The 57,671-nt window shown below is 53.3% G+C and carries 49 protein-coding genes (1 of these 49 running past the window's edge); 14 read left to right on the top strand and 35 right to left on the bottom strand.

Annotation, left to right across the window (positions count from 1 at the left end; translation table 11 throughout):
• The 3 genes in view from puuC to puuD are tightly spaced (at most 19 nt apart) and all read right to left on the bottom strand, a layout consistent with a single transcriptional unit that may run on beyond the window.
• Nucleotides 1-1,279 carry the 5' portion of an aldehyde dehydrogenase PuuC gene (puuC, locus tag B6S09_RS02290; protein WP_094276885.1) on the bottom strand. It extends 206 nt beyond the left edge of the window, so the window shows 1,279 of its 1,485 coding nt (coding positions 1-1,279); the start codon lies at nt 1,277-1,279; its stop codon lies off the left edge, out of view.
• Between the two features lie 19 nt (nt 1,280-1,298).
• Nucleotides 1,299-1,859, bottom strand: a complete 561-nt coding sequence (gene puuR, locus B6S09_RS02285; RefSeq protein ID WP_094276884.1) for an HTH-type transcriptional regulator PuuR — start codon at nt 1,857-1,859, stop codon at nt 1,299-1,301.
• A complete protein-coding gene (puuD, locus tag B6S09_RS02280; RefSeq protein WP_094277178.1) occupies nt 1,856-2,620 on the bottom strand; it encodes a gamma-glutamyl-gamma-aminobutyrate hydrolase in 765 nt (254 codons plus the stop codon). The genes puuR and puuD overlap by 4 nt, the downstream gene beginning before the upstream one ends.
• 189 nt (nt 2,621-2,809) lie before the next feature.
• Here puuD and B6S09_RS02275 point away from each other — a divergent pair, with 189 nt between their 5' ends.
• A complete protein-coding gene (locus B6S09_RS02275) occupies nt 2,810-4,225 on the top strand; it encodes a glutamine synthetase family protein (RefSeq protein ID WP_094276883.1) in 1,416 nt (471 codons plus the stop codon).
• A 68-nt stretch (nt 4,226-4,293) separates the two neighbouring features.
• Nucleotides 4,294-5,778 carry a Na+/H+ antiporter NhaC family protein gene (locus B6S09_RS02270; protein ID WP_094276882.1) on the top strand — a complete coding sequence of 495 codons (1,485 nt, stop codon included), beginning with the start codon at nt 4,294-4,296 and terminating at the stop codon, nt 5,776-5,778.
• 225 nt (nt 5,779-6,003) lie between these two features.
• Here the strand turns inward: B6S09_RS02270 and B6S09_RS02265 are convergent, their stop codons facing one another.
• On the bottom strand, nt 6,004-6,999 hold the full coding sequence (locus B6S09_RS02265; RefSeq protein ID WP_094276881.1) for a cytochrome d ubiquinol oxidase subunit II: 996 nt from the start codon (nt 6,997-6,999) through the stop codon (nt 6,004-6,006).
• 1 nt (nt 7,000) lies between these two features.
• Nucleotides 7,001-8,407, bottom strand: a complete 1,407-nt coding sequence (locus B6S09_RS02260; RefSeq protein ID WP_094276880.1) for a cytochrome ubiquinol oxidase subunit I — start codon at nt 8,405-8,407, stop codon at nt 7,001-7,003.
• 290 nt (nt 8,408-8,697) lie between these two features.
• Here B6S09_RS02260 and B6S09_RS02255 point away from each other — a divergent pair, with 290 nt between their 5' ends.
• Together B6S09_RS02255 and B6S09_RS02250 are read left to right on the top strand one after the other, a co-directional pair.
• The gene (locus B6S09_RS02255; protein ID WP_094276879.1) at nt 8,698-10,566 is read left to right on the top strand and encodes a sensor histidine kinase; all 1,869 of its coding nucleotides are present in this window, start codon (nt 8,698-8,700) and stop codon (nt 10,564-10,566) included.
• Nucleotides 10,563-11,924 carry a sigma-54-dependent transcriptional regulator gene (locus B6S09_RS02250; protein ID WP_094276878.1) on the top strand — a complete coding sequence of 454 codons (1,362 nt, stop codon included), beginning with the start codon at nt 10,563-10,565 and terminating at the stop codon, nt 11,922-11,924. Before B6S09_RS02255 ends, B6S09_RS02250 begins: the two co-directional genes overlap by 4 nt.
• 94 nt (nt 11,925-12,018) lie before the next feature.
• Here the strand turns inward: B6S09_RS02250 and B6S09_RS02245 are convergent, their stop codons facing one another.
• The 3 genes from B6S09_RS02245 to hppD all read right to left on the bottom strand — a co-directional run bounded on the left by B6S09_RS02245 (nt 12,019) and on the right by hppD (nt 15,536).
• On the bottom strand, nt 12,019-12,771 hold the full coding sequence (locus B6S09_RS02245; RefSeq protein WP_243832860.1) for a M48 family metallopeptidase: 753 nt from the start codon (nt 12,769-12,771) through the stop codon (nt 12,019-12,021).
• Between the two features lie 177 nt (nt 12,772-12,948).
• Complete coding sequence (locus tag B6S09_RS02240; RefSeq protein WP_094276877.1) at nt 12,949-14,322, bottom strand: sodium-dependent transporter; 1,374 nt, start codon at nt 14,320-14,322, stop codon at nt 12,949-12,951.
• A 137-nt stretch (nt 14,323-14,459) separates the two neighbouring features.
• A complete protein-coding gene (gene hppD / locus B6S09_RS02235) occupies nt 14,460-15,536 on the bottom strand; it encodes a 4-hydroxyphenylpyruvate dioxygenase (protein ID WP_094276876.1) in 1,077 nt (358 codons plus the stop codon).
• 264 nt (nt 15,537-15,800) lie between these two features.
• On the opposite strand from hppD, the gene B6S09_RS02230 reads away from it, so the two are divergent.
• On the top strand, nt 15,801-16,172 hold the full coding sequence (locus B6S09_RS02230; RefSeq protein ID WP_094276875.1) for an endonuclease domain-containing protein: 372 nt from the start codon (nt 15,801-15,803) through the stop codon (nt 16,170-16,172).
• Nucleotides 16,173-16,284: 112 nt separating this feature from the next.
• On the opposite strand, the gene B6S09_RS02225 is transcribed toward B6S09_RS02230, so the two are convergent.
• On the bottom strand, nt 16,285-18,291 hold the full coding sequence (locus B6S09_RS02225; RefSeq protein WP_094276874.1) for a UvrD-helicase domain-containing protein: 2,007 nt from the start codon (nt 18,289-18,291) through the stop codon (nt 16,285-16,287).
• 9 nt (nt 18,292-18,300) lie between these two features.
• The gene (locus tag B6S09_RS02220) at nt 18,301-18,726 is read right to left on the bottom strand and encodes an Lrp/AsnC family transcriptional regulator (RefSeq protein ID WP_094276873.1); all 426 of its coding nucleotides are present in this window, start codon (nt 18,724-18,726) and stop codon (nt 18,301-18,303) included.
• A gap of 139 nt (nt 18,727-18,865) precedes the next feature.
• Here B6S09_RS02220 and yjeH point away from each other — a divergent pair, with 139 nt between their 5' ends.
• Complete coding sequence (yjeH, locus tag B6S09_RS02215) at nt 18,866-20,143, top strand: L-methionine/branched-chain amino acid transporter (protein ID WP_094276872.1); 1,278 nt, start codon at nt 18,866-18,868, stop codon at nt 20,141-20,143.
• 138 nt (nt 20,144-20,281) lie between these two features.
• Here yjeH and B6S09_RS02210 read toward each other — a convergent pair whose 3' ends face one another.
• The 25 genes from B6S09_RS02210 to B6S09_RS02090 all read right to left on the bottom strand — a co-directional run bounded on the left by B6S09_RS02210 (nt 20,282) and on the right by B6S09_RS02090 (nt 48,520).
• On the bottom strand, nt 20,282-21,376 hold the full coding sequence (locus tag B6S09_RS02210; RefSeq protein WP_094276871.1) for an ABC transporter permease: 1,095 nt from the start codon (nt 21,374-21,376) through the stop codon (nt 20,282-20,284).
• The gene (locus B6S09_RS02205; RefSeq protein ID WP_094276870.1) at nt 21,373-22,299 is read right to left on the bottom strand and encodes an ABC transporter ATP-binding protein; all 927 of its coding nucleotides are present in this window, start codon (nt 22,297-22,299) and stop codon (nt 21,373-21,375) included. The genes B6S09_RS02210 and B6S09_RS02205 overlap by 4 nt, the downstream gene beginning before the upstream one ends.
• The gene (locus tag B6S09_RS02200) at nt 22,296-23,252 is read right to left on the bottom strand and encodes an HlyD family secretion protein (RefSeq protein WP_094276869.1); all 957 of its coding nucleotides are present in this window, start codon (nt 23,250-23,252) and stop codon (nt 22,296-22,298) included. The genes B6S09_RS02205 and B6S09_RS02200 overlap by 4 nt, the downstream gene beginning before the upstream one ends.
• A 70-nt stretch (nt 23,253-23,322) precedes the next feature.
• Nucleotides 23,323-24,603 carry an O-antigen ligase family protein gene (locus B6S09_RS02195; RefSeq protein ID WP_094276868.1) on the bottom strand — a complete coding sequence of 427 codons (1,281 nt, stop codon included), beginning with the start codon at nt 24,601-24,603 and terminating at the stop codon, nt 23,323-23,325.
• Entirely contained in the window at nt 24,593-25,972 is a 1,380-nt protein-coding gene (locus B6S09_RS02190; protein ID WP_094276867.1) for an undecaprenyl-phosphate glucose phosphotransferase, read from the bottom strand. The genes B6S09_RS02195 and B6S09_RS02190 overlap by 11 nt, the downstream gene beginning before the upstream one ends.
• A 33-nt stretch (nt 25,973-26,005) precedes the next feature.
• Nucleotides 26,006-26,941, bottom strand: a complete 936-nt coding sequence (locus B6S09_RS02185) for a glycosyltransferase family 2 protein (RefSeq protein ID WP_094276866.1) — start codon at nt 26,939-26,941, stop codon at nt 26,006-26,008.
• Nucleotides 26,938-28,026, bottom strand: coding sequence for a glycosyltransferase family protein (locus B6S09_RS02180; RefSeq protein ID WP_094276865.1), 1,089 nt, complete (start codon nt 28,024-28,026; stop codon nt 26,938-26,940). The genes B6S09_RS02185 and B6S09_RS02180 overlap by 4 nt, the downstream gene beginning before the upstream one ends.
• Nucleotides 28,023-29,132: a non-hydrolyzing UDP-N-acetylglucosamine 2-epimerase gene (gene wecB / locus B6S09_RS02175; protein ID WP_094276864.1), complete on the bottom strand. Its 1,110-nt coding sequence runs from the start codon at nt 29,130-29,132 to the stop codon at nt 28,023-28,025. The genes B6S09_RS02180 and wecB overlap by 4 nt, the downstream gene beginning before the upstream one ends.
• 12 nt (nt 29,133-29,144) lie before the next feature.
• On the bottom strand, nt 29,145-32,576 hold the full coding sequence (locus tag B6S09_RS18615; protein WP_243832859.1) for a glycosyltransferase: 3,432 nt from the start codon (nt 32,574-32,576) through the stop codon (nt 29,145-29,147).
• Nucleotides 32,573-33,316: a sulfotransferase family protein gene (locus B6S09_RS02165; RefSeq protein ID WP_094276863.1), complete on the bottom strand. Its 744-nt coding sequence runs from the start codon at nt 33,314-33,316 to the stop codon at nt 32,573-32,575. Before B6S09_RS02165 ends, B6S09_RS18615 begins: the two co-directional genes overlap by 4 nt.
• Nucleotides 33,317-33,328: 12 nt before the next feature.
• A complete protein-coding gene (locus tag B6S09_RS02160) occupies nt 33,329-34,648 on the bottom strand; it encodes an ABC transporter ATP-binding protein (RefSeq protein WP_094276862.1) in 1,320 nt (439 codons plus the stop codon).
• Between the two features lie 139 nt (nt 34,649-34,787).
• Complete coding sequence (locus tag B6S09_RS02155) at nt 34,788-36,509, bottom strand: VapA family S-layer protein (protein ID WP_094276861.1); 1,722 nt, start codon at nt 36,507-36,509, stop codon at nt 34,788-34,790.
• A gap of 475 nt (nt 36,510-36,984) precedes the next feature.
• Nucleotides 36,985-37,665 carry a sulfotransferase family 2 domain-containing protein gene (locus B6S09_RS02150; protein WP_094276860.1) on the bottom strand — a complete coding sequence of 227 codons (681 nt, stop codon included), beginning with the start codon at nt 37,663-37,665 and terminating at the stop codon, nt 36,985-36,987.
• Nucleotides 37,665-39,713, bottom strand: coding sequence for a secretin GspD/PilQ domain-containing protein (locus tag B6S09_RS02145; RefSeq protein ID WP_244900094.1), 2,049 nt, complete (start codon nt 39,711-39,713; stop codon nt 37,665-37,667). The genes B6S09_RS02150 and B6S09_RS02145 overlap by 1 nt, the downstream gene beginning before the upstream one ends.
• A 94-nt stretch (nt 39,714-39,807) precedes the next feature.
• Nucleotides 39,808-40,299, bottom strand: a complete 492-nt coding sequence (locus B6S09_RS02140; RefSeq protein WP_094276858.1) for a hypothetical protein — start codon at nt 40,297-40,299, stop codon at nt 39,808-39,810.
• Nucleotides 40,296-40,922 carry a hypothetical protein gene (locus B6S09_RS02135; RefSeq protein ID WP_094276857.1) on the bottom strand — a complete coding sequence of 209 codons (627 nt, stop codon included), beginning with the start codon at nt 40,920-40,922 and terminating at the stop codon, nt 40,296-40,298. Before B6S09_RS02135 ends, B6S09_RS02140 begins: the two co-directional genes overlap by 4 nt.
• Entirely contained in the window at nt 40,919-42,013 is a 1,095-nt protein-coding gene (locus B6S09_RS02130; RefSeq protein WP_134114000.1) for a PilN domain-containing protein, read from the bottom strand. The genes B6S09_RS02135 and B6S09_RS02130 overlap by 4 nt, the downstream gene beginning before the upstream one ends.
• Before the next feature lie 14 nt (nt 42,014-42,027).
• Nucleotides 42,028-42,906 (bottom strand): type II secretion system protein GspK, encoded by an 879-nt coding sequence (locus tag B6S09_RS02125; protein ID WP_094276855.1) that lies wholly within the window; start codon nt 42,904-42,906, stop codon nt 42,028-42,030.
• Complete coding sequence (locus tag B6S09_RS02120) at nt 42,903-43,595, bottom strand: PulJ/GspJ family protein (protein ID WP_094276854.1); 693 nt, start codon at nt 43,593-43,595, stop codon at nt 42,903-42,905. The genes B6S09_RS02125 and B6S09_RS02120 overlap by 4 nt, the downstream gene beginning before the upstream one ends.
• The gene (locus B6S09_RS02115; protein WP_094276853.1) at nt 43,585-43,989 is read right to left on the bottom strand and encodes a type II secretion system protein; all 405 of its coding nucleotides are present in this window, start codon (nt 43,987-43,989) and stop codon (nt 43,585-43,587) included. The genes B6S09_RS02120 and B6S09_RS02115 overlap by 11 nt, the downstream gene beginning before the upstream one ends.
• A complete protein-coding gene (locus B6S09_RS02110) occupies nt 43,976-44,365 on the bottom strand; it encodes a pilus assembly FimT family protein (RefSeq protein WP_094276852.1) in 390 nt (129 codons plus the stop codon). The genes B6S09_RS02115 and B6S09_RS02110 overlap by 14 nt, the downstream gene beginning before the upstream one ends.
• Before the next feature lie 6 nt (nt 44,366-44,371).
• Complete coding sequence (gene gspG / locus B6S09_RS02105) at nt 44,372-44,797, bottom strand: type II secretion system major pseudopilin GspG (protein ID WP_094277175.1); 426 nt, start codon at nt 44,795-44,797, stop codon at nt 44,372-44,374.
• 5 nt (nt 44,798-44,802) lie between these two features.
• Nucleotides 44,803-45,984, bottom strand: a complete 1,182-nt coding sequence (locus tag B6S09_RS02100; protein ID WP_094276851.1) for a type II secretion system F family protein — start codon at nt 45,982-45,984, stop codon at nt 44,803-44,805.
• Nucleotides 45,981-47,657, bottom strand: coding sequence for a GspE/PulE family protein (locus tag B6S09_RS02095; RefSeq protein ID WP_208321773.1), 1,677 nt, complete (start codon nt 47,655-47,657; stop codon nt 45,981-45,983). The genes B6S09_RS02100 and B6S09_RS02095 overlap by 4 nt, the downstream gene beginning before the upstream one ends.
• A gap of 23 nt (nt 47,658-47,680) precedes the next feature.
• Nucleotides 47,681-48,520, bottom strand: coding sequence for an ABC transporter permease (locus B6S09_RS02090; RefSeq protein WP_134113999.1), 840 nt, complete (start codon nt 48,518-48,520; stop codon nt 47,681-47,683).
• 280 nt (nt 48,521-48,800) lie between these two features.
• Here B6S09_RS02090 and B6S09_RS02085 point away from each other — a divergent pair, with 280 nt between their 5' ends.
• The 8 genes from B6S09_RS02085 to B6S09_RS02050 all read left to right on the top strand — a co-directional run bounded on the left by B6S09_RS02085 (nt 48,801) and on the right by B6S09_RS02050 (nt 57,216).
• Nucleotides 48,801-49,940 carry a hypothetical protein gene (locus B6S09_RS02085; protein ID WP_094276849.1) on the top strand — a complete coding sequence of 380 codons (1,140 nt, stop codon included), beginning with the start codon at nt 48,801-48,803 and terminating at the stop codon, nt 49,938-49,940.
• The gene (locus B6S09_RS02080) at nt 49,937-51,346 is read left to right on the top strand and encodes a cytochrome P450 (protein ID WP_094276848.1); all 1,410 of its coding nucleotides are present in this window, start codon (nt 49,937-49,939) and stop codon (nt 51,344-51,346) included. Before B6S09_RS02085 ends, B6S09_RS02080 begins: the two co-directional genes overlap by 4 nt.
• Nucleotides 51,343-51,690, top strand: coding sequence for a hypothetical protein (locus B6S09_RS02075; RefSeq protein WP_094276847.1), 348 nt, complete (start codon nt 51,343-51,345; stop codon nt 51,688-51,690). Before B6S09_RS02080 ends, B6S09_RS02075 begins: the two co-directional genes overlap by 4 nt.
• A 289-nt stretch (nt 51,691-51,979) precedes the next feature.
• The gene (locus B6S09_RS02070; RefSeq protein ID WP_094276846.1) at nt 51,980-53,254 is read left to right on the top strand and encodes a capsule polysaccharide biogenesis protein; all 1,275 of its coding nucleotides are present in this window, start codon (nt 51,980-51,982) and stop codon (nt 53,252-53,254) included.
• Between the two features lie 205 nt (nt 53,255-53,459).
• Nucleotides 53,460-53,810, top strand: coding sequence for an RT0821/Lpp0805 family surface protein (locus tag B6S09_RS02065; RefSeq protein ID WP_094276845.1), 351 nt, complete (start codon nt 53,460-53,462; stop codon nt 53,808-53,810).
• Between the two features lie 177 nt (nt 53,811-53,987).
• Nucleotides 53,988-55,694: a polysaccharide biosynthesis/export family protein gene (locus B6S09_RS02060; RefSeq protein ID WP_094276844.1), complete on the top strand. Its 1,707-nt coding sequence runs from the start codon at nt 53,988-53,990 to the stop codon at nt 55,692-55,694.
• Nucleotides 55,694-56,491, top strand: coding sequence for an ABC transporter permease (locus tag B6S09_RS02055; protein WP_243832857.1), 798 nt, complete (start codon nt 55,694-55,696; stop codon nt 56,489-56,491). Before B6S09_RS02060 ends, B6S09_RS02055 begins: the two co-directional genes overlap by 1 nt.
• On the top strand, nt 56,488-57,216 hold the full coding sequence (locus B6S09_RS02050) for an ABC transporter ATP-binding protein (protein ID WP_094276843.1): 729 nt from the start codon (nt 56,488-56,490) through the stop codon (nt 57,214-57,216). Before B6S09_RS02055 ends, B6S09_RS02050 begins: the two co-directional genes overlap by 4 nt.
• Nucleotides 57,217-57,671 lie beyond the last annotated feature (455 nt).

Here is a 57,671-nt window from a genome sequence, read left to right as displayed (position 1 = left end):
CTCCCAGGCCATACTGGCTGTCGTTGGCCAGCGCTATGGCGTCCTCTTCCCGCTCAAAGGTGGTAACAGCCAGCACAGGGCCGAAGATCTCTTCCCTGGAAACCGCCATGTGCGGGTTAACCTGCTCCAGCACCGTGGGGCCGATAAAGTTGCCTGCCTGATCCCGGCCATCCAGCCCCAGCAGCGCACCTTCCTTCAGACCTTCGGCAATATAACGACACACGCTGCCATGGTGATCGCTGTCGATCAGTGTGCCCATGGTCGATGACGGATCCAGCGGATCCATCGGCTTGAAGCCATCAGCGGCTTTCTTCAGCTCGGCCATAAAGGCATCTTTAATGCTGGCTTCTATCAGCAGCCGGGTACCGGCAATGCACACCTGTCCCTGGTTATAGAAAATGCCGGCGGCAGAAGCCCTGGCGGCTTTCGCCAGATCCGGACAGTCGGCAAACACAATGTTGGCACTCTTGCCGCCGGCTTCCAGCCACACCCGTTTCATATTGGAGCGACCGGCATATTCCATCAGCAACCGGCCCACCCCGGTAGAGCCGGTAAAGGTCAGGCAATCCACGTCATCGTGCAGGGCCAGTGCCTTGCCCGCCTCATGGCCAAACCCGGGCAACACGTTCAGCACACCATCGGGCAGACCTGCTTCTTTTGCCAGCGCAGCCAGACGGATAGCCGACAGCGGCGATTTTTCCGAAGGTTTCAAGATCACCGAGTTACCGGCGGCCAGTGCCGGCCCCAACTTCCAGCAAGCCAGTAACAACGGGAAGTTCCAGGGCACAATCGCCGCCACCACGCCAATGGCCTCCCGGCTTACCAGCGCCAGGGCATCAGGACCGGTGGGGGCGATTTCACCGTAAATTTTGTCTACCGCTTCGGCATACCAGCGGATACAGCGAATGGCACCGGGAATATCATCACGCAGACTGTGACGGATGGGCTTGCCGGTATCCAGGGTTTCCAGCAGCGCCAGCTCTTCGCGGTGTTGCTCCATCAGCGTTGCCAGTTTCAGCAATACCGCCTTACGCCCCGCAGGGGACGTCTGTGACCAGGCACCCGCCTCAAAACTGGCCCTGGCGGCAATCACCGCCAGGTTCACATCAGCCTCCTGTGCCCGGCTTACTTCGGCCAGGATGGCACTGCTTGCCGGATTAATCACCTCAAAGTGCCCGCCGTCTGCCGCCTCGCGATATTCACCTTCAATAAACAGCCGGGTTTCGGCTTTTAGCTTTTCCGCTTCGGCCTGCCAGTGGGCCTTGGTTCTGAAGTCCATTATTTATCTCCGCCTTGAATTACAGATTGGCCGGGGTATGAGCGCTGATAATGCGGCATTCCCGATCCGATGAATTGGTAAAGGTATGAGGCAGTCCGGTGTCAATCACATAGCTTTGTCCCGCTGTCAGCCGGTAATGCTCACCGTCCACAGTCAACTCGATCTCCCCTTCCAGCACGGTTCCCACTTCCTCGCCCTGATGCTTAAGATGGCCGCCGGTACTGGTGCCCGGGGCATAACATTCAATCAAAAAGCCCAGCGCCCGCTGTCGGTTACCGTTGTGCACCAGTTTGAACGACACGCCCTGGCTGCCGATTTCCACCAGCTCGCTTTCGTTTACCACCACTTTGTTGCGTTTCAGCGGCCGGGGCTCGGAAAAAAACTCCGACAGCGACATGTTGTAAACCTTGAGCAGTTTCTGCAGGCTGCTGACCGCCGGACTGACCTTATCCTGCTCGATGGTACAGATGGCACCGTGAGTCAGCCCCGAAAGCTCGGCCACTCTGCGCTGGCTGAGCCCCAGCTGCCGGCGAATGTTGGCCAGCCTGCTCCCCGGAGCCAGTTCCTGAGCGGCGCTCACACTGAATTCCTGTGGCCGGCATAATCACGGCAGGCAATCACAAAGCCATCAAACAACGCGCGGGAAAGGCCGTTGTCGCGGCTTTGCCATTCCGGATGCCACTGCACCCCAAGCGCAAAAGGGTGATCCGGCAGGCTGATGGCTTCTACCAGACCATCGGGCGCGGTCGCTTCCACCCGCACACCTGGACCCGTGCTTTTCGCACCCTGCATATGTAACGAGTTCACCCTGTGCTCATCCTCACCAGCAAGCTGTGCCAGCAGACCGCCCGCAGCAGGCTGAATACTGTGCGCCGGTGCATATTGCTGCGCCAGCGGAAGATCTTTATTTTCGCGATGCTCGGCAAACAGGCCGGTTTCATGCAACTGCCGGTACAGGCTGCCGCCACTGGCCACCACCATTTCCTGAAAGCCACGACAAATGCCCAACAGCGGCAGCTTCATGCGTTGAGCAGCAGCAATCAGCTGCAGACTGAGGTTATCCCGGCCCCGGTCGGTATGCGCCTCGTCACCGGACTCCCCGTAATGATGTGGCTCCATATTGCTGTAACTGCCGGTGAGCAGAATACCGTCCAGACGTGACAGCATGGCCGCCAGGCTCTCTTCGTCCTGCCCCAGCTGATGCACCAGAGGTACAGGCACCGCCCCGGCAGCCACAATGGCATCCAGATATTTCTGCTGTACCGTCAAGCCCCGGTGAGGCCCCAGCTGCTGCTCACACAAGATAATGCCCACCCAGGGTTTGTTAAATATATGAACCATCACCATGCTCGTCCACCCGTTCTAAATTCTGAACACGTTATCCAGTTTACGATGAGTTCGTAAAGAATAGAGTGAAAATCTAGCATCGATAATTTTAAAGCACAATAATTTTTAACACTTGCAAAACATAATAAACACACCTAAGTTATCACCGTAAATTATATTTAACGGCCAGATGGTGGTGAAATCATGCAAGCGAATACAACGGTTACAGCTCTTCCTTCCGCCGGTGAGCCGGCCTTAACTCCCTTTGAGCAAGAGGTGGCCTCCTACCTTGTCCGCCACCCTGAAACCCAGTACGTGGACGTTTTACTGACCGATCTTAACGGCATTTTTCGCGGTAAACGGTTACCGGCAAGCGCGCTCGACAAACTTGAAAACGGCTGCTTTTTCCCCGCCTCCATGTTTGCCATGGACTTTCGCGGCAACGTAGTGGAAGAAACCGGCATCGGCCAGGACATCGGTGAACCGGATCTTCCCTGCTACCCCATTGCCGGTACCCTGGTGCCCTCAGCTTCAGATCCGGAAACAGTTGCTCAGCTGCTGCTGACCATGGTGGATGAAGACGAGCAGCCCTTTGCACTGGAGCCCCGCAACGTGCTTAACCGGGTCTGGCAACAGGTAAAAGCCAGAGGCCTGACCCCGGTGATTGCACTGGAACTGGAGTTTTACCTGGTTGACAGGGAGCGAGACGATCAAGGTCAGCTGCAACCCCCCTGTTCACCGCTCACACAAAAACGGGATACTTACAGCCAGGTATATTCAGTCGACAACCTCAACAATTTTTCAGAAATTCTCACCGATATTGACACCATTGCCGTGCTGCAGGGGCTGCCTGCCGACGGAGCCGTGGCGGAAGCTGCTCCGGGCCAGTTCGAAATCAACATGCATCATGGCAGTGACGTGCTGGCGGCCTGCGATCAGGCACTGGCACTGAAGCGGCTGATCAAGCTGGTGGCAGAACAGTACGAAATGGACGCCACCTTCATGGCCAAGCCCTATGAAGAGCACCCGGGCAGCGGTTTGCATGTGCATGTCAGTGTGACCAACGAACAAGGCGAGAACCTGTTTGCCGACGAGCAGGGTGAAGACTCCCCGTTACTGAAGCACTCCCTCGCCGGCCTGCTGGACTTAATGCCCGACAGCATGGCGTTGCTGGCTCCCAACATGAACGCATTTCGCCGCTTCCAGCCAGGCATGTATGTGCCGGTACAGGCTTCATGGGGTCACAACAACCGTACTGTGGCGCTGCGTATTCCTTGTGGCGACGACGAGGCCCGCCGTATTGAATACCGGGTGCCAGGTGCCGATGCCAACCCCTATCTGGTGGTCGCCACCATACTGGCCGGTCTGCTTCACGGTCTGGACAATCAAGAACTGCCACTGCCGGCTCCAGTGGTGGGGAACGGCCTGGAGCAGGAAGGCCTGCCCTTGCCTACACGTCAGAGCAGTGCCCTTGCCCGGCTGGAGGGAAACACGCCGCTAAGGCATTATCTGGGCGACGAATTTATTGATGTTTACCGCATCTGCAAAAATGACGAATTACTCGAATTTGAAAAGCGCATTACCGACATTGAGCTGGAATGGATGCTGAAAAACGCCTGATTTCAATACCAAGGTAAAAGAGCACCACTAAAAGGTGCCGCCCTCTGCCAACCAAAAGGAAAATGATGATGGAACAACCCGACACCCTTGCCCTCACCCCCAGTGTCAAATGGCCACCGCTCTGGCGTGGCCTGGCGGTGGCCACCATTGCCGCCATGGTATTCGCCTGGCTGGGTATCAATCACCAGCCGGACAGTGACTATGGGGCGCTCAGTTTATTACCTGCCGCACTGGTAATCACTATGGCAGTGCTTACCCGTAAAACCGTGGAATCCTTGCTGGCGGGCAGCCTGCTGGGATTATTGTTGCTCAACCCCGGGGATCTGGTCAGCCCGCTGGCGGATGTAACTCTGGCGGTAATGATGGATGAAACCATCGCTTGGCTGATCCTGGTGTGCGGCATGATGGGCGGGCTGATTAATTTGCTGGCCCGGGGAGGAGGTGTGCACAGCTTCGGTGCCGTGATGACCCGTATTATCAAAACGCCGAAAAGTGCCATGGTCGGTACCGTGGGCCTGGGGCTGGTGGTGTTTATCGACGATTACCTCAACTCCCTGGCGGTGTCATCTTCCATGAAGCGCATCACCGACAGCTTTAATATTTCCCGGGAAAAACTGGCTTATATCGTTGATTCCACCGCCGCGCCCATCTGTATTCTGGTCCCCGTCTCCACTTGGGCAGTTTTTTTCGCCTCTCTGTTGGAAGACTCGGGCGCAGCCGAAAGTGGCAAAGGCATGTCACTGTATGTGGCCAGTATTCCCTGGATGCTCTATGGCTGGGCCGCGCTGGCCGTCGTGGCGCTGGTGGCGGCACGTAAACTGCCGGATCTGGGAGCCATGAAAAAGGCCGAAGCCCGGGCCAGAGCCGGTCAGCCGGTGCCCACGGGCTGGCAGGATGAGCCCACTGCCGGCCCCGGCAAAGAAGTACCAGGCTGGCTGGGTCTGACCAACTTTTTGCTGCCCATGGTCGTACTGGTGCTGGCCAGTGTGTATTACGACATTGATCTGCTGAAAGGCGTGCTGGTCGCCCTTGGTGTCACTATGGTGCTCTATTCGGTGCAGCGGCTGTTGTCTTTTCAGCAGCAGGTAGATGCGACGCTGGACGGCTTCAAGGTGATGCTCTATCCCCTGGCCACCGTGTGTGCCGGTTTTATTCTGAAGGAAGTAAACGATCAGCTGGGCATGACCCGTTACATCATCGACACCGTCACTCCGCTGATCACACCGGCATTACTGCCAGCTATTGTGTTCCTGGTGATGGCCGCCGTGGTGTTCAGCACCGCATCAAGCTGGGGCGTGTTTGTGATCTCACTGCCCATTGTGGTCCCTCTGGGTCAGGCCATGAACGTGCCCATGCCACTGGTGGTGGGGGCCCTGCTGTCGGCCTCGGCCTTTGGCAGTCACGCCTGCTTTTTCAGTGATTCCACCGTGCTGTCGGCACAGGGGGCCGGCTGCGATACCATGGATCACGCCATCACTCAGCTGCCTTACGCACTGATTGGCGGTGCCATCACGCTGGTTGCCCTGCTGATAGCCGGATTCTGGATGATGTAACAACACCAAGCTATAAGCAGCTGTAAGCCGCCCAATCTAACCTGCAGGCGTCCTATAATGCCTGCAGGTTATGGTGTTGACTTATGGTTGACAGCTTAAAACTGACAGCTCCCGAAGGGGATCAGATACCCAGCAGCCATCTCAGGGTCATGCCCACCAGGGTGATAATGACCACGCCGGCCAGGTACAGGCCGGCAAACCACAGCCAACCTTTTTTAGCCGCCATTAATAACCCTCCTCAAAGTCTTCTACCTTGCCGGAGAAAATACGGTAACCCCACAGGGTGTAGGCGCAGATCAGGGGCAAAAAAATCAGTATGCCCGGCAGCAAAAACTTAAGACTGGAGTCAGGCGCACTGGCCTGCCACAGCGTCAGCTGGTGCGGAATAAGGTAAGGGAACAGGCTTACCACAAGGCCACCAAAGCCCAGCAGAAATACGCCGCAGGCCAGCCAGAAGGGCCGGGTTTCGTGGGGCTCTCCGTCCAGATCCCGGTACAACAGCACGCCCAGCACCACACTCATCAAGGGCAGCGGCGACAACCACAAGAAGTTAAGCCCATCAAACCAGCGATCACTGACTTCGCTGTTGGCCACGACCATCCACAGGCTCAGCACCAGCAAAATGGCCATTACAATGAGCACCAGCCGGCGTCCCAGATGGGCCGCCCTCGCCAGCATGCGATCACGACTTTTAAGCACCAGATAGCAACAGGCCAGCAACGCATAAGCGACCATCAGCGCAAAGCCGGTAAAAATGCTGAACGGGCTGAGCCAGGCCAGCGCCCCCTGCTCGGCTGGAGCGGCATCCACTCCCTGCACCACGGCACCCAGCACTGCCCCCTGACAAAAGGTCGCCACCGTCGAGCCCAGCCAGAAAGACTTGTCCCACCAAGGCTTGGAGCGGTGCGATTTGAAACGATATTCAAAGGCAACCCCCCTGAATATCAGGCCAATCAGCATAATGATAATGGGCGTATACAGACTTGCCAGAATGCCGGCATAAGCAGCAGGGAAGGCGGCAAACAGTACCACGCCGCCAAATACCAGCCAGGTTTCGTTGCCGTCCCAGACATGGGAGATAGAGCGCATCATGTGATCCCGCTCCCCCTCGCTGCGAAACCACGGATACAGAATGCCGAGTCCCAGATCAAAACCATCCAGCACCACATACATCAGTACCGCAAAGCCCAGCAGCAAATAATAAAACAGCGCCAGATCCATATCAGTTCTCCACCACTTCGTGTTGCAGTTTTTTCACCCACTCCAGGGCAAAACCGGGGGCATTCACGCCAATCATGTGTTGCTCCAGCCGCGCCATATCCGGCGGCCCTTTACGCACCAACTTGGCCATAAAATAGAGGTACACGAAAAACAGCAGGCTGTAGGTCAGCACAAACAGGGTCAGCGAGAACAGGATCCGCTCCGGCGGCAGTGGCGACACCACATCCATGGTACGCACCAGGCCATGTACCAGCCACGGCTGCCGGCCGACTTCGGCTACATACCAGCCAGCCAGGGTGGAAATCACACCGGAAGGGATCATCAGCATCATCAGCCACTGAAAAGCAGTGCTCTCGAAGCGTCCGCCTTTTCTGCGCAGCCACAACCCCCATAACGCAGCACCGATCATCAGCACGCCCAGACCCACCATAACGCGGAAGGAATAGAACACCAGAGGCACATTGGGACGATCTTCTGGTGGTACCGATTTCAGTCCCTGCAACTCACCGTCGAGTTCGTGAGTCAGGATCAGAGACGCCAGTTTGGGGATTTTAATCTCGAAATGGTTGGTTTCCGCTTCCATATCGGGCACAGCAAACAACAGCAGGGGGGCCCCCGCTTCACGCTCAGGCCATATCCCTTCCATGGCCGCCACCTTGACAGGCTGATGCTCCTTTACATTCAGACCATGAAAGTCACCCACCAGCGCCTGTACCGGCGCCAGCAGCAATGCGGCCCACAGTGCCATGGACAGTCCCTTGCGGCCAAAGGCCTGATCTCGCTTTTTAAACAGATACCAGGCGCTGACACCGCCAATCAGGAAGGTGGCGCTAAGCATGGAAGCCATCAGCATATGCGTCAGCCGGTAAGGCATGGAAGGGTTAAAAATAACTTCCATCCAGCTGGCCACTTCAAAGTGTCCGTTCACCAGCTCATAGCCTGCCGGTGTCTGCATCCAGGAGTTGGCCACAATAATCCAGAACGCCGAAATCCAGGTACCGATGGCGACCACACAGGTTGCAAAATAGTGCAGTTTCTCCCCCACCCGCTGCCAGCCAAACAGCATGACCCCGAGAAAGCCTGCTTCCAGAAAGAAAGCGGTCAGTACCTCATACGCCATCAGTGGCCCCAGTACGGAGCCGGTGATTTCGGAAAAACGGGAGAAGTTGGTACCAAATTCGTAAGACAGCACAATGCCGCTTACTACCCCCATACCAAAGGTAATGGCAAAGGGTTTTATCCAGAATTTGGCCAGCTGAAAATAAACCGGGTTACGGGTTTTCAGCCAGAGGCCTTCCCAAATGGCAATGGCAGTGGCCAGGCCAATGGTGATAGACGGAAAGATAATGTGAAAACTGACAGTGAATGCAAACTGTATTCGCGACAGTATGGCGGCATCAAGTTCCATGAATCCTCCTTATCGGGCCAGCTGGCGGCGAACCAGCGCTGGCAGGCCAGCCATAAAAAGAACGATAAGAATAGCGGAAAATTCCATCATCAGGGTGATCAGGTTCATTGTTATATTGCTCACTCGTTAGTCTGGTTACCCTAACCAAGCACAAACTATGCCAGCCTTTTAGAAACCAGCATTCTCCTTGCCCGGGATCAAAAAAGTGCTCAAAACTTGTGTTAACTGACAACTAGGTTTACAGTTTTTTACCGCAAAAATGTCAACCTTATTTACATCGGACGACCTCCATGCCCCTGGACCTCGCTTTTGAACTCATGATGATGCTCACCAGCGGCTGTGCTCTGCTGGTATCGGCCTGGCTGTTCTGGCGGGCCCGGCGCCGGCGCAGCATGAAGGCCCTGGCGGGCTTTGGCATCATGATGGCACTATGGTGTGCAGGCCATGTAGCCGTGTTTTATGGCTGGCATATCACCGGCATGGCACTGATCCTGGCCAATCCGTTAATGCCTACCTTTTTTCTCGACTTTGCCATTGGTTTTGTCAATCAGGGGCCGGCACAGCGTCTGTGGCTGACGCGCCTGGCCCGTTATCGCGGCCTGATGTACGTAGTTGCGGTACTGATCAGCCTCAGCACCCTGTGGCTGAGAGGCGGCAGTATCATCGCTTTCGGGCCCTTTGAGCACTATTTTGTGTTCCATGGCAGTGGCTGGTTCAACATCGGTTACACCATTTTTATCGGTATGCTGGCGCACGCCCTGCTGCTGTGGGGCTTTATCCACCAGCAGGGGAATCGCCGCCGCTCCATTGCCGCCATGTTTGCTGCCGGTGCCTGGGGCCTGTTGCTGGCCACCAGTTTTATTTTTCCCTCTCTGGGGCTGCTGTGGTATCCCTGGCCCATGTTGCTACTGCCCAGCTATGTGTTGTTACTGGTTTATGGTGTGGTCCGCTACCAGATGCTGGAAGTGAATGCCTGGGCCAACCGGGCATTACTGTGGATCCTGATGACCACCTTGCTGCTGGGGCTGATGGCATTATTCAGTGCCATGGCCGGCCGTCTTGGCATGCAGGCACTGGCAGCGGTGCCACAATGGCAGCTGTGGCTTTACTCTTTGCTGTTACTGATGCTGGCACTGGTACTGTATCAACCAGTCAGCAAACTGGTTGAACGGTTGATTTATCCGGGCAGCCGGCTTGACGAGCAGTTGCTAGATACCTGGCTGGCCCGGTTGCGCGACACCGATAACTGGCACACGCTGGCACACGAAGCCCAGCAACTGCTGGCCCGGCAGATGGGCCAGCCGGTAACGGTTCGACTACTGACTACCCCTCCCCGCTTTGAACCCGGATCCGGACTTGAGCTCTGGTGCCTGCATCAGCGTAACGACTGGCAATTCCGACTGAAGGGATTTGACGATGTAACCCCGGGAATGCGTCTTACCGCCGAGGTATTCGGCTCTTTGCTGGCTACCCGCTGTGGCCTGCTGGAGCGCTCACTACAACTGGCAGAGGCCGAACGAAAACGGGTATCAGAGCAACACCTGGTAGAGCTGGGCGGATTGTCGGCAGCCATGGCCCATGAATTACGCAATCCACTGAATATTATTTCCATGGCCACCGCCGGCCTGGATCCGGATCGGAAAGCCATGATCCAGGATCAACTTAAACGGGCGGATCGCTTGATCGTTGACATGCTGGCCTATTCCGGCCAGCTGCATATTCAGCCCCGGCATACTGCTTTGCTACCGCTGATTAACAGCCTGAAGCCGCAATTTGACTGGCAGCAGGTCCGGCTTGAACTGAATCTGCCCGAGCACTATCAGCTGTATGCCGACCCTTACCGGCTGCAGCAAGTGCTGACCAATCTGCTCGACAATGCCCTGTCGTTTTTACGCAATCAGTCCGACGGCCGGCTTCGGCTGGAGGCCGGAGATAACCCCGGTGTGCTGTGGCTGCATAACAACGGACCGTCTATCGAACCCGACATGCAGTCCCGGCTGTTCCGCCCCTTTGTCAGCCGCCGCGCCGGTGGCAGCGGGCTGGGTCTGGCCATTGTGCAGCGGATTATGGAAGCCCACGGAGGTCATATTCACTACCGCAATGATGCCGGCTGGCCGGTGACGTTTGCACTTTATTTTCCTGAGGAGCCCACATCATGAACATTGCCCGTATTGTGGTAATTGACGACGAGCCCGCCTTTCGCACACTCGGTGCCCAATGGTTACAGGCCGAAGGCTACGAGGTACACACAGGGGCAAGTCTGGATGAGTTACGCACTCTGCTGGCCAGGGTTGATGCAGACCTGATCCTGCTGGACTTGTCCATGCCTCCTCACTTTGATCCTCATCATACGCTTGCCGCCCTGCCCGAGTTCACCGACAGGCCCGTAATCATTCTTACCGGCCATGGCGAACGGGAGCTGGCGCTGGAGGCGCTGCGCCAGGGGGCCTGGGATCTGCTGGCCAAACCCATGGATCCGGATCTGCTGGCGGTGGTGATCCGCCGTGCCATTACCAAGCATCAACTGGTCCGGGAGCTGAACAGCCTGAAAACCTGCATCAGCAAACAAAATCCCATTACCACCCTGATTGGTGCCTCACCGGCCATGAATACCATTCGTGCTCTGGTCAGCCGTATTGCGCCCACCGATGTGCGCGTGCTGGTCACCGGTCCCTCCGGTACCGGCAAGGAAGTGATCTCCCGTGCCATTCACAACCTGAGCAACAGGGCTGACGGCCCCTTTATTTCCGTCCATTGCGGTGCCATTCCTGCCGAACTGCTGGAAAGTGAACTGTTCGGTCATACCAAAGGGGCATTTACCGGTGCCGATCGCAACAAGGTTGGCCTGCTGAAACTGGCAGATGGCGGCACCCTGTTTCTTGATGAAATCGGCGATATGCCTCTGGCCATGCAGGTCAAACTGCTGCGAGTATTGCAGGAAGGCAGCTTCTACCCGGTAGGAGGACGAGAACTTGAAACCATCAATGTGCGGGTGATCTCCGCCACCAACGCCAGCCTGCCAGACCGGGTGACCAACGGCGAGTTTCGTGAGGATTTGTTTTACCGCATTAAGGGAGTCACGATTGAAACACGTCCGCTGGACGAGCGACCGGAAGATATTCCGCTACTCATCAGCCACTTTCTCGAATTGCAGGCCGGAAGTTGCAGCCAGCCGCCCCTGCACCCGGACACCGCCGCCTTTAACTGGTTTATTCAACGGCGCTGGCCGGGTAACGTTCGTGAACTGAAAAGTACCCTGGATAGCGTAGCCGCCATCGCCCAGGGTGGCATTATTACCCTGGATGACATAGCGCTGCTCTATCCCGATGCCAGAGACAGCCATGCCGCAGTGCCTTTGTCTGCTGGCGACACCCTGGATGCCCAGGTACGGGCACTGGAAATATCACTGATCACCAGCGCGCTCGCCCGCCACGATAACAACCGCACCCACGCCGCCCAGACACTGGGACTGTCACGACAGGGGCTGCTGAAGAAAATAGAAAGATACGGCCTGTAACCCGGTATGATTCACGACGCCAGGCAGAGGTCTGCACGCAGGTAAAAAAATGCCGGCGCTGAACGCCGGCATGTTACAAGCGATAAAAACAGACTCAACTGCCGCAGCTTGATTCAGCCGCGGCCTTGCGGGCTTTTTCAATACGGGTATCGGTAGCCGGGTGGCTGGAGAACAAACCGCCGCCATTGCCGGCATGCTTCATCAGTTTTTCCTGGGCACGCATGGCACCATAAGGGTCCATTCCCAGCTGACACAAGACTTCTACACCATAAGAATCAGACTCAAGTTCGTCCTGCTGGGAAAACTGGGCATTAAGAAACTTGGCACCGATATCGCCGTACTGAGACGATGCCAGAGAGCCAAGCACACCACCGGTAGACGCCGCCGCCTGTTTGGCAGCTTCGGTCAGATAAGCGGTTTTATACTGATTCAGAGAGTGCTCAAACTTGACGTGACCGACTTCATGCCCGATCACAGCCATCAGTTCGTTGTCATCCATCACGTCCATCAGGCCGGAATAAACACGTACGGTGCCATCAGGCATAGCAAAGGCGTTGATTTCATCAGACTCATACACAGCAAAATTCAGCGGTGTGCCATCAATGCTGGTCAGCTTTTCGGTCAGGCGGGCCAGACGCTTGCTGTAACGGCTATTGGGTGCAGAGAGCTTGTTCTCGGTGTCCATTTGCTTGGCCGACAAGCTGGCCTCGGCCTGCAGTTCAGCCTTGGACAAGGTGACCCCTTCAAACGCGGTCATACCCGCGCCCAACAGACCACTGGTATCGTTAGATACACAGCCTGACAGGCCGGCAACGGCTGCCAGAGCAGCAATCATGGTTTTTTTCATTTATTAGCTCTCGTATTTTTATTTAATGAAAAGACATCAATGGTTTCAAAAAGAGAAGAAACGTCATTTATCATCCCATTTTGCAACATACACGAAACTTAAAGCACAAAAAACCCATTTTCAACTCTGCGCCCATGCGTCGTATTACTGATTAAAGCCCAATGGGGGGGGCAGCCCTTAACCCAGGTTGGTATAAAACACGATCAGCACCGCTATGGGAGTGAAATAACGCATCACCGCATACCAGACACCATGCCAGCGCTGTCCCAGCTCGGCGGCAGAATGCTCAGGCTTCATCACCCAGCCGGCAAAAACGGCAGTCAGGAAGGCACAAAGCGGCATCATAATGTTAGCGGTAAAGTAATCGTACAAATCAAACAGGGTTTTCCCCTCAAAGCGCTCAAACATGGAAAGCGGCGCAAAGTCCGACCACACATTCAACGACAACAGCGTAGTAATGCCGATCAGCCAGGCCACCAGGCCACCACCGATGGCCGCTTTAACACGGCTGATGCCCCGCTCATGCAAATGGCTGACCAGCGATTCCAGCATGGAAATAGACGAGCTCCAGGCTGCAAACAGCAGCAGCACAAAAAATAACAGGGCAAAAAAGCTGCCGCCGGGCATCTGGCCAAACGCCACCGGCAGGGTCACAAAAATAAGCCCCGGCCCTTCACCGGCTGCCAGCCCGTGAGCAAATACCACCGGAAAAATGGCCAGTCCCGCCAGCATCGCCACACAGGTGTCCAGAATCGCCACGGTAAACGAGGTGCGAACAATAGAGACCTTTTTATTGAGGTAAGCGCCGTACGCCATCATGGCACCACTGGCCAGGCTAAGGGTGAAAAAGGCATGACCCAGCGCCACCAGTACGGCTTCGGCAGTTAAGCTGGAAAAGTCGGGCCGGAACAAAAAGCTGACCGCTTCGCCAAAATGGCCGGTCGTGGTGGCATAACCTACCAAAATAAGCAGCAGCACAAACAGCGCCGGCATCAGCTTGGTCACCGCCCGCTCCAGGCCATGACGCACACCGCCGGCAGAGACCAGCACCGTCAACCCCATAAATACCGAATGCCACAGCAGCAACTGCCCAGGAGAAGCCAGCAGGCCTTCAAACAACGCTCCGGAGGTTTCAGCACTGATATTGCTCAGCTCCCCACTGGCTGCCGACACAATATAGGGCATGGTCCAGCCGGCAATCACACTATAAAAAGACAGGATAAGAAAAGAGGCCAGGGTGGCCAGAATACCAATCCCCACCCAGCCACGGGACCGGCCCTCTGCTCTACTCAGCACCTGCATGGTGCCAATGGGGCTTTTACCACCACGACGGCCCAGCATCACTTCCGCCATCATAATGGGAATACCGATAATAGCGATGCAGCCCAGATACACCAGCACAAAAGCACCACCGCCATTTTCGCCGGTGATGTAAGGAAACTTCCAGATATTTCCCAGCCCAACTGCCGAGCCCACAGCGGCCATAATAAAAGCAAACCGACTGGACCACTGGGCCGGGCTTGCACCGGCTTTCTGCACACTGTTAACCACACCCACTCCGTTTTTGTTCTAGCCTGTTGGCGACATCAGCCACCCCGGCTAAAGGTGTAAAGAATGGCTGACAGCATGTCCTGCTATTTTGCCACCTTGCGCTCAAATAAAAAACGGCTTAGGTTAAAAAGTGAAGATTAATCCGCCTTCAGTACGCCTCTGCGTATCTGATCCTCCTCAATAGATTCAAAAAGTGCCTGAAAATTACCCTCACCAAAGCCCTCATTACCTTTGCGCTGAATAATTTCAAAGAAAATGGGGCCTATCACGGTATCGGTAAAAATCTGCAGCAGCAGCCCCTGCCCTTCCGTAGGGGCTCCGTCCATTAGAATACGGTTTTTCTGTAACCGGGCCAGATCCTCTCCATGACCCGGCAAGCGTGCATCCAGACGCTCATAGTAGGTATCGGGCGTATCCATAAAATGCATGCCACCAGCACGCAGCTGCTCTACGGTGAGATAAATATTATCCGTACCCAGGGCAATATGCTGAATGCCCTCACCTTGATACTGATGCAGAAACTCTTCTATCTGGCTGTATTCGTCGGCCGATTCATTGATGGGAATACGGATCTTGCCGCAGGGGCTGGTCATGGCCCGGGAACGCAGCCCGGTTAACCTGCCTTCAATATCGAAATAGCGGATTTCCCTGAAATTGAACAGCCGGTGATAAAACCCGGACCAGGTATCCATATGTCCCTGCGCCACATTATGAGTCAGGTGATCAATACGGAGCAGCCCCACCCCCTCTGGATGACGATCCACCCCTTCCAGCGGCCGGAAGTCCACATCATAGATACTGTGATCGCCATAGCGATCCACCAGATAAATGAGTGAGCCGCCAATACCCTCAATGGCCGGGATCTGCAGCTCCATAGGGCCGGCACCGGAAGGCACGACTCTGGCACCATCCGCCTGCAGCCGGCGAATAGCCGCAGCAGCGTCTTTGACACGGAATGCCATGGCGTTGGCGCAAGGACCGTGCTGTTCGGCAAAATGTGCCGCCTGGCTGTCGGGTTCTGCGTTGAGAATAAAATTGATGTCCCCCTGGCGGTACAGCGTCACATTCTTGCTGCGATGGCGCGACACGGCCACAAACCCCAGTTGCTCAAACAGCTGTGCCAGTCGCTCCGGCTCGGCAGAGGCATATTCCACAAACTCAAACCCGTCGGTGCCCAGCGGGTTCTCCCACAGGTCCTTGTTGTTTACATCCATAACGCCCTCCTCCCCCCGGTACATTGCGGATTAAGTATAGAGCCGGCGGCATTGGCAGGTGGGTGAGGGTTAAAGCGGGTGTAAAGAAATGATTACAGCCCTTCCCTCCAGGGGAAGGGCCATCTTGATCACCCCCTCCCAACCTCCCCCTTGAAAGGGGGAGGTGCAATTATTCTTCCCTCCCCTTTTCAAGGGGAGGGTTAGGGTGGGGTTAACCTCAGATGAAACTACACTCACACACAAACCCACCAGCAAACAGTGTCAATGAAGAACACCTTCAACCGAAAATCCCAGTTACCTTTTCGCAGAGCACTGCAGCAAGAGATGACAGCACCGGAACGATTACTATGGCAGCAATTAAGAGCTACACAGACAGGCGTCAAATTTAGACGTCAGCATGGTATAGGCCCTTATATCGTTGATTTTTACTGCCCGAGACTGAGGCTGGTGCTGGAAGTGGATGGCGACAGTCACTTTATGAGTCAGGCCGCCCAAATTTACGACCTGGAAAGGACCCGGTATTTATCCCGGCTGGGAATTGATGTGCTGCGGTTCACCAACCAGGAAGTCATGCATAACCTGGATGGTGTTCTGGCCGTGATTATGGAGCGTGTCAGCTTGATAACCCCCTCCTAGCCTCCCCCTTGAAAGGGGGAGGAGCAATTATTCCCTCCCAATTTCCCCCTTAAAAGGGAAAAGAGCAATTATTCCCTCCTCTTTTCAAGGGGAAGGTCAGGGTGGGGTCAGATTAGCCCTGCCACCGGCTCACCCCCGAATACCCCCCTTCCAGCAGCTCTTTTACAAAAGGCGAGGGTATTTGCCGGTCTGCAAGCAGAAATACCTGCTCACGAGCCCGGGTAAGACCCACGTAGAACAGCCGGCGTTCCTCGGCGTAAGGAAAGTCTTCCTCGGCGGGTAACAGCATATCAAGTAAAGAAGCCTGCTTTTTCTCCGGCGGAAAGCCGTATCGACCGCGGGCAAGGCCCAACATGATCACACAGTCGGCTTCTTTGCCCTTGGCCCCGTGTAATGTCTGGGCATGAAGGGTGAGCCCGGCAAAGCGCTTGCGCCAGCCCTCCAGTAAATCATCGTCCGGCAAGCTGAAGCGAAAGCGGGATAACAGATACACGGACGCGCCGGAGCGCTGAGCGGCAATCTGGCCAAGCAGCCGGGCGACCATATCCATACTCTCGTCATCGGCGACGGGCAACACATGCACACAGGGGCCTTCGGTGCGGTTAAGGGTACTCAGTTCTTTGGGCAGTTGCTGCGGATTACGGGTAACAAAGCGGCTGGCAACCCGTTCAATCACATTATTAAAGCGAAAAGTGGTATCGAGCGCCGTCATCGCCGTCGCGCCAAAAAAGCCCGAAAAGTCGGTAGTAAGGGAAACATCAGCCCCGCTGAAGCGATAAATAGCCTGCCAGTCATCGCCCACACAAAACAAAGACAGCACGGATGCAGCGTTTCGCAACGCCAGTAACAGCTCCGCCCGGCTACGCGAGATGTCCTGAAATTCATCCACCAGGATATGTTGCCAGGGCACCGCAAAGCGACCACTGCGTACCAGCTCTGTGGCCTGCTCTATCATGTCGTCAAAATCGATATAACCGGCATCGCGCAAATGTTGCTGGTAACGGAGCAGCAACGGTTTTACCAACGCCAGCTGCTCACCCTGCCCCGGCAAGATGTCATCAGGTTCGCCATACACTTTGAGTGCCGCCACCAGCGGAGTCCATTCCCGGGCCAGGCGAGCATAGTCGGGGGCCGGCACGGTCTGGAAGCGATGCTGACGCAGCCAGGCCAGCAACTGTATGCCATAATTTTCATCTTCCGCCAGCTGCGCCAGCCACCTGGCAAAGGTACGCTGCTTTTCCTGCTCATTTTGGGCAAGCGGACTCAGTACCGGTGCCTGCCCCGTGGCCTGAGTGATTATTGTCATCCCCAGCGCATGAAAAGTGCTTACCTGCACACCGGTATTTTCGGGCCGGCGCGCCAGCCGCTCACGCATTTCCGCCGCAGCCTCGTTGCCAAAGGCCAGTAACAGCAGCTCATGAGGCTCTGCCTGATGTGACGCCAGCAAAAAAGCGGTACGGGCCGCCATCACACTGGTTTTTCCGCATCCGGCGCCAGCCAGCACCAGGTTATGATCCTCATCAGTCACACAAGCCAGACGCTGAGCCTGCGTCAGCGGATGTTCTTCAAGGGTATCGAACAAGGTTTTGTATTCGATCAGGGCCTGTTCACAGTGCTCCTGCAGACACTGCTTGCGCCAGTGGTCGTCGGCCTGTTGCAACGTGGCTACCAGCTCAAAAGCGGCTCTGACCCGTTCGCTTAACTCTTCAGGTAAGGTCAGCGTTCCCCACTGCACCGGCTCTTGCACCAGCCACTGTTGCAATTGCTGCCAGCGGGAGTGACGCAAATACCCCTGTTCGAGCAGTGCCAGACAGCGCTCTGCCAGTGGCACCACCCGGGCTGCATGATACTCAAACCATCCCTGCGCCAGCTGCTGCTGTAACACCCCGGCCTTGGTATTAGGCAGCCAGGCACATACCAGCTGGCCCTGCCGGCAGTTAAGCACCAGCTGGCGAAACAGCCGTCCCCGTTCAAGTACCGGCGGTGTCAGCAGCTCTTTCCAGCCCAGCGCATGTTGCTCGCGCCTGATATGCAACACAGGCCCCTCAGCGGTCGCTTCTACCGCCAGATAAGGATGGTTAAACAGCTGGCCCAACCAGTGAGCCTTGCAAATAGGCATAATGTGGCCTTAAGACAAGGTGTTAATAACCTCACCCAAAATCATGTGAGTTCGTACCGTCTTGATATGGGGAGTGTGTTCAATAATATGACGAATGGCATCCAGCCGTTCCATGGACTCGGCTTCCACATAAACCAGCATGTCGGTTTCACCGCTGATGGTATAGCACAGTTTAATCTCGGGTACGGCACGCAGAGACTCGGCATACTGTTCGCACTGACGTACATGGTAGCAAAGAGCAAAGTATGCCCGCACCAATCCCTGAGGGCGTCCCAGACGGGCATGGTATCCCTTGATAATGCCGCGCTCTTCCAGACCCTTGATACGCTCCGACACCGCCGAACGTGACAGATTAACCTCACGGGCAATGCTGGCCACCGCCATACGGGCGTTTTCCGTTAACAAAGACAGAATTTTCTGGTCAAACTTGTCCACTGTTACCTCTTTTTCACACCGCCGCACAAACGTCGGGTAAAAGTGACGTTTCGCCGGCTGAAAGCATCATAGTGCCAAGTGGGGTTGATAGATCGTGGCGGTAATATATCAGAATTACTGAATACGGATTTAAAACTCAATGGGACGTTTACATAAAGAACTGGGGCTGGGTTACGGCACCGGCATGATGGCAACCTCTCTGCTGGGCAGCGGCATTTTTGTCGTGCCGGCAGTGGCCGCCAGCCTGACCGGAGCAGACTCGTTGTGGGCCTGGCTGCTACTGATGGTACTGGTGCTGCCGGTGGCTTTTACTTTTGCCCGTCTGGGCCGAGCCTACCCTCACGCCGGCGGTGCTCCCCACCTTATTGGCCGGGCGCTGGGGCTGCCTATGGAAAAACTGGCAGCTTTTCTGTTTCTTGCAGTGCTGCCGGTAGGTCTGCCAGCCATGCTGACCCTGACTACCGGCTTCTGGCATGCACTGTTTCCCTTGAATGACACCGGAGATCTGCTGATCCAGCTGGGCACCCTCGGTCTGGTGCTGATACTGGGCAGCCGTCCGAGCGGGGCATCCGGTCTTGTACAGCTGCTAATTGCCATCACCATTGTCACTCTGCTCGCCGCAGTGTGGCTGGCGGGCGATCTGGCCACTTCCGCCGCGGCGACCCTGCCGGCACCATCAACCGTTAGCTGGAATACACTGCCGGCGGTACTGGCAGTCATGTTCTGGTGCTTTGTCGGGCTGGAAGCCTTCACCCACATGGGGGAAGAGTTTCGCCGTCCTGAACGGGATTTTCCACTGGCGCTGCTGTTTGGCGTCCTGCTGGCAGGGTTTATCTATTTTGCCTATGCCATGGCAGTGGTGAAATTCGGGCTATTTGGTGACGAACGTACCAACACCACTTCATTTCCGGTGCTGCTGGACATGCTGTTTGGTGAACCCGGCCGCTGGGCTGCCGCACTGGTAGGCTACGCCGCCTGTTTTGCCAGTCTCAACCTCTATGTTCAGGGTTTTGGCCGGCTGTTGTGGAGCATGGCTGATGAAGGCAAACTGCCTGCCAGTCTGGGCCGGCTTAACCGGCATGGCGCTCCCTTTCAGGCCCTGTGCTGGGTAGTCGGTGCCAGCACCCTGTGCGTACTTGCCGCCTGGTTGTTCCGGCTGCCCCTGGAAACCCTGATGCGTTATGCCAATGGCAACTTTGTGCTGGTATACCTGCTGGCCATGATCGCCGGCGTGAAACTGCTTTCCGGTTTCTGGCGCGCCCTTGCCGTTGCTGCCACCCTGCTGTGTGCCGGTGTATTTATCTACCTGGGGCTGGAGGCAGGTTACGCGCTGGTCATGGGCACAGGCTTTGTGCTGATGCGCGCATGGCCAGCACTGTTAAAACGTGAGACATACGACGCTGGACGAGAAAGATAAACGTTTGTCACCCCCGCGAAGGCGGGGGTCCATATTTAAGCCGCTACATTAGTTGCCTTGCTCATGGATTCCCGCCTTCGCAGGAATGACAATCTGATAGTCGGGAATGACAATTTAAGGAGAGGAATAACAGTCCGGTCAGTCCAGCCGTTTACGGAAGCGGCTGGCAGCCAGCATCAGCCCCAGCACAGTAAAACCAGCCAGCCAGAGCGCGTCAGGGGCCAGGGTGGCGAGATCCGCATCCCGCAACAGAACCCCTCTCGCCAGCCGCATATAGTGAGTGGCTGGCAGAGCTTCTGCCAGCCAGCGGGCGGCTTCAGGCATGCCATCGTAGGGAAACATAAAACCCGACAGCAAAATGGATGGCATTAACACAAACACCGTCATCTGCATGGCCTGCAGCTGGTTACGGGCCAGAGTGGAAATAACCAGCCCCAGCACCAGGCTGGCAGCAATAAACAGCAAGGTCGCCAGCAAAAGCTGCAGCGGGCTGCCGTTGACGGGCAGGTTAAACAACACGACCCCCAGTACCAGAATAATCACCAGCTGTACCAGGCCAGCAAAAATATAAGGCACTATTTTTCCTATCATCAACTCCATCGGAGTAACCGGTGTGGTGATCAGCCACTCCAGGTTGCCCCGTTCCCGCTCCCTTACCACCGCCAGAGCGGTAAACAACACCATGGTCATGGTCAGGATAACGCCGATTAACCCGGGAATAATATTCACCGCTGCCCGCTGCTCCGGATTGAATAACAAGGTCACCGCAAAAGACGCATGAGCGTCAGGTCTCTCTGGCACTTCCGGTAACGAAGCCTGACGCAGCAACGCTGCTGCCAGCAGCGGATCGGTGCCGTCCACCAGCCACTGCCCCAGAGGCCGGTCGTCCTGACGCCGGCGGGACAGATCTGCCGGCAGCACCAGCGCTGCCCTGACCCGCCCTGCTTTGATGGCCGATTCGGCCTCGGATGGCAGCAACAGCCGCTCGCTGAAGGTAACCAGCCCGCTGGCTTCCAGCCTGGCTGACAGCCCACGGCTGTCCCCGGTTTGCGCCTGATCCACCAGTGCCACCGGAATATGACGCACCTTGGTATTAATGGCATAGCCAAACAGCAACAACTGCAGCAACGGCACCATGATCACCATGGCAAAAGTAAGCCGGTCCCGGGACAACTGGCGAAACTCTTTCATCATGACTGCCTGAATTCGCCCCAGACGCACCGTCAGGCTCATAAGCGCTCTCCGGTACAACTGACAAACACATCTTCCAGGCTGGGGCGCACCAGCGTCAGCTCAGCCCCGTTCAAACGCCCGGGCAACTGCTGGCGCAACCAGTGTTCCGGCTGCACTATCCGGCCATCCACCAGCACCCGCAAACGCAGGCCCAGCTGAGCAGCAGAACGTACCTCTCTCAGCGTCAACAGCTCCCGTTTCAGTTCACGCAACCCGTCGGCCAGCACTTCCACCACGGAGGCCCCGAGATCATTCATCAGTTGCTCCGGCGAGCCATCGGCCCGTTTTATTCCCTGATCAAGAATGGCCAGACCATGGCAACGTTCAGCCTCATCCATATAGTGCGTGCTGACCACAATGCTGGTACCGGCATCACAGAGATCAAACAACTTCTCCCAGAAGTTACGACGATTTTCCGGATCCACCGCAGATGTAGGCTCGTCCAGAAACAATAAGTCGGGCCGGTGCACAATGGCTGCCGCCAGAGCCAGACGCTGACGCTGGCCACCGCTTAAAGACCCGGCCAACTGGCCCGACAACGTCTGAAGGTCATAGTTTTTAAGCAGTTCATTGATGCGCTCCCGGGACTGGCGTCTGCTCAGCCCCTGAACCCTGGCCACAAAGGTCAGGTTCTCGTGTACCGTCAGATCTTCATAGAGAGAAAAGCGCTGAGTCATGTAACCCACCCGCCGGCGAAGGGCTTCAGCCTGTTCCGGTACCGTCAACCCGAGTACCTTCACCTGACCATCGGACGGCAGCAACAGGCCGGTAAGCATGCGTAAACAGGTTGATTTGCCACTGCCGTTAGGGCCAAGAAAACCGTAGATAGTGCCGGCCGGAATGGTCAGATCAAGCTGCCGAACTGCCACCAGGTCGCCAAAACGCCGGGTAAGTCCCCGAGTTTCAATGGCCAGTTTACTCATGGCCGCTCCGGCAACACTTGTGCGGGCAAACCGGATGGCAAATCCGCCGCTCCGGCAGGCAGCTGCACACGAGCCAGATACATAAGACGGCTGCGTTCGCCTTCGCTAAGCGCATAATAAGGGCCAAACACCGGTTCAATGGCCACCCAGCTTAACTGTCCGGTAAACGGCCTGGTTACGCCTTCTACCCAAACCAGCATGGCATCGCCGGTTTTCAGCGTGGCGCGTGCCGGAGCCGGCACATACACTTCGGCATAGGGAGCGGTATCGGTTTCCAGTACCGCCACCACCGCCCCAGTTTTCACCCTGTCTCCGATCCGGTAAGGAAGGCTTTCCACCACTCCGTTGCGGCTGGCTTCCACCGATAGCTCTTTCAGATTAAAACGGGCCAGTGCCAGCCCGGCCCGGGTTACGTCCCGTGCCGCCCGGGCGGCTTCTATGTCTTCAAGACGACTGCCCGCTTCCGTCCGCTTCAGGTGCTGACGTGCCGACTCAATTTGCGCCCGAAGACGCGCAACCTCCGTCTGTTGCCGGTCCAGCTCTGCCTGGCTGGCCAGCTGCCGCGTTGCAAGCAAACGCACCCGCTCAAGATTTCGCGTGGCTTCCGGCAGTAACGCCTGTAATTGCTCAAGTTCGGCCCGGGCAGCGCTGATATCTTCAGCCCGGCTGCCAGCCAGCAGCAACGCGAGCCCTGCGTCGGCCTGACGCAGCAAGGCTTGTTGCCGGTTTACTTCCAGTTGCTGGCGCTCCGGATCAAGCTGCGCCAGCAGGGTGCCGGCATTCACCTGTTCTCCCTCGGCCACCGGTTGCTCAACCAGCAACTCACTGGCGGGAGCAAGCAACTCTATGCGATCACGCTCCAGCGTGCCCAGCCAGCGCGCCTGCTCTGACGGCCCACAACCTGCCAGCACTAAGCAGCTCCCGGTAACCAGCCAACGGCACCAATGCAACATAGAAGGCTCCTTGCAGGCGGGAATCGTGTCGGAAAATGAGAAGCGGACAGGTTAGCTTACCGCTGATGGCTTAAAGTTTACGGCTCTCCGCCGGAGCTTGCTCCATGGCCCTCATCGTCCCCCACAACACCGCCAGCCAAAAGGCATATACCATCACACCACTGTTATGAGCAAAAAATACCTGAGAAAGCCCGAAATCCATAAAAGCTACCGGCAATATGGCCCCCGCAGTCGCCACCGCACGCAGTTCAAAATTATGGCTATTCAAGCGCCGGGCAAACAGCTTCAGGGGAACCAGATACAGCGCCAGTAGCGATAACAAACCGACTATTCCGCGCCGGGCAAAATTATCAAGGTATTCATTATGGGCGTGAGTATTGGCAGAATAGTCCGTGATCACTCCTTGAACCGCCAGTTCTTGCATGCGTTCACGATACCCCTCGGTGCCCCAGCCGGTTAACGGCCTTTCAGCAATTAACGCAATGGCTCCCTGCCACATATCAAAACGATACCCCAGAGAACTCTCTCTGTCTCCTTGCTGATAACGTTCAATATCCACAAACGCCTGCTGTACACGCTGCTGAACCCCCGTCTGTGGCAAGGCATATACCAAGGCTCCCAGTCCAGCAAGAGCAGCAACGGCAAGCAAGGTCAAACGCTTGCCCAAGACCCCGCCATAGGCTTTATAGAGCACCAGAAACACAAAAGGCAGACCTACCCAGCCTCCCCGGCTGCCAGAAAGTAAAGAGCCCAGAGCGCCACACACGGCTCCCAGTAACAACAACACTATCCAGCGCCGAGCATTAGGCTGTACTGCTGCCCAGCCAAGACCCGCCAGGCAGAACAGGCCAAACAACATGCTGATATTGCCAAACTGGATCACATAGGTATGGCCGGTTGCCCGCTCAATTCCCAGAAACAGTTTTTGCCATACCGCCCAGCCGGCGGTGGCCACACTGCCAGCCACCAGCCCCCCCCACAGCCAGCCAAGGCGGGGCGGAAAAGACAGTACAAACAACAGCACCGGCACTGCAAACATAAAACGGCTGGGCCTGTCATACGCAGAGGCTCCTGCTGCTCCCAGCCATAACTGCAGCATAAAAATTAATGAATAAGCGGCTAATACCGCCATTAACAGCTTGTCCTCACCACCAGGAGAAAACCCCGGCGTTCGCCATAACAGGCTGAGACTGCCCAGCAGCAGCAAGACCACTCCATAGGTGTAGCCGCTATCCACCACCAGTGCGATGGCTCCCATTAAAAACACAGCCAGACTGCTGTAATTGCGGCCACTGAAGCAAGGCAGCACGCCAGGCCGGGGAGAATCGTAAACCGTCTGCTCAGTAGGCATTTTTATTGATAAACCCTTTAAAAATGGTCCAGAAGATAATGCGCAAGTCCAGCCACAGGCTCCAGTTATCGATATACCAGAGATCGTGCTCCACCCGGCCTTCCATTTTCTCTATGGTGTCGGTTTCACCACGAAAACCATGCACCTGAGCCCAGCCGGTAATGCCGGGCTTGACCTTATGGCGACGCATATATGACTCAACCAAATCCTTGTAATACTCATTATGCGCCAGAGCATGAGGGCGGGGCCCCACAATCGACATGCGTCCCTGCAGCACGTTGTAAAACTGAGGGAGCTCATCCAATGATGTTCTGCGCAAAAAAGCCCCGATGGGAGTAAAGCGACTGTCGCTCCGGCAAGCCTGAGTCACTTCTCCTGACGGCTCTTCATGTACCACCATGGAGCGGAACTTATATACTTTAAACACCTTGCCATTAACACCGGTACGATATTGTTTGAACAGCACCGGCCCCGGAGAGCTCAGCTTGATGCTTACGGCAATCAGCAGGCACACAGGCAGCACCAGAATACTTATCATGGTACCCAGCACAATATCTTCCAGGCGCTTCAGAAAGTGAGCCAGACCTTTCATCGGCGTGACACTCAGATCAAAAGCAAACTGGCCTGCTACCTCACTGGTGCGATGATTCAGCAACTGCATATCCCTGAACTCAGGGATAAAGCGTACTTCTACCGTATGATTACGTAATGCCTGAAAAATCGCCCTTACTGCCGCCCCCATCTCTAACGGTACACAAATCCATACTTCCTGTGCCCCCGAGCCGGCAACTCGCCGGGCCAGGTTAATCAGTCCTTCCTCACTGACGCCTTCTTTCAACCGCTGTATGCCAGCAATGCAATATCCTTCTTCCGGCGCACCACGCATACCATAACCCGCCTTCAATATATTGCTGACGGGCCCCACCAGAAATACCGAACGCGCTGAACGCCCCATACGGCGAGCCTGGCGCAGCATCAGCTGAATAGCGATACGCCCTGCAGCCGCTAGGGAAAATGAAAACAGCAGGGTACCTCCCATCCATAAACGGGAGTAGCGATCTGCTGCATGCGTGACATAAAGAATGAAAGTAAACATCACTGCCACGGCAAGCCACACCATCAACTGGCGGGCAAGCAGCGAAGAAAGACGAGTGATACGCCAGCGCTCATAGGCACCAGTAGCCGTATTACACAGTGTGACCAGCAGGATCATCATCACGGAAGCCAGCCAGTAACGATCATGCAGATCAACATGACCAAAGCGCCAGACATGAGCCAGGACAGCGCCGCCCAGTAAAGCCAGAGCATCCAGCAAGGGCACAACCACACTGGCCGGGTAACGTTCAGTAATGCTCTGAGGCTTTGTCATAAAAGGGTATCCGCAAGAAAGGCGGACGCCATTCTAGCAAAGGGGGCGGCTGCGCTGCCACCAGCGCCTGTGCATGCTCAGCTTGTTCACCCAGCATGAAGGCAATGCCCTGTAACGCCTGCCCAAGCGGTAGCCAAGCCATTTCATGGCATTGCGGACCAGGAAAACCGGTAACAGATGAAAGGCTTTCTGCCCGCACAGAAAGTTAAATTCTGACACAATGTAGCGATAGCCTTCCCCCTCAGGGCTACCAAACCGCTCAAGTAACCAGGGCTCCATGGCATGAAAGACACCAATATCGAAATAACGCTTAAATTCCTGCCACACTGTGTAACTGTGGGAGTGATAAACCCGGGCTTCCGCTACATAGGCAAGTTTGTGACCAGCCAACAGCAGTTTTCCACCAGCATAGCTGTCTTCCCCGAGAATTAAACCGTCTTTAAACCAGCCAATCTCTGCAAGAGCTGAACGCCGGTATGCGGCAAACGAATTGGATAAAAACGCCGTTTTAATGCCGTAGCGGCCGGTATCTTCAGCGCTACGCAGATAAGACTGTTCACCATAATTGAACAGCCGCAGATGGTGCCCGAATACATGGCAGCCGGCATAAGGCAGCTGGCGGCCATAGGCAGCCGCAACCGCCGGTTTGGCAAACACAGCCGTCAACTGCTCAATCGCTTCGGCACTGATGGGCAATGCATCCTGGGTCATAAAAACCAGCACTTCCGCCTTCACTTGCTGAGCCGCCCAGGCCCGGGTCCCGCCGTGATCAAACTGACTGCTGTCTACCGTCAGCACCCTGCCAAGACCAAACTCGGCCAGTAACTGCACCGTACCATCGCCAGAGCAGGAATCCACAAACAGCAGCTCTCGCTCACCGGCACGCATTACCCATTCTTTCAGCACCGGAAGCAATGCCGGTAAATAAGCAGCAGCATTATATAACGGCATAATCAACGCTTGTTTCATGGTGCTCCTGCAGTCTTGCTCAGCAAAGGCTCAAATACCCCGGCAAAACGCTGCTTCCAGGTCGCCTGCTCCGCCTGCAGCTGATTTGTCAAAAACGCAGTGACGCCGTCACGCGTCGGCCGGGCCGCCATATACAACGGGCTGCTTTGGGCATGCCAGGGCATTTCTCCAAACTCCGATGACAACACCGGCAGGCCGGCGGCGCGGTATTCATAATACTTAACCGGATCAACATAATGGGTAATGTCGTTATCCACAAACGGGATCAAACCGGCACTAAAGGTAGCCAGCAACGCAGGCACCTGCTGATGAGCTACCGCTGGCAACAACTGCACATTGGCAGGCAGGTTACGCGGCTTCAGCACCTTGAGTGGCCCAACCAGCTTGATCGGGACCCCGGGAAAAGCCTCAGCCAGAGCAATAATCCAGCCCCAGTCAAACCACTCGTGAATGGTACCTATATAGCCAAAGCAAAGCTCCTTCTCCGCTACCTTTTCCGCTGGCTTCATATAACTGGTGCAGGCATTCAAAAACAATCCAGTATTGGGATGCCCGGCAAACTTTTCCAATAAGGGATGGCTGGAGCACAGCAGCCGATCTACTTCGCGCGCAAGCGTTTGTTCAATGCTGGCCATACTGCGCCTGGACAGACCCCGGTAGAACGCCGGGTAATTGTCCATGGCATCAAACCAGCGCTCATACCACCAGGGCTTGTCAAATAATTCCAGGGCCAGACGGCTGGGTTTGCCCGCCACCAGCAGAGCTGGCTCCCCGGCCAAAAACTCGGCAACGTGCTGCACCAGCCCGGCAATCGAGCCACCATTAAAAAGACGAAACAATGGCGCAATCGGCTCTACCGGCAGCAGGCGCCGGCCGGCCAGCTGCAGCCCCGGTAGCATCTCCAGTCCCGCCGGTTCGGGAGCATGACGACTGGGAATCAGGTCCTGCCACACCGGCAGCCGTCCCGGGTAAGGCTCTATCCACAGCACAGAGGTCACCCCCTGAGCCAGAGCCTGCTCAATAAAAAAATGCGGTCGCTGGCTGATGCTGCGCCAGGGCACAGGTGAGAGGTAGACCAGCTTCATGCAGTGCGGCTGGCAAAATAATCACGCACTATACCCACAATCCGTTCACTGGCTTGACCGTCACCATAGGGTGACGCTCCCCTGGCCATATCGGCATAGGCAGCCGGGTCGGTCAGCAGGCGATTGGCCTCTCGCACTATATCTTCCTTGTTGGTACCAATCAGTTTTACCACACCTTCAGTCACGGCTTCGGGACGCTCGGTATCACGGCGCAATACCAGTACCGGCTTGCCCAGCGCGGGCGCTTCTTCCTGCACTCCGCCCGAATCGGACAAAATCAGGGTAGCTCGCTTCATGGCGGTCACAAAAGGGCCGTAGTCAAAGGGCTGTACCAGCCTGATGCGATCATGGCCCTGCAGGTAATGATCGGTCGCCTTGCGAATATTCGGGTTCGGATGCACAGGAAACACCACAAACACGTCCTGATGGGTTTCAACCAGCTCCAGTAACGCCTGGCAAATATGCTCAATTGGCTCACCAAAGTTTTCCCGACGATGAGAAGTAACCAGTATCACCCGCTTATTTCTGGGCCATTCAAACCCCAGATCAAAATCCTTATCAGCGGTTTGCAGAAGCGCGTCAATCACCGTATTACCGGTTACAAAAATGGTATTTTCGGCCATGGCTTCGCGTAGCAGATTGCCACGTGACACCTCTGTGGGAGCAAAATGCAAACAGGCCAGGTTACCCGCAAGAACGCGGTTAGCCTCTTCCGGAAAAGGGGAATACAAATCATGAGTACGCAGCCCGGCTTCCAGGTGCGCAAAGGGAATCTGCCGGTAAAAACAGGCCAGCGCGGTCACAAATACCGTGGTGGTATCACCTTGTGCAATCACTATGTCAGGCCTGGCCTCCGCCAGAGTGTTGTCCAGACCGGTCATCAGCCTGGCGGTCAGCTCGGGCAGGGTCTGCCCGGGCATCATCACGTTCAGATCATAATCGGCACTAATGTTGAACAGGGCAAAGGCCTGATCCAGCAGCTCACGGTGCTGAGCAGTGGCCAGTACGCACACTTCAAAATCGGGTGCGGCAGAAAAAGCTTGCACCAGCGGAGCCATTTTAATGGCTTCCGGACGTGTACCAATAACACACATTACTTTCTTCATGCTCACTCCTGCTCAATTCACTCCGGGGCGGTAGGTGTGCGGCTGCCATTCCCCCCACTTAGACTCATAAATTGCCTTGTTACGTTCAAACAAAGCCTGTTTGGCTCCAGCTTTTAATTTATTGAAGCTGGCCGACAAATGATGATGAACAAATACATCTTCTACAACACCAACCTTCAGACCAAGCTGACGAACCCGGTTGCAATAATCATCATCTTCAAAGAAACCGACCCCAAAATCTTCATCCATTGGGCCAACAGCAAGGTAAGTTTCGCGACTGAACATCACACAGAAAAAGGCGGCACAACGGGCAGGATAAACTTCACCGGCATGAGACTGAGTGTATTGAGCCGCCTGCTCAGCCATCTGCTCCATATTCGAATAATAAATGTTAATGCGAGCTTCATTACCGATATTGTTAGTAACAGGGCCCACCAACCCAAGCGAAGAATCACGCTTTAAAGCCCGGACCAAACCATGTACCCAGCCTTGAGTCACAAAGGTATCGTTATTCAGGATCACCAGATAGTCACCGGTTGCAGCAGCCAGCCCGACATTATTTCCTGCAGAGAACCCTAAATTTTCATCATTAAGGCAAACTTTCACATGTTCTTTGTCAGCAGCATATTTCTGCAGAAAGTCAGGCGTGCCATCGCTGGATGCATTATCTACCAGAATAAGCTCAAGGTTAGGGTAATCACTAAAACGTTCAATGCTGCTCAGGCAGGCCTGGGTTAACTCAAGGTTATTATAGGTAAGTACAATCACACTTACCTTAGGATAGCTCTCGTCTATGGCCTGCTTCAGCTGAGCCGCTCTGCTGGCCCAATCATGCTGCCGGGCCCACATACTGCGCTCATCAGCAAGCTGCGCATCACCGACCTCATCCATTGCTGAAGACAACGCAGCAATGTAACTCTCTTCGTTGTCAGCAACGTGCACCATCTCACTAATCAGCTGTAGTTCTGGCATCGCTGTAGTCACCACAGGTTTGCCAGCAGCAAGATATTCATAAACCTTTACCGGATTGGTACAAAGGGTGAGTTCAATCAGCTGGAACGGTATTGTACAAACATCGAAAGCGGCCAGGTAACCAGGTAACTCGGTGTATGGAACCTCTCCTGTAAAATAAATATTCGGCTGTTTTTCGGCTTTTTCAGTATCGCAACCAAAGGTATTTCCTACCAGAACAAAATCCCATTCCGGATAAGCCCTGGCCGAGGCGATCACCAGCTCCATATCGAACCACTCGGAAATAGCTCCATAATAACCTACCACCGGTCTCTCGCTCTGGTACAGCTTATGCTTGCAGGGCGTACTGAAAAAGGCCACTTCGGCACCGTTACGAATCACTACATTATCGCGTTCCTGCCCAACAATATGAGACAGGCGGGAGGCCGTGGTAATTACCAGGTCAGCTTCGTGCAGCAGCTGTTTCTCAAGGCCGTGCATCTGCTCACTGTTAGTGGAAAAACCGGCATGATGATCCATGCAGTCGTATACCTGCAACGCACCGGGTAAGGCATCCGCCACTTTGTGCCAAAACGGCAAATCAATGATAGCCACAGGCTGTCTCAATATGACTTGCTGGGCCAGCATATTAAGGGAGCGCCGCAAAGCGAGTAGCATTTCACCTTCGGGCACATCCTGGTAAATAACTGGATGAGGACCAGGCAAATTTAGCTGACACAAGAACACATTCTCAGCTGGCTGCTCAAGCAGCACAAAGCCCGGCTCATTTTCAGGATTAAACGTGGTAGATAAGTAAAATACACGTTGCCCGGCTGCTGCTAACTCTCTGGCAAGGTGCTGCGGCCGCTGAATACGAAAAGACCAGTCAATAACAGGGAAAACAACTATGTCACTTCCCTTGCCGGCATTTAACACAGAAGCGAGAAGCTCGGGATTTTTTGCCTCATTCGCTGCCATATTCGAGTTAGCTTTAATCTCAACAGAGCTGCTGTTAAAAAGCCGTTTTTCCAGTTCTATTTTGATGCGTTGTTTCCATGCAGCAGGCATGCGTCTTGAAACAAAACCAAGCTTAGGCTTTAAATTGCTATACCCAGAAACCAGCATTCTTTTTATCATTTTCCGCTTCCAGTAATAACGAGCCAGAAGATCCATTTGGTCTTTTTTAAGTATGGAAATTTCATCAGAGAGCTCCTGAACCTTTTTCTCATAAAGCGTCTCTACTTCCTTCACTTTACTCTCATATTTTTCAATTAGTTCAGGGCGAACGGACTCCGTTCCCTCAGGCTGGTGCAACAAAGAATTTAATTTCTCTTGCTGCTCTGCCATATCATTCTGAACACGCTCCATTATTTTAAATAATGAAGAGTATTCTTCTTGCTGTGAGAACAATGCTTCCTGGGCGTTAGCCTGCTGCTTTAGCCAGAGTTCATATTGTTCTTGCTGTGATACAATTCCATTTTGTGTTTCCGCCTGCTGACGCAGCCAGGATTCATACTGATGACATTGCAGTCTTATTTGTTCAAAATCAGAATCCAGTCGAGTAAGCTGACTATCAGTATCGAAAAGCATCTGATTAAAATCTTCGGCTTTTTTTATCAGGCTGTTTGCTTCAAGTAAAGCTTCAGTATGACGAGCCTCCCGAGGCCATTTTTTACAATCATCAAGCAACTTACTTTCACATAATTTAAGCAACTCAGACGATGTATACTTTTCTGCAGCCAACCTAAGATAAACATCTTTCGCATACGCTAAGATAGGTGATACATCATCCAGAGAGCCATGATCCAGGTTTTTATCGAGAAACTCATTACTGAAAGAGTTTAATGCATTGTCTTCCAGCTCAACCTCAAGAAAGCCAGCCATTTCAGACAGTACAGCATAAGGGGAATGTAACAGGTGCTGATAATCCACTATTAACGCCTGCGCTTCATCAAGACCTGTCAGACTATCTTCAAGATAGCGAAGCCACAAGGCTGCACTATAGGCAGTACTAAATCCATTACGTTTATTCAAAGAGTGAGCGACTGCTTCTGGCTCTCTTATGCTAAATAAATACTGAACATTAAGTGCCAGTTCATCCCATACCGGTTTCCAGAACGGTAACAAGCAGCTAAGGCGAGGATCCTTTAAAGCAAAAATGTTACAGGAGGATAATTTACTCTGAAAGAGGGCTTTAGCTTCATCCTTTTTCTTCCGCCACTCCGGCTGATTAAATATCTCAGGCTCAATTGGAGCCAGATCAAACCAGCTCTTTCCGAGCTCAGCCAGTAAACCATCGTTGAATGCGACCAGATCTTCATCTTCCCAGAAGCCTTTGGGATTATCAGCAGCGGCATTCCGGCTTTTATCACCATGCTCCGCTCCCAAAACGGCAAGAGCCCTGCTAAGAACGCTGGTCCCACTGCGGTGCATACCCAGCACCACCCATACTTTTTTATTCATTGACATATCCAATCTGATTATTTTTGTCAAAAAACAATCCCGTGATATAAACGCAGGCGAATGTATTCAGGAAAATAATAAAGCCGAAGCAAGCTCAGTGCCAAACGTTGACTAACGCTAACCTTATAGTCACCAGAAAATATATTCTTTGCGGTACATTTGGCACTATCCAAGCCTAAGAAAGATGTCACCTTATCAAGAGTATCTTGGTGTTCATTAAGCAGGTCAGAATTCCTCAGAACCAATACTTGCTCACGAGGAAAGTAACGATACAGGTTATTCAATTGATGACTGTAGTAGCCACGGCTGCGGTAACTGTACCGGCGCCATGCAGAGTCTAAATGAAGAGCATTCATATCTTTATTTAAACGCCACTTTTCTGCTAATAAAGCTCGGCCAAAGCTTAATGATTCATACCCTCTTCTTTTCTCCATCTGGTATTGTGATAATGCACGCTCGGCGGGGTCGCGCAATAGAACAATCAGCTTTGCAGAAGCGTTATAGTTAGCCAATTGAGAAGCAATAACGGGGTAAAACATATATAGCGGCGTTGCATCACAGCACACCTGCTCTTTATTATAATGAGGTAAAAGATCGCCATAAGCTTTATCTATATCGCCTGGTGTCAGCTTCCCGATATCATCACGATCAAAAATATGCGCTTCTTTACCTTTCACAAGACAAATTTCAGGATGAAAACTTAAAAACTCCGCCAACGCACTGGTACCACTTTTCTGTGCTCCGACAATAAAAAGATTAACCTTTGGCATTATCCCCCCTGCTTATGATTGCACTGAAAATTTAGCACCAAGATCAATCATTCCTGTTACGGATGCTGACTCGCCTACCACTTGAAACATGGCAACATCAACGCCTCTATGCAAGGATATCCGTTCACCCTCAACAAGCTTGGAACAGCCACAATTTAAAAAATAAGTTCCATTTCTTAATAAACAGTCAAACTCAAAGCTGACTTTAAACTGGCTACCAGCTGCAACATAAGGAATACGATTAACATGATCTCTAATCGTTGTCGATCCACTTATTGCTAACCCACTTACGCTTTTTATCATCATGCCAAAACCAACTTCAAATGCTTCTTCGTCAAAAGCAGCATGGTAGCAATAGCGATAACGTTGACCAGACTCAAGTAAATTAACTATTTCTCCCTGCATATTTTCTATATGAGGGTTACTTAACAAAGCACCATTAGACGAAAACCAAACTGTCGTTTCTGGCTGCAAAAGATGGTTTAGCCGCTCAATTGAAGACCCGGTGTTATTTACAGAGGATTCTTTATTTTCGGCTTCATCAGGCTGGTAACTTTCCGGAGCTCCCTCATTTTTCAGGTGAGCACGAAAGCGCTTTTTCTGTTCAGATTCCATATGGAGTAATTTATGGTAGCTGTGAACAACTTGCTTAGGTTTGCCCACCATTAAAATCTCGCCATGGTCCAACAGTACCGCTCTGTCGCAAAGCTCTACCACTTGCCCGGCCGAATGAGAAACAAAAAGAAGCGTTGCACCAGAAGCTTGTAGCTGCTTTAGTTTTGCATAACACTTTCTTTGAAACGCCTCATCTCCTACTGCCAGCGCTTCATCAACAATCAAAATATCAGGGTTACTGTGAATAATGACGGAAAATGCCAAACGAAGCATCATGCCACTGGAGTAGCTTTTTACCGGCTGATCAAGAAATTCACCGATACCGGAAAATTCAACAATGTGATTGAAGGCTTTATCAACTTCCCGGGTACTTAAGCCGAGCAGCGTGGCGTTAAAGTAAACATTCTCACGCCCGGTAAACTCTGGATTAAAGCCGGAACCAAGTTCAAGCAATGCCGCTACCCGGCCATTTACCTGTACCTCACCGCTGTCGGGCTGCATCACTCCACAGATAATCTGCAGCAGTGTCGATTTACCGGAACCATTGTGACCAACAATACCGATCGTCTCGCCTGCTTCAGCGTGAAAGCTGATATTTTTAAGTGCTTGAAATAAAGGAACTTTATCTATGTTAAGCAGGTGCTTTTTAATCAACGCCCAAGGTGACTGGGTGGTCACAAACGACTTGGATACCTGATCAACCTTGATAACCGCCATATTTCTGCTCTCGGCACAAAAGAATGCAGTATACCAGAGCCCCCCCCCCATGTTGAGTCAGCAAAAAAACAGCATGCCAGTAACTGGCATGCATTAAAAAAGGGAGCCGAAGCTCCCTTTGCAAGCAAAAAAGTTATCTTTACAGAGTAAAGTCAACGATGTTGCCGTTGTCACCGTTACGCTGGTTAACGTTACGGGTACCGTTCTTGATGTCAACACCTTCAGAGTTGGACTTCTTGATAGCCACTTCACCCTGGTTGGTCTGAACTTCAAAGATAAAGCGAGCCTGGTGGCCAGGGGCAATATCAATACCCAGATCGGCAGCTACAGAAGCCGGAGTCAGGGTAACAGCACCACCGCTAGGCAGGCTTACGTTCTTCAGCAGCTGACGGTCAGCACGAACAGTGCCTTTACCGCCCTGGTGAGCGCCGTGCTGGTCGTACTCAACCAGAGTCACCAGGATCTTACCGCCGCTGGTGCCCAGACGGTTAGAGATGTCACGGATGAAGATCTTGTTGGAAGCAGAGCTACCGGTGGTGATGGTGTCAAACTTCATGCCGTCACGATCAACGATGATAACCTTGGCCAGGTTGGCGTCGAACGGATAGTAAGAGTCAGTCTGGTTAGCTTCGGCTTCCAGAGTCTCACGGTTGAACTGGCCGATGTCAGCAGTAACATCGTAGTTGCCGCCGTTGATGGCACCGTTGTTCTGTACGTCGCCGTAGCCAGGACGGGTATCGTTGTTGGTGTTACCAGCAGTACCGGTACCGTCGTTCGGGGTGAAGTTGTACAGGACAGACTCGATCAGCTGAGAAGGCTGAGTCGGGCTCTGCAGAGTACCTACCTCGTCAACCAGACGGCGGGCAGTACCGGTAGAAGTGATCTTCCACTCGGTAGCGGAGCCATCGGCACGCAGCAGGTAGTTCTGAGCGTTACGCTGGAAACCAGAGAAGTCACCAGTCATGGTCAGACGAACCTGGCCTTTCTGGATGTTCTGGTTGCTGGTGGCGTTGGTAATGGTGAAACGACCAACGATGTCAGCGTCAACACCATCAAAAGCTTGATCGATAGAATCGTAGCCATCGTGGTTAGAAGCAGCGTTGTTCAGACCCATCTTGTAGTTTTCGAAGAAGGTGTCAACCAGAGCAGTGGCCTGACCTTGCTTGTTCAGGGTCAGAGTGTACAGCTCATGCTCCTGGTTGAATACAACCGGAGTTTCCATGATGTCGTGAGTGTAAGAACCGTTCTGCTGAGCACCAACGGTCAGGATCACGTCTTCAACTTCGGTGTTGTAAGCTTCCAGCAGGCGGAAGATGTTGTTGCCTTCAGACAGGTTCACATCTACACGAGCGTTGGAGAATACGTCGGCTTCAACAGTGTTGGTCAGCGCGATACGCAGGCGACGGCCATCTTTGTCCAGGTTGTGAACGATGGTGGTGTAGTCACCGTCTTGGGTGGTTTTGAAGAAGCGCTGCAGTTCAGCCAGGTCGTTAACGGTGGTGATGGACTCAACGCCGCCGCTCTGGGTAGATACAGACAGGCCGTCCAGAGAAGTAGCAAGGGCTTCAGTAGTCAGCCACTGGCGAACTTCCGGAGCGTTGAAGGTCGCGCCAGATTCTTCGTTGATTTCGATTACCAGGAAACCGTTGTTACGCAGTTCGCGGTCGGCAGCAACAGTACCGTTGTCGAAACGCAGTTCAACATTTTCAACGGCGGTAGAGAAATCCAGAGCAGACTGCTTGGACACGTTAGCGATCTTGGTAACTTGCCAAGTGCTTTCGTTAAGGATATCAACATCAGCAAAAGCCGGAGCAGTTGCAACCATAGAGACCGCTGCAGCGATCAGAGTCTTTTTAAACATTATTGTTTCCTTTTGGATCCATTTTGCTTTTTGGAAATGAGTCACTTACACCACTGCAAGCGCTCCCTGTTCCTCATCAACCTTCGGCGCACTGAGCGTACAAACTCAACTACCACCGTGCTCGGCCAAATGGTAGCAAAGATGTAACACTGTACTCCGAAGTGCGCCAAGCGAGGATAGTTGAAGTCTGGCGCGAGTGTCAACAAGTTGAGACACGAAAAATCCCAACCTGCATCAGTCGAAAGACTCATCCAGATCACTGTTTTTGCAAACTGCAACGGAATAGCTGCCGTGCTAGATCCAAAAGTACTTTTTAAAGAGAAATAAGATTGCTAAAAAGAATAAAGAGCCGGGCCACGCGACATTTACTTGTCACAAGCCCCTGTACCATAGAGCACCAAATGGAACTTGGCAAAACTTTCTTCTCTTAACACAAAAACAACAAAGCGGACCCAGTGGTCCGCTTTGTTGTTAATTAGTCATTGTTCCGCTTTATCCGCATTTGCAACGCCAGCTCATACAGCTGCATATCAGCGGCATGAAAGCGCTCCACTGCCCGCTGTATGTCCGGAGGCAACCTCTCTCTGGCGTCGCTCCGGGCTGTCACATTCACCCTGTGCTTGTTAAGCGGTTGTTTTAATAAATGCCTGGCAAAGTAATCCAGATCTTCATTGTAATGCTCGGTGATTCCCACAAAAGTGAAGTTTTCCAGCGGAAAACCCCATAAATACTGAGCATAAATATTACGGAACTGCTCACTCAGGCAAAACTGCTCCAGCGACCACCCTTCTTCTATCACCCGCTTGTGGTGAGGAGCTGCAAATTCCGGATGGTAGCTTTGCTGCCAGTAATGATAATGAGAGATCAGTCGTTCAACGGGATGGCGCATCCAGGTAATAAAACAACAGGGCTCACAGTCGGCAAGGAGCAGGTACTTAAGCGGCAGAAAATGACCATGGATACAGTCAAATTCATCTGTTCCCTGCTCAGCAACAGACTGTGCAGATATCAGCACCTCTTTGTGACGCTGCAATGGCGGCTTGCTGATGCTTTTGTCACCGTAATCGGACAACAAACGTTCAGCAAACACATCTTCGAGTGTGGTCCTGAAACTGGAACCTGCCGTTTTGGGCAGGTGTAATGAAATCAGCTTCATCAGCTGTCGCCTTGCGGCTCAAAGGGGTTCCAGCCGGTGATGGTACGGAACTCATTGGTATAAAACTCGGCATCGTCCCGGGAGTTAATCACATAAGGTGTGATCAGCAGTACCAGCTCGGTAACATTCACCTCATCCTTCTGATGTTTAAACAAATATCCCAGGCCGGGGATATCGCCAAAGAAGGGCACTTTGCGCTCTGTGGTAGAGGTATTTCTTCTTATCAGTCCCCCCATGTACACGGTATCGCCACTGTCGGCCAGCAGCTTGGTGTTGAGTGAGCGGGTCTGGATAGGAGGGGTATCACCACCACCTGCTGTACCAGGTACACTGACTTCCTGACTGACGGTCAGCTCAACCAGACCGTTCTGGTTAATGGAAGGCGTAATATCCAGGGTCAAACCAACGGAAATATACTGGAAAGTCGCCACTTCCTGGTTATTGTCGTTACCACCAATCTGGCCGGTTTTCACCGCGATTTGATCACCGACATTAATGCTGGCGGACTCCTGATCCAGCGCAATAATACGCGGAGTAGACAGAATGCGTGCCTGGCTATTGGTCAGGGCCGCATTCAGCTTGGCGGTCACATCGGAAAACACACCGGTCAGGTTAAGGAAGCCGGCCTCGCTCAGGGCATTGGTACCACCGGTAATTTTGCCATCGGTAATATCCCAGGTTACCCCCAGACTGGTGCTGTCCTGCAACGATACCTCAGCGATCACCGCCTGCAACAACACCTGACGCGGACGCTGATCCACAAACTTAAGCAGCTCAACCAGGCGCTGGTAATCACTGTAACGACCGGTAAAAATCAGCGCATTACGCTTGGCATCCACCACTACCCGGTATTCATCAGTGACCACACTCATGTTCTGAGCACGGCCACTGTTGTTATTGTCGCGCATACCGCCACGGTTACCAGGCAGCGGATAGCTGGGAGTCACCATATTGCTGTTGCTGCGCTCAATTTCCTTGTTGGCATTGGCCAGTAAATCGGCACCGGGTTGCCCCCCTTCTCCCATCTCTTGCTGAGCCCCGAAAATCGCCGAGACCACCTCCCAGGCATCGGCAGCTTTGGTGTTCTTCATATAGTAAGCATACACACCATCGCCGCTGCCCACCGGCTTGGGCCGGTCAAGCCGGCTTACCCAATCCTGGGTGTAATCCAGCCAGGCCCGGGTAGAAGAAGAAATAAGCAAAATATTGTTCGACATGGGCACCAGCACCACGCCGTTGTTGCCTTCTTCTTCATATACCGGCACACCGGCGGCTTTCAGAGCCCGCTGCAGATCTTCCATCAGCTCTTCCTGGGTCAGATAGGAAGGCTGCACCACTGTCATGTGGTTTGATACTCGCTTGGGTACGTCAAGTTTTGACAGCAACTGATGAATTTTCTCAATATCATCCCGGCGGGAGATGACCATCAGGGCGTTCAGGTTGTTCTGAATAAGCACGGTGCCCTGGCTTTCACGCACAATACGCTCAGCCATGCTGCTGGCTTCAATCATTGGCAAATAATAGATGGGGATAATTTCTACCACATTGCCGTATTTAAGCTTGGGACCGACGGTCTCAGCCAGCATCGAGATATTGCCCTTTTCCCCCTTGGAGGCAGGAATAACGGTCACCAGGCCGTCTTCTACCGTAAGCATTACATTATTAACCTGCAGTGCCTCTTCAATCAGGCCCAGCATACGTTCACTGCTTACCGGCTGTGTTACCCGCAGCGTGACCAGCTGTTCATTGCTGGTCAGAGACTCATCAACGATATAATCCAGCCCCAGCACATCCCCCAACGCCAGGTTAATGAAGTAATTCAGTGGCATGCCATCGGCATTGATGCTGACTTTTTCTTCCGGCAAGGCAATGTTGTTACGCTCGGTGGCCTTTGCTTCTGCTTTTTGCAGCAAAGGAGCTCCGGGCACATTGCTGCGCGGATTAATCCCGCGCCCGCCCTGACCGGACAATGCCCCTTCAGCCTCATTAACAATGACCTGACTGGACGCATCATTCATTTTGGTTGCCTGCACGGGCTTCACCGTCATATCCGGCTGCACAACACAGCCAGACAACACAAGGCCGGAAAGCACACAGAGCGCCAACTTGCTGTATGCGGGGGTATATTCCTTATTACTAAATTTACGCATCTGTAGAAACCTGGTTCAGCTTGTCACTGGAGGATGGAAAAATAACGAAATCACTGGTGCCATCGGGGGTGGAAATGGTAACGGTATAGTCATTAATTGCTACCACTTTGGCAACCTCATCCAGACTATCTCCTACCTGCACCATTTTTTTGGTTTTACCGATCAGAAAAACAGCATACTTCTCGCTGCCGCGGGTAATAATGGTGGTCAGCACCGGCTCACCAGACACCGCTTCTTCAGCCGCTTCCTGCTTTTCTGCCTTCTTGTCTTGATCATTCCGGCTCCGGCCACTGACAAACAAGTTGCCGGGCGCCAGCTCCGGTAATGGTTCATATTCGTTCAGCGAAAACCGGAAGTTATTGCCACTGGCTGCATCTTCTTCGGCATCACTGCTGATAGACAGAGATGTCGCCACGGTCGACAGCACGGCAAACACCACAAAACCAGCAATCAACTTAATATCGAGAGGCTTCAGAAAGCTCATTTCAGGCGCTCCTGTTGCTTAAGCTGGTCAACAGCAAGCTTTCTGTAAGAAATCAGCTTTCCGGATAACTTATATTTAGCTTCGCCTCTCACCTGATAAGGGATCATTTCCATATCATCAGGAATGATAATAATGTCTTCATCTGCCATACGATACAGAAAGTCCAGCAGGCTCTGACTACTGCCAACAAATACCCACTCGGTATGAATCCGTTCGCCCAGCCAGCTTTCATAAGCCCCCTCACCAAAGCGACGGGATTCAAAGCTAATGTCTAAGGGCCGGAAAATGCTCTCAAGCATGGTTAACTGTTCAGAAATTGCGCCGTTATAAGTGCGGGCCTGCAGCAAATGGCTTTGCGCTTTTTCATGAATCGCATCCACTTTCTCACGAATGGTATTCACACTGTCACGCTTGGCATTCAGTGACTCAAGTTTAATCAGCTGAGCTGAATCCACTTTAATGGTGTCAATAAACTGCCCCCGCCATTGCAGATAGGGCAACACCATAAACATAAAGACCACGATTACCAGAATAGCCAGTCCCGTCCACTGCACCAGCGGGCTGGAAAGTTCACGCTTCAGCTCTTCGGTATTTTTAAGAGGTAAACTGTCGAGGATACTCATGAATTTTTCAGCCTCACTTCAGCACGAAACACCTGCATGCCATCGCTGTTAAAGGTGATTTCGCCCAACAACCGGGCGGTCTCCACCGAGTTCATGGAAGTCAGGCTCTCAAGAAACTGGTTGCTATCGGTGGCAGCACCTCTCAGCGTCACGACATTCTCTTTATAAGAAATGCGCTCGATGACCACCTCGGGTGACAGCGCAGACAGCAGTTCATCCAGATAACCGACCAGCTGTTGTTGCTTGTCCAGCGCACCATTAATCTTTTCCATATTTTCAGAAACATCCTGGAAATGACGGCGGGCATCCAACACATCCTGTACATCTGCCTGCAGCACATTTACCTCGTCCTTAATGGCACTGTGCTTGCTGTTAAGCCAGGTGTAATCCATCGCCATGTAAACAAGCCACAGCACAGAGAGCACCCCGAGCACACGATATAAAGGCAATGGATTGCTAAGGTCGAGTTTGTCAGCACGCTTGCCCGCCTGCAGCACCCGCCAGCTGGTCTTCTCTTTTAATGCGCTCCACTCAAGCTCCAGACCAATATGTTCCGGGTCATTGGTAAAACACACTACCTGATCACGCTGGCAGGAAAGAACCAGGTGACGCTGGTGTGCCATTCTCAGTGAGCCAACCCGCTCTATGGCATCATGAGCAGACACTGAACAGGTCCAGATAGCATTGCCTTCTTTATAAAACAGCACACTTTTCCGGCCAGATATATTCATCATGCCCAGATAATACGCCATGGCAGGAATAACATGTGTTATCTCAGCGGTGAATTCCACCTGCTTTTTCTGCCAAATCCATACCGACACCTGCCAATGATGGTTTATTTCATTAACCAGAAAATAAAAATCGTAATCTGGCCACTCCACTAATGTTTTAAGCTCATTTTCAACGCAGCTTGCAATATCGCTTTTAGCAATAATGTCAGTTTCATATTGAAACTGCTTAAACAAACATACAGACTGCGGCACAAGGCCAATGACACGATCAAAGCGTCCGACCTTCACAGCAAGCGCTGTCTTTTGGTCAGAACAGGATAATGGCCAAAGCAAGTGCTCTTTTTGAATTTTATTTAACACAAATACCTCTCGGCCTACTGTGCCGTGCTCATTAAAAAATGCCGTTCATGATCCGGAAAATACCAAAGCCGCTTTCTCGGTGGCAGCGGGATCGTCGTTCTCACCTGATATTCGGCACGGGCAGTGAAGCCTTTATATTTATACAAAACCCGATAACGAGAGCTGGGGATAAGTGATTGATCCACCGCAATACCCAGATCAAAAATCATGGTGGAGATATCATCCCACCGGCTACGATCCTTCAGAGTATTCATCCGCGACAAATCCGACTCGGTCAGCCCAAAAGCATGGACCAGCAAAAAATCGGGGACGGTCGCAAAGTTAACAAAGCTTGAGCCTGACAGCGCCAGCAAAGAACGCAGTCCGGGACGTTCGTGATTATCATTAAACATCTCCGGCGTAATTCCGGGGATCAGCATTAACTCATCCAGACTTCTGAACGGTGCATTGCGCTCAAGCCGCTGCTCATCATCCGAGTCTTCCTGCTGCCAGCGAATAATATTATTTACAATTTGGGCGGCATGCTGCTCGTCGGTATAAGCTGTAAACAGCCTGGTCAGTTCAGCCTTGCGCAGATAATGCAGGCTGAGTAAGCCAGCCAGATCCTGAACGGCGACTTCCACACCATTTTTCAGCTTGATAAACTTGCCATCCGTCGGCACAAACAAGTCACCCACGTTATAGCCACCCGGTAACTGCTCCCCCACAAACATGGACAGTAGCAGCTCCTGTTCGGCGTCATTAATTTTCAGCCTTGCCTGCCACTGCTCCTGCACCAATGCAGCCTCGTCAATTTCGGCACTGGAGCGCACCAGCAAAATACTCGCCATGGTCACCATGATAGTGATCACGATCAGTGCCAGTGGCAGCACCACGCCTTTTTGCCTGTTCACATCACCACCGTATCGGCACTGATGTCGGCACTGACGCTATAAACCGGGATAGGAAAAAACCAGTCTTTTACTTCTCCGTTAGTGAAATGCAGCTCAAGATGAACACTCAACGGCAGCAACCCTTCTTCGTTGGCCTGATATTCTTTAACCCAGGTTGGCTCGTAACGAATATCGGAAACATCTCTGAAGCGGGCCAGCGCATCCTCAAAGTTAGGCGGAGCCAGATAGTCAATGTTATAGCTTTTTATATTATCGAACAGCACCAGTTCTTGAGGCTCAACGTTACTATAATAACCAAAGTAAGGATCCTGGTTTACACTCTCACGATAAACCAGCGCATAGCGGCTCACTTCACTTTTGAACTCAAACTCCACTCTGGCATAAGTGCCTGGCCCGCTGATGGCCGGCGCATTAGAAATAAAGGAAAGAAGATACTGGTCACCTTCAAAGTAAGGCGTGGCTTCGGAAATACCTGTCGAGAAATTGGCGGTATTAGCCTGAGAAAATGTATTTTGAATCCACTGATAGCGGTTATAAACTTTCCTTATCTCACTGGTTTTATCAATACTCTTGCTCCAGTTAAGCCGCCCCTGCTCAAACCCCATCATAATCAGCGACACCGCCATAGAGAAAACAGCCAGGGCGACCAGCAGCTCGATCAGGGTAAAACCGCTCTGTTTACTTGTCATACCAGCCAAGCTGCTCAAATTCAAAGGCGCCACTGTTGTTACCACTGCGGTAAGCAACAGCTATTTTATAAAGCTGAAGAAACTGTTCAGAATCACTGGTCAGTTCCCCCCTGATCAACATGGCGGCACTCACCGGTTCAGCTTTCCATTCAAACTGCAGATCTTCGCCCAGGTCCCCGGCTCCCTGCTTTTGCTCGCCCGGGTTAATTAACGAAATCTGGTTGCGCATGTTTTCCTCGAACATGGCTTTTTCTCTTACTGCATCGGCCTTGACGTGCTGCAGCTGAGCCTGATTAAACATCGGAAACGCCACTGAAATAACGGTTACCATAATGGTAATGGCCACCAGTACTTCAATGAGGGTGAAACCGGAGCTGTGCCTAGCGTTTTTCAATCAACACCTCTCCGTCGGGCATCAATACAAAAATCACCCAATGCCGGCCGGCTGCCGTGATCACGTTTATTTCACCGCCCGAGACCATACCGTCGCTGCGGAACATCACGGGCACCTTTATGGTCGCCGCCAGCTCATGCATTACCGCTGCCTGTTCAAGCTCGGCACTGTGCTGATGCAGCGTCACATTATGGCCCTGCCTGCGCTCAGTACGAATGTAAGCAGAAAGCTCCTGCCAGAAACGTTCAACCTGCTGTTGTTCCTTAAACCGGGTATATTGCCCCCACAAACCGGGCACCACCACCGCAGCCATAATGGCCAGCAAGGCCATCACCACCAGCAGCTCGATTAAGGTAAAACCTTTCTGCCTGCTCATCAGTGATCAGAACTTGCCAACGTCCTGATTTTCATCTTCACCACCCTTTTTGCCATCTTTGCCAAGGGTATAAAGTGCAAACTGACCATTGTCTTTCAGTTCATACATATAAGGCTTGTTCCAGGGATCGAGAGGAACCTCTTTACTCAGGTAGGGACCATCCCAGGACAGTGCATCCTGCGGCTCAGTCATCAGTGCCTGCAGCCCTTGCTGAGTAGTGGGAAAATCACCATTATCCAGGCGGTAAGTATTAATGGCTGAGGTCAGCAACTCGATCTGCGCTTCCGCTACCTTGGTTTTTGAAGAGCCTACCTTATTAAACAGGCTGGGCCCCACCAGACCAGCCAGCAAAGAAATAAGTACCAGTACCACCAGCAGCTCGATCAACGTAAAGCCTTTATTTTTTTTCTTCATCTGCGTTGCCACTTTCATCAGGTTTACCATCCAATATCGTTAACAGAAATAATGCCGGAAATAAGCACAACCATGATGGAGCCCACCAGCAGCCCCATAATCATAATAATGGCCGGCTCTAAAATAGAGAGCGCCCGCTTAATCCCTCTGGTTAAGCGGCGCTCATAAAGGTTGTTAATCTCTTTGAAACTCTTGGGCAAGGACGCTCCTGCCTCCCCCGATTTTACCAGCCGGATGACCATGGGCGGAAAAATGTTTTGCTGCTCCAGCGCTCCGCCCAGAGTGTGGCCTTCCTTGATCATGCCCACCACCCGGTTAAGCTTTCTCGACATATTACTGTCGGAGACATTGCTCAGCGTGATTTCAACCGCTTCAGTAATTTCCACCTTCGACTCCAGCAACTTCTGCATGCTGCTGGAAAAGTTAACAATGTGCCAGGACGACACCAGATCTTTCAGAAACGGCAGCCGGGCCATCAGTGACATCAGCTGGCTCTGCAGTACACCTTGCCGGTAAAGGTGAAACAACACCCCCACTGCAACAATCAGCAACCCATAGATAAAGGTGGCATTTTCATTAAAGAACCGGGCCCAGCCCAGCAAGCGGACCAGAGCACCCTGCTGCGAGTCGTCCGACACCATGCTTTCGAAGTTAGGAATAACGTACGAGAACAGAAAAAACACCACAGCGACACAAATAAAGATAAGAAAAGCGGGGTAAGTAAGCGCAGACTTTACTTCAGACACCAGGTTTTCTTCGCGCTCAATCCGCTCAGCCACACTCAGCAGCGCTTCCGACATATTGCCGTTGGCCTCGCCCAGGCGCAGCATGGAGCTCACATAAAACGGAAACGCATCGGGCTGGGCCGCCACCGCATCCGAGAAACTCATGCCGGAAGACACATCATCATAAAGACGCTTAAACACCCTATAAACGTTTTTGTCATCCGAGGTATCAGTAAGCAGGAACAAACAGGCATCAATGGCCATGCCACTGGAGCGCAGCGTTGCCAGTTCCCGCAAGGTCGTCATTAACGACTCCCGGCTGATTTTATAAGTTACCGAGCGATCTTCCTGCTTCAGCAACACAATATTCAGCTGCCGGCGACTCAGGTTTTTGCGGGCCTCTTCCTCCGAGGCCTCGTTCATCCAGCCATCAACCAGGCTGCCATCTTTTTTTCTGGCAATATACCTGAACTGCTTCATCCGACCACCCGCAATACTTCATCTATCGAGGTTTCACCGAACGCAGCTCTCAGCAAGGCATCCTGACGCAGATTACGCATGTTCTGGATGTCAGCGATGTCTTGCAGGGCCTGAATATCAATATTTACATCATATTCGGCAGACCACTCCATCAGCTCAAAAATGGCCAGCCGCCCCTTATAACCGGTGCCGTTACAATGATCACAGCCCACCGGCACCTTCCACTCGGGACTAACCGGAGCAATGTGCGGCCAGCGCTTGCTCACATCCTGCCAGCCAAGCTCTGCTGCCCGCGATGCCTGGGCATGATCGTGCGAACTGCAGACCGGACACAGCTTTCTGACCAGGCGCTGCGCCATGACGCCCACCAAGGTAGACTTAATCAGGTAATCGGGAATGCCGATATCTTTAAGACGAACAAAACTGCTGGGCGCATCGTTGGTGTGCAAAGTCGACAGCACAAAGTGACCGGTAAGCGCAGACTGAATGGCAATCTGAGCCGTTTCTTTATCCCGCATTTCACCAATCAGCATAATATCGGGATCCTGTCGCAACGCCGAACGCAACACGGTGGCAAAATCCAGCCCGATATCACTGTTCACCTGAATTTGCGTCAGCCCCTTCATCTGATATTCCACCGGATCTTCAACGGTAATAATTTTATTATTATCGTCGTTAAGGCTGTGCAGAATGGTGTAAAGCGAGGTGGTCTTACCGCTGCCCGTAGGGCCGGTGATCAGAAAAATACCGTTTTTAAGCGAAATAATTTTGTCGATGGCGGCCAGGTGATCCGGAAACATATCCAGTTTCTTCACCGAGGCAGAGGTGTCTTGCTGCTCGTTGCTCAGCAAACGCAGTACCGCATTCTCGCCATACACAGTAGGAGTGGTGGCCACCCGGATATCCACCTGCATACCCGACAACCGCACCCGGATACGGCCATCCTGAGGCAGTCGCTTTTCAGAAATATCCAGCCCGGCCATCAGCTTGATACGTGACAACACCGCAGCATGCTGTGACACACTGGGCTGATCCACCGTTCTCAGCACACCGTCTACCCGGTAACGAACGCTGAATTTATTGCGGTTTATTTCAAAGTGAATATCAGAGGCTTTCTCTTTAATGGCCCGCTGAATACATTCATTGACAAATTTAACCACCGGAGCGGTAGAGCTCTCCTGTTCCAGAATGCTGCCGCCATGCATGGCGGCATTCTCCTCAACACCGGAGAACAACTGGCGCAGCTCATAGTTGGAGCAAAGCAGAGGGTGCGTCTGCAAGCCATAATGTTGCTCAACAGAGCTGGCCACAAACTCATCCCAGATATCCAGCTGAGCGATATAAAGCATGTTCTGCTGCTCATTAACAAACACCGGAAATGCCTGCTGCTGACTCCACCACTCCTCACTGAAAAAACGCGTCAGCAATTCATCGGCGGGGGCCTCACCACCACAATGTTCATCCAGAAACGGCTGCAACAACGGCAGCTCAAGCTGCACCGACAGCGCCTGAAGAATGTCTGCCTCGGTACAATATCCCTGAGAAACACAGACCTCTCCGAAATAAGGCCGCTTCACAGACGTTGCCTGCTGCTGAATGCTTAACACATTGTCTACATCACTTTGCGTAAGCAGGCCCTGCTCACACAAAATTTCACCAAGAAACAAAGTCATTCAAAGTTCACCTTCAGGCAGCATTACAGCAAGTCTGCAAAAACCGCTTTCATCTTTTTAAAGAAAACGTAGAAAAGCACCAGCGCCAGCAACGAGCACCCAAACTGCACAGCCAGGTGCTCCACCATTACACTCTGGCCGGTAAAACCTGCCCTGATGGTATCGGCCACACTGCTGATGGGGTTGAGATATAAAAAGGTGGCCAGCCCGTCGGGGGCTGTTTCAACGGAGAAAAACACCGTGCTGGTAAACAACAGAACCATGCCCAGCACCGGGGTGATTTGTGCCACATCTTTCAAAAATACGCCAAGGGTTGCCAGCAAAAATGCAAACGCCGCCAGCGTAAAAAAATAAATAAACACCGCCAGCAGCATATAACCAATGCTCAGCAGGCTCAGTTCAGCGCCGGTAAACAATGCATACACACACACCAGCGCCAGGCCAATCAACAGATTCACGCATGCCACCAGCACGCAGGACAACGGCAGCAGTTCTACCGGAAAAATGACCTTTTTAACCAGGTTGGTGTTGGAGCGGATAATCACCCCGGCAGAAGAAATAACATCTGTCAGGCAAATGTGACACAAAATGCCCACAAACAGCATAAGACCATAGTTGGCGGTGCCGCCGTCGGGCAACAGCCATTTGGCCTTAAACACCAGCACGAAAACAGTGGAGTAAATGGCCAGCATCATTAACGGGTTAAGAATGGTCCACAAAAAGCCCAGGGTGGTGCCCTTAAAACGGGAATGCAGCTCCCGAACCACCAGCGAATGCAGCACAGACGCTTTTTGCTTAACCCCGTCAAACCCCATGTTACTGCGCTCCCAACGCGACTCTGTTACCCGAAATACGTCGGGCACGCTACCGCCCCTGGGTTGCAGCCCCCAGAGTGCTGGTTACTTTTCAAACACACCGTTTTTTGCTGTTGCGGGAAAGCCAATAGCGTAAATTATTTGTAACAACAACCAGTTAGTAACTTTAAGCATCAGCATGCTCCCGCTTAAACAGGCGGGCAGATACTACCACATGGCCCATAGCATAAAAACTGCCTGATAACAGGGAAGCCGTGGCTGATAAGAATGACTCAGCCCCCGTTTTTGAGTAGTCTGTGACCCGCACAACCCGGCTCAGGAATATGGATTGAACCCAATAAAACAACGTCAGGTGTTTTACCTTCACGGCTTCGACCCCCGCGGGGCCGCACATTACCACCGGCTTTACCGCGAACAGGCTGAGCAGCAAAGTTCGGTCAATAATTTGCATATCAAGGTGTCTGCCCGTAAACGACAGGGCGAGCACAGCCACCACTGGCAGCTGAACGCCAGCGGCACCCAAAGCCACTATTGCTTTTTAAGCTGGGACGATATTGTGCGCCAGCACTGGACCAAAGGCTGGGGCCATATTCTCAGTGACGTGCTGTGTTTTATGCGCTGCTATGTGCTTACCCCCAACGCGCTCCGTTATATTACTGCGGCTCCCAAACAGCTGATGGCCGGGCTTTATCCTGCGTTATTCATGCTGCTGAGTCTGATGCTGTCGCTGTGGTTATCCACCACCCTGGCGGCACAGCTGCCATGGCAGGCCGCACAATGGCCGGCCGGGCTGGTGCTGTTTGCCGCGCTGATGCATGGCAGCAAGCTGGCTGGCAACAAGCTGGCAGTATTCTGGCTGCTGCGCATTTACGCCTTTTCGGCACGCTGGGCCAACGGCAAAATACCGGAGCTGGAACCCCGCATCAGCCACTTTGCCGGGCAAATTGCCAGTGCCATTAACGACGATAATAACAATGAAGTTGTGATTATTGCCCATAGTGTGGGCACCATGATGGTGGTGCCTGCCCTGGCTCAGGCCCTGGAGCAGGTGGCAGACAAAAGCAAACTGCACAACCAGCGCGTAGTACTGATCACACTGGGGCATTGCATTCCGCTGATCAGCTTTCATCCGCAAGCCACCCGGTTCAGAGCGGCCATCCGCAGCCTGGCCCATACTCCACAGCTGCTGTGGCTGGACTACACCGCCCCCACCGACGGCGCCTGTTTCCCTTTGCTTAACCCGGTTACATCCTGCGGCGAACACAGCGCGTCCGATGCCGGGCCACGCATGCTCTCGCCCCGCTTTTTTACTCTGTATCATCCTGCGCGCTATAAAAAACTGCGCCGCGCCTGGTATACCATGCACTTTTTATACTTAATGGCTGCCGACAAGCCCGGCCCCTACGACTTTTTTGCCTTTACCGCCGGGCCCGATGCCATTGCCAGACAACTCAAGGAGCGGACATGAGCTGCCCGGTGTTTCCCAAACCCGCCAAAAACAAAGCCTCGTTGTGGAAAGTGTTTTTCACCAAACGCCATTCCTGGCTTGATGCCCTTTATGAACGCAGCTATGGCATGAAAATGGGCGAATACAAACTGCCCGGGCTCACCTTGTATATGGTGAACCAGCCCGAGCTGGTAAGAAAAGTGATGGTGCAGAACATGGCCAGCTTTCCCAAGAACCGCCTGCTTGGCGACATTCTTGAGCCCCTGCTGGGAGAAAGCATTTTCACCACCAATGGCGAACAATGGCAAAAGCAGCGCAACATGCTGGACCCGGCCTTTAAACATGCCCGGGTGCAACAGGTGTTCGGGCTGATGCAAAGCGCCGCCGGCGACATGATGGAACGGCTGAAAACGCACCGCCCCGGACAAGACATAGATCCGGAAATGACCTTTGTTACCGCCGACATTATTTTCCGTACCATTATGTCGGCCAGGCTGAATACCGAGCAGGCCAACCGCATTCTCGACGCCTTTATCCTGTTTCAGGCCGAGTCACCCAAGCTGGCCCTGAAAAAAATGTTCCGCCTGCCCGGCTTTATGCAACGCGGTGCCAGCGAACGCAAACGCATGGCTGCTGCCAAAGAAATTCGCGGCACCATAGAAGACATAATCCGGCCACGCTATCAACAGGCCGAAGCCGCCCGGGCCGGCTGCCCCAACGCCCGGGAGGCACTGGAACAGCAACAGGACATTTTATCTTCCCTGCTGCTGACCACAGACGCCAATACCGGCCAGCCCTTTAACTTTGATGAAATTGTTGATCAAATTTCCATGCTGTTTCTGGCCGGCCACGAAACCACCGCCAGCTCTCTGACCTGGTCACTGTATTTGCTTGCTTCACACCCGCAAGTGCAGCAAGACGCCTTTAATGAAGTCAGCCAGGTACTGGCCGAACAGCCCATGAGCGTGGAAGCCCTGCGCAAAATGGTGCTGGTGCGTGATGTGTTCCGTGAAGCCCTGCGGCTGTATCCGCCGGTGGGCTTTTTATCACGCGAGTGCGCTCATGCCACTGAAATGCGAAACAAGAACATGAAAGCCGGCAGCTCGGTGATGATCTCTCCCTGGCTGATCCACCGCCATCAGGATTACTGGCACAACCCGCACCAGTTTGACCCCTATCGCTTTACCAGCAAGCAACTGAAAACACCGCTCAGCAAATCTTATCTTCCCTTCGGGGCTGGACCGCGGGTGTGTATTGGTGCGGCCTTTGCCCAGCAGGAATCCAGCCTTATACTCGCCAGCATTTTGCAGCACTATCACATTTCCATGCCGCAAGGCTTTGAACCGCAACCCGTAGGCCGGCTGACCATTCGCTCCGAAAACGGCCTGCAACTGCACCTGACCCCAAGGAACCAACAAACAGCATGAAAGAACGCATTGCCGGCTTTATTTTAATGTGTGCCGTGGTACCCCTGGCCATCGTGGGCTACCTCATTATCTGCTATGTGGGCTTTGTGGGCCGGGTAGAACGTGGTCGTGCCGGCGTGCGCGCGCTCGACCACTTTGTGAATGCTTCCGTTTTTAACGGCTACGCGTGGGAATCGGTGTCTTCCCACGCCTGGCGCGAGCGCGATAACAAACGCTGGGCCCGCTTTGTGATCTGGCTGACCAACCACTTTCAGCAAGACCACTGCAAACGCGCCAACAAGCGCGAACAACCCCTGGTAGACCTTATGCTGCAAAAAGGTCTGCACAAGCAAACCATCAAGTAACTGCTGTAGCCCGCAGGTTGGTGATGAACGCAGCGAACCCCGACATTTGCACCGCCGGCAAGAATGTTGGGATTCGTCCCAACCTGCAGGGGCTCACGGGGGAACGGCACCACACAAAAGCTGAGCCGGCAAACCAGACTCACATGCGACACAACCCGCCACACGAAACGCTTTCATTCCCTTCCCCCTGCCTTGCGTACACACTTTTTGATTAATACCAATTTTCAGTTGTGCTACCATCCGGTCGCCAAGAAAGTGAGCAATAACAAAAAAATTTCACGGGATTTGAATGAAGTCAGCCTTGCTACTCCAGGGACCATTAGGACCATTTTTTCAGCATTTTTCTCGCTTTCTGAGTGAGCAAGGCATTGCCGTACACAAAATTCATTTTAACGGCGGTGACGGCTGCTGGCCCTGTAAAGGCAGCAATGTGCATTACACCGGCAGCCTGCCGGAATGGCGGCATTTTCTGCACAGTTATATTAGTGAAAACGAAATTGATACCGTTTTTTGCTACAGTGACTGCCGTGAGTATCACGCCGTGGCACGTATATATTGCCAGAGCCACAATATTCGTTTTTTTGTATTCGAAGAAGGCTACCTGCGGCCGCACTACATCACCCTGGAACAAAACGGCGTTAATGCCCACAGCCCCTGGTTTGGCAAGCTGGCCACAGCGCTGCCCCAGCAAAACCCCGAGCGGGTGCATCATCAGTTCGATATAAAAGCCAACTTTAAACGCCGTATTTACTTTGCCATGCGTTATTACTTCAGCATGCATTTTTCCCGCTGGCGTTTCCGGCACTATGTGCACCACCGGCACCGCCCCTACTGGAAAGAAGGCATTGCCTGGCTAAAAGGCTGGTACACCAAATACACGCATACCGCCCACGACAAAGGCCTGCTGCAGACACTGATAGACAAACACTCTCAGCATATCTTTTTAGTGCCGCTGCAGGTTGCTGATGACTTTCAGATAAGAGCTCATTCGCCGTTTAACGACGTGGCAGGGTCCATTCACCACATAATGGACTCATTTGCAAACAATGCGACACCGGATGACGTGTTGCTGTTTAAACATCACCCCATGGATCGCGGCTATACCAACTACACCAAGCTCATTCGCACCCTGGCCGAGCAGCACGGCCTGAGCGGGAGGGTGTTTTACGGCTTTGAGATCAGCCTGCCCGAGGTATACCGCCATTGCAAAGGGGTGGTCACCGTTAACAGCACGGTAGGTATGTCTGCCCTGCTGCACCATGTGCCCACCATTACCCTGGGCAAAGCGCTTTATGATGTGCCCGGCCTCACCAGCCAGTGCTCGCTTAATGAGTTCTGGCAGGCACCTCAGCCGGTAAACGACGAGCTGTTTAAACGCCTGCGGGCTTTTTTGCTGCAGCACACCCAGCTGAATGGCAGTTTTTATTGCCATCCCGGCAGCACCTGTCAGCAAATATGGCAGCGGCTGCAGCAGCTGGCGGTGCCCCCCATGCGTCACCGGCCAAGGCTGGTGGCTGCGCATGAACAGCCGATAACAGCAAAAGCGAAAAAAGAAGTCGCATAAGCAACCGCTCACTTCTTGCTCACTCGGCTGAGCGCGGGAGCTGTGTCATCGATACACCATAAACAAAGTGGTAGTATTTTTTGCCCGCAAAAAATAACGCTGGCCATGCAAACTGCAACGGCGTTTACATCATGCTCAATCGGCGAATTGGGAGCCGCACCCCAAGGGCGGTAGCGTGCCTTTTTTCAATCACACGAGTAACCCCATGCATATTGTTAATAAACCTCTGCTAGTTACCATGATGGCCCTGGCCACCCTTGCTGGCTGCGCCAGTCAGCCTGCTCAAACCGGCGACACCACCGTAAACAGCACACCGCTGAATCAGTTTCTGAACAATGCCGCCAGCCACAGCGCCACCCAGCTGACCACCAGCCCCTGGGGGGATAATGTGCAGGTAACCACCGGTGTCAGCTATTTTGCAGCCAGTGGCAAAACCTGCCGTCCGCTGCAAGTTACCCTGGCCGCCGGCAGCCAGGAAGAGCACATTGCCTGCAAAACGCAGAATGGTCAGTGGCAGCTTTCACGAGCCATCACCGCACCTGGCGGTGAGCTTTAAGCTGTAAGTTAAAAACAATCCCCCCTCAACCCTCCCCTTACCAAAGGGGGAGGCTGGGAGGGAGTTATACACAAGCACAGCACGATATCCGCATACAACACGCAGCCATCTTTAACTGAAAGCTGACAGCTGATAGCTGATAGCTGACGGCTGTTTTCAAAATTCCGAGAACAAACCATGTCCTTAAAAAAACTCGCCGCACCTCTCGGCTTGCTCGCACTTTTAGCGGGCCAGGGCTCCGCCCAGGCCCAGCTTATTGGTGTTAACGCCGGTGAACTGCCGGCCGAACAGCAAAGCCGCTTTAATGCCCCGTCTGCCTCCGATCAGGCCGCTCAGAACAGCAACACCCAATGGCGTAATGCCCGCTATGGCGTGCCCGGGGCCACCATGGCACAAGAAGACTACCCCAGCTTTGGCAGCCACCTGTTTACCGGCGGTTTCAGCGGAGTGCGGGCCGATGGCCTCAACCCCGACTACATCATCACCCCCGGTGATCAGGTTACCCTGCGGGTGTGGGGTGCAGTAGAAATAGACCGGGTGCTGCCGGTAGATGCGCAAGGCAATATTTTCATTCCCGGCGTGGGCCCCATTAAGGTGCAGGGCATCAAACACGGCCAGCTGGATGCCAAAGTACGTAGCGCTGTAAACTCTATTTATTCCAATAACGTGCAGGTATACACCAACCTGCAGGGCGTGCAGCCGGTATCTGTATTTGTAACCGGCTATGTGCAAAACCCCGGCCGCTTTGCCGGCACCCCCAGTGACTCGCTGCTTTACTTTATTGATCAGGCTGGCGGCATCGACAGCGCCACCGGCAGCTACCGCAAAGTGCGGGTGCAGCGCCACGGCAAAACCCAGGCCACCGCCGACCTCTATGCCTTTCTGCTGAACGGCACCCTGCCTAACCTGCAACTGAAAGACGGCGACACCATCGTAGTGGAAGAGCGTGGCCCCACCGTCACCGTAGACGGTGATGTCGCCCGCCCCTACCGCTACGAGCTGCTGCCCAACAACATGAGCGGACAAGCACTGCTTAACCTGGCCCGGCTTAAGTCCAACGTGACTCATGTGCTGCTGCGCGGCGTTCGTACTCAAGGCCCCGTTTCGAGCTATGTAGAATTGAACGAGCTTGGCCAGCAGTCACTTAAAAGCGGTGATCAGGTGATCTTCAGCAGCGATTTGCGGGATGACACCATAGTGGTGCAGCTGGAAGGCAGCTACTATGGCCCGTCACGCTTTGCCCTGCCCCGCGATGCCCGCCTGCACGAGCTGCTGAATGCCGTGGCCGTGCCGCAAAACATGACCGACACCAACAGCATCTCGCTGAAACGGGTTAGTGTGGCCGAGCGCCAGAAGCAAGCCCTGGATGAAAGCCTGGCCAGGCTGGAAACCACCTATATGGGAGCCTCTTCTTCTACCCCGGAAGAAGCCGAAATTCGCGTACGTGAAGCCGAACTGATCAGCCAGTTTATTGAACGCGCCCGTGAAGTAGAGCCCAATGGCCGCCTGGTGCTGGCCAACAATGGCCAGATCAGCGACATTCGCCTGCAAGACGGCGATGTGATTACCATTCCGGAAGCCTCCGATTCAGTGCTGATCAGCGGCGAGGTACTGGTACCCCAGTCGGTGGTGTTTAACGCCAACCGCAGCGCCAGAGACTATATAGAAGGTGCCGGCGGCTTTACCGATCACGCCAATGAAAGCCGCATTCTGGTGGTGCGCCAGAATGGCGAAGTGCGAGAAGCAGACGATGTTACCCTGCGCCCGGGTGATGAAATTCTGGTGCTGCCCAAGGCTCCCACCAAAAACCTGCAGCTGGCCGGCACCATCACCCAGATTCTTTACCAGATTGCCATTGCCGCCAAAGTAGCGGTGGATATTTAATGAGCACCATGCCCACCCGCACGCCCTGGCAGGTAACCCGCAGCGTGTGGTTTGCCATGTTTATGCGCGAAGCCGTTTCGCGCACCATGGCCGACCGCATGGGCTGGTTCTGGATGATTTTTGAGCCGGTGGCCGTTATTAGCATCATCGTGCTTATTCGCACTCAATTGAGGGGAACCAGCCAGCTTATTACAAATGCCGATTTCATTCCCTGGATGATCATCGGCATGATGGGCTTCTTCCTGATCCGTGAAGGACTAAGCCGCAGCCAGGGAGCCATTAACTCAGCACAAGCACTCTTTGCTTACCGGCAAGTGCAGCCGGTAGACCCGGTAATGGTTCGCATCTGTGTAGACGGCATGCTGCGTACCGTGGTATTTGTGCTGTTTGTGGCTGGTGGCATGCTGCTGGGGCTGCATATTTTCCCTGATAATGTACTGCTTGGGTTACTGGGCTGGGCCTCATTGTTAGCACTGGCACTAGGCTTTGCTCTGGTAATTTCTGTCATAGTTAAACTGATCCCCGAAACTGGCAAAATCATCAATATGCTCAGCTTGCCCTTGATGATTATCAGTGGAGTAATTTTGCCGCTTAACAGCCTGCCTCACAGCATTCTTGAGTATTTAATGCTGAACCCAATAGTGCATGGCCTGGAGCTGCTGCGTGCTGGTTTTTTTGAGCACTATCATATGGTGCCCGGAACCAGCCCACTCTATTTGTGGCTATGGATTTTGGGGCTGAATGCAGCGGGTTTATTAATGCACCTTCGCTACAAAGAAAGGTTAAAAGCAAAATGATTACGCTCACTAACCTTTATAAACGCTACAACAACCGGGACGGTCGCGAGGCCCCCTGGGTGTTAAAAGACATTAACCTGACGATTCCTAAAAACGTGAGTGTGGGCTTGCTGGGCCGCAACGGGGCAGGAAAAAGCACCTTGCTACGCCTTATTGCCGGCATGGACAGCCCCGAACGTGGGCGCGTAGAACGTCATTGCCGGGTTTCCTGGCCGATAGGCCTTTCGGGAGGCTTTCAAAGTTCCATGACAGGGCGACAAAACGTAAAGTTTGTAGCCCGGGTGCACGGTGCCGGCATGGACGTACACCGCATTATAAAGTCGGTAGAAGACTTTGCCGAGCTGGGCAGCGCCTTTGACCGCCCGATAAAAACCTACTCATCCGGCATGCGCTCCCGCCTGAACTTTGGCTTGTCTCTGGCGTTTGACTTTGATGTTTACCTCTCGGACGAAGCCACCGCTGTAGGTGACCGTGCATTTAAAGACAAAGCCGCCAAAGCGTTTAAAGACAAGGTGGGTCAGTCCAGCCTGATCATGGTGTCGCATTCCGAAGGCATTCTGAAAGAACTTTGCCAGGCCGGCATTTACCTCACAAATGGCCAGGCGCAATGGTATGACGATATTAACGACGCCATCGCAGCTTACCATAAAGAAACGGGCCCTTCGGGCAGCTCTAAGCTGTCAGCTGTCAGCTGTAAGACAACCCCCTCCCAACCTCCCCCTTAAAAAGGGGGAGGAGCAAAAACTCCCTCCCCTTATCAAGGGGAGCCTAACGCTTTGCCCCCTCCCCTTTTTAAGGGCAGGGTTGGGGTGGAGTTAAACCAAACAACACAGAACAAACAAGCACAACGCAGAAGCCACAAACAACGCCGCGCAACTTAAAGCTGACAGCTTATGGCTTATAGCTGTGGCCAACAGATTTTCGCTAAATTCGAATCCAAATGTGGAACACCATGCATCACTTCATCAAAAAACAACCTCATTGGGCAGGGCAAGATCATGAAAAACCCTTGCGTGGCAAGGCTTTCAGCGGGGTAAAAATGAAAACATTAGTAGCCACTTTTTACACCGGAACGCGCGTTTTCTGAAGAAAAATGTCGATTTTCGAGGATCGCTTTGACGATCAGATCTCACTGTGATCATATGCTGTCTTTTGAACAGCAGCTTATCACTATGAATGG

Source organism: Oceanimonas baumannii, assembly GCF_002245495.1.
Lineage (GTDB): Bacteria > Pseudomonadota > Gammaproteobacteria > Enterobacterales > Aeromonadaceae > Oceanimonas > Oceanimonas baumannii.
This window is presented reverse-complemented; position numbering and strand designations above follow the sequence as displayed.

What these genes read in the sequence shown, in the direction of transcription:
- puuD (WP_094277178.1), bottom strand. Translation starts at nt 2,620, where the DNA reads ATGGTTCATATATTTAACAAACCCTGGGTGGGCATTATCTTGTGTGAG.
- B6S09_RS02275 (WP_094276883.1), top strand. Translation starts at nt 2,810, where the DNA reads ATGCAAGCGAATACAACGGTTACAGCTCTTCCTTCCGCCGGTGAGCCG.
- B6S09_RS02270 (WP_094276882.1), top strand. Translation starts at nt 4,294, where the DNA reads ATGGAACAACCCGACACCCTTGCCCTCACCCCCAGTGTCAAATGGCCA.
- B6S09_RS02265 (WP_094276881.1), bottom strand. Translation starts at nt 6,999, where the DNA reads ATGGATCTGGCGCTGTTTTATTATTTGCTGCTGGGCTTTGCGGTACTG.
- B6S09_RS02260 (WP_094276880.1), bottom strand. Translation starts at nt 8,407, where the DNA reads ATGGAACTTGATGCCGCCATACTGTCGCGAATACAGTTTGCATTCACT.
- B6S09_RS02255 (WP_094276879.1), top strand. Translation starts at nt 8,698, where the DNA reads ATGCCCCTGGACCTCGCTTTTGAACTCATGATGATGCTCACCAGCGGC.
- B6S09_RS02250 (WP_094276878.1), top strand. Translation starts at nt 10,563, where the DNA reads ATGAACATTGCCCGTATTGTGGTAATTGACGACGAGCCCGCCTTTCGC.
- B6S09_RS02245 (WP_243832860.1), bottom strand. Translation starts at nt 12,771, where the DNA reads ATGAAAAAAACCATGATTGCTGCTCTGGCAGCCGTTGCCGGCCTGTCA.
- hppD (WP_094276876.1), bottom strand. Translation starts at nt 15,536, where the DNA reads ATGGATGTAAACAACAAGGACCTGTGGGAGAACCCGCTGGGCACCGAC.
- B6S09_RS02230 (WP_094276875.1), top strand. Translation starts at nt 15,801, where the DNA reads ATGAAGAACACCTTCAACCGAAAATCCCAGTTACCTTTTCGCAGAGCA.
- B6S09_RS02225 (WP_094276874.1), bottom strand. Translation starts at nt 18,291, where the DNA reads ATGCCTATTTGCAAGGCTCACTGGTTGGGCCAGCTGTTTAACCATCCT.
- yjeH (WP_094276872.1), top strand. Translation starts at nt 18,866, where the DNA reads ATGGGACGTTTACATAAAGAACTGGGGCTGGGTTACGGCACCGGCATG.
- B6S09_RS02210 (WP_094276871.1), bottom strand. Translation starts at nt 21,376, where the DNA reads ATGAGCCTGACGGTGCGTCTGGGGCGAATTCAGGCAGTCATGATGAAA.
- B6S09_RS02205 (WP_094276870.1), bottom strand. Translation starts at nt 22,299, where the DNA reads ATGAGTAAACTGGCCATTGAAACTCGGGGACTTACCCGGCGTTTTGGC.
- B6S09_RS02200 (WP_094276869.1), bottom strand. Translation starts at nt 23,252, where the DNA reads ATGTTGCATTGGTGCCGTTGGCTGGTTACCGGGAGCTGCTTAGTGCTG.
- B6S09_RS02195 (WP_094276868.1), bottom strand. Translation starts at nt 24,603, where the DNA reads ATGCCTACTGAGCAGACGGTTTACGATTCTCCCCGGCCTGGCGTGCTG.
- B6S09_RS02190 (WP_094276867.1), bottom strand. Translation starts at nt 25,972, where the DNA reads ATGACAAAGCCTCAGAGCATTACTGAACGTTACCCGGCCAGTGTGGTT.
- B6S09_RS02185 (WP_094276866.1), bottom strand. Translation starts at nt 26,941, where the DNA reads ATGAAACAAGCGTTGATTATGCCGTTATATAATGCTGCTGCTTATTTA.
- B6S09_RS02180 (WP_094276865.1), bottom strand. Translation starts at nt 28,026, where the DNA reads ATGAAGCTGGTCTACCTCTCACCTGTGCCCTGGCGCAGCATCAGCCAG.
- wecB (WP_094276864.1), bottom strand. Translation starts at nt 29,132, where the DNA reads ATGAAGAAAGTAATGTGTGTTATTGGTACACGTCCGGAAGCCATTAAA.
- B6S09_RS02165 (WP_094276863.1), bottom strand. Translation starts at nt 33,316, where the DNA reads ATGCCAAAGGTTAATCTTTTTATTGTCGGAGCACAGAAAAGTGGTACC.
- B6S09_RS02160 (WP_094276862.1), bottom strand. Translation starts at nt 34,648, where the DNA reads ATGGCGGTTATCAAGGTTGATCAGGTATCCAAGTCGTTTGTGACCACC.
- B6S09_RS02155 (WP_094276861.1), bottom strand. Translation starts at nt 36,509, where the DNA reads ATGTTTAAAAAGACTCTGATCGCTGCAGCGGTCTCTATGGTTGCAACT.
- B6S09_RS02150 (WP_094276860.1), bottom strand. Translation starts at nt 37,665, where the DNA reads ATGAAGCTGATTTCATTACACCTGCCCAAAACGGCAGGTTCCAGTTTC.
- B6S09_RS02145 (WP_244900094.1), bottom strand. Translation starts at nt 39,713, where the DNA reads ATGACGGTGAAGCCCGTGCAGGCAACCAAAATGAATGATGCGTCCAGT.
- B6S09_RS02140 (WP_094276858.1), bottom strand. Translation starts at nt 40,299, where the DNA reads ATGAGCTTTCTGAAGCCTCTCGATATTAAGTTGATTGCTGGTTTTGTG.
- B6S09_RS02135 (WP_094276857.1), bottom strand. Translation starts at nt 40,922, where the DNA reads ATGAGTATCCTCGACAGTTTACCTCTTAAAAATACCGAAGAGCTGAAG.
- B6S09_RS02120 (WP_094276854.1), bottom strand. Translation starts at nt 43,595, where the DNA reads ATGACAAGTAAACAGAGCGGTTTTACCCTGATCGAGCTGCTGGTCGCC.
- B6S09_RS02110 (WP_094276852.1), bottom strand. Translation starts at nt 44,365, where the DNA reads ATGAGCAGGCAGAAAGGTTTTACCTTAATCGAGCTGCTGGTGGTGATG.
- gspG (WP_094277175.1), bottom strand. Translation starts at nt 44,797, where the DNA reads ATGAAAGTGGCAACGCAGATGAAGAAAAAAAATAAAGGCTTTACGTTG.
- B6S09_RS02100 (WP_094276851.1), bottom strand. Translation starts at nt 45,984, where the DNA reads ATGAAGCAGTTCAGGTATATTGCCAGAAAAAAAGATGGCAGCCTGGTT.
- B6S09_RS02095 (WP_208321773.1), bottom strand. Translation starts at nt 47,657, where the DNA reads ATGACTTTGTTTCTTGGTGAAATTTTGTGTGAGCAGGGCCTGCTTACG.
- B6S09_RS02080 (WP_094276848.1), top strand. Translation starts at nt 49,937, where the DNA reads ATGAGCTGCCCGGTGTTTCCCAAACCCGCCAAAAACAAAGCCTCGTTG.
- B6S09_RS02075 (WP_094276847.1), top strand. Translation starts at nt 51,343, where the DNA reads ATGAAAGAACGCATTGCCGGCTTTATTTTAATGTGTGCCGTGGTACCC.
- B6S09_RS02070 (WP_094276846.1), top strand. Translation starts at nt 51,980, where the DNA reads ATGAAGTCAGCCTTGCTACTCCAGGGACCATTAGGACCATTTTTTCAG.
- B6S09_RS02065 (WP_094276845.1), top strand. Translation starts at nt 53,460, where the DNA reads ATGCATATTGTTAATAAACCTCTGCTAGTTACCATGATGGCCCTGGCC.
- B6S09_RS02060 (WP_094276844.1), top strand. Translation starts at nt 53,988, where the DNA reads ATGTCCTTAAAAAAACTCGCCGCACCTCTCGGCTTGCTCGCACTTTTA.
- B6S09_RS02055 (WP_243832857.1), top strand. Translation starts at nt 55,694, where the DNA reads ATGAGCACCATGCCCACCCGCACGCCCTGGCAGGTAACCCGCAGCGTG.
- B6S09_RS02050 (WP_094276843.1), top strand. Translation starts at nt 56,488, where the DNA reads ATGATTACGCTCACTAACCTTTATAAACGCTACAACAACCGGGACGGT.